Genomic DNA, 48,576 nt, shown 5'->3' with positions numbered 1-48,576 from the left:
CCTCCACCTCACCGCCCTCAACAGCTGAGTGCGAGCACGCCTACAAGCAGCACCGAAGTCAACCCCCGAAGGATTTACGACGCAGACCACTAAGCCCGCGAAACTAGGACGTTGCGTCCCTGTCTCGCCTCTGCCTCTCAGGGTTTGCTGGCCTGACGCAAGTACCCCCGCGACCGTCCCACCGGCCCGGGGGCGTGGACCACCTCAAAGAGATGAGCAGGCAGCCATGAGAGAGCATAAGCAGGGGCAGCCCACCAACGACACCCCGGCAGGGACCGAGCAGCGCACGCCCGGTCACCCACCCGTTGACGTACCCGAGGAGCGGACGCGGACCCGCCGGATCTTCCAGGTCGGGCCGTACACCGTAGCGACGCACCCTGAGAGGCCGTCATGCTGATGCCGCGCCCGATCAGCCCCGCCTACGAGTGCCCACCGGTCGTGTCCATGCCGCACTCGTCGGCCGTCGGGTCCATCCACTACGTGGACTGCGGCACCTGCGTCAGCTTGATCACGTCCCGGGACAAGTGCCAGGAACGCAGCGATGAAAACGGGGTGCGGAAGCTCGCCGCCGCTTTGACGGACCATTGCATCAAGCGCCACGCGCCGGAGGTGACGCAATGATCTGAACCGTCGCCTTCTCTCCGAAAAACCCGTGTCCCCCTGCCAGTCCGTAGGCAGGGGGACACGGTCGTTCAGGTGGTCAGGTCAACGTCCTCGGCATTCCACGGCACCCTTGGCGATGCCCTTGAACGCGCCGGTCATCATGCCGATGGCGAGTCCTTCGGGGCCGCCCCTCAGGGTGCCCCAAAGACCTCCCTTGAGGATGCCCGTGCCGATCTTCTCGGCCATGCACTTGTCGTGATCGTCGCTGTTCTTGGCAGCAGGAGCGGCCATGAAGGACTTCGCCACCGTCATCATCCTGGCGGTCTCCTTCGCGGCGGCGGAGGCGGGGGTGCCGCTGCCCAGGGAGAAGGTCGGGGGCGTGATCGTGCCGGTGACGGTGTCGCCGGTGACGCCTTCGACGGTCTGGGTGACGGCGTTGCCGTCCACCGTGAGATCGACCTTGTGGGTCGTGCCGTTGGTGTCCGTGACGGTGCCGGGATGCACCGTTGCGATCGTGCTGCCGTCGGCGTCACTGACCTGGACACCGCCCTTGTAGGCGGTCAGCTTGCCGCCCTCGGGCACGTCCATGGTGGCCGTGGCGGTCTTGGCGAGGGCGCCAGACTTGACGTCCGGACTGCCGGTACCGGTGCCACTGCCGGGCGCGTTCGGACTCGTGCGGGCGACGTACATCGTGGATCCGGCCGCCGAGTTGATGACGGGGACGGTCACGGTCGCGTCAGCGGTCCACGGCTGGTTGTCGGTGTCGAAGGTCCATGTGCCGGTGACCTTCTTGCCGACGGCGGCGAAGTCGACCCATCCGTAGTTCTTGGACGGGACGTCGATCGCGATGCCGTTCACGGTCGTCTCGTCCGAGGTGTAGGTCTGCGTCGAGCTGAGCTGGCTGCTGATCATCGCCTGGACCGGGACGGAGACACCGACGGAGGTCGACACGCCCGCGGAGAACGACTGTGCCCAGCCGGAATGGTAGATCGTGGTGAAGACCTGCTTCATCGTGGCGCCGGTGTCGTTGTACCAGACCGACGAGGCGGGCTGACGGGGCAGGACTTCGGGCTGCCCTTCGGACTTCTCGGTCCACGAGCGGGTGGCGGTCTTTTTCGCGCACAGGTCGGCGTAGTAGTCGAGGGCAAGCTTCTTCGCCTCGGCCGCCTTCGATTCGGGGACCGTCCATTCCTGGCCGGTGCTGCCGTCACAGATGTTGGGCTGGGCGAGGATCCCCCACAGGTGCAGGCCGCCCCGGTTGTCCATGCACCACTCGGTGCCGCTGCTGTCGTCGCGGCGGACGATGCCGAACGTGTTGGGCTTCCCGTCGACAGGCCGGAAGTGCCACTGTTCGCCGTCCTTGCCGCAGGACTGCTGTACGGCGGGCTGGGTGGCGTAGATGCACTTCCCCGAAGAGGTGCTGGCGATGTTGAACGCGCCGGGGTCGCCGAGCTTGATCAGGCGCCAGTTTGTGTAGTTGGTGCCGTCGGGGGTGACGGAGATCTGGTTTCCGTCACCGTTACCCGTCGCGTTGAGGGTGCCGTCCGGATTGGCGAACGTCCAGGCACCGGAGTCCGCGGCCTGGGCCGTGGTGGCCGTGGCGGTGGCGATGGCGCCGGTGGTGAGGAGCATGAGCAGGGCGAGGAACGGGGCCGCTATGAGGCGTCTGACGCCTTTGGCGTGTCTATGCATGTCGACCTTCCGTGGCGAGCCTGTGAACTTCCCGTGAAGCGTGACGAGCCTATGAAGACCCCGGACACGTCGCCCGCCCCTTTGCCGGTTTGGCGTGTATGAGCCACGGGGTGGTTGCAGTCCTCACCCCGTGAGTTTGCACGGGCTGATGAAATCGGACTGAAGGCGGGGGAGTTCACGATTTCGGACGGCTCATGGAAGTGCTGCCCGGTCTCGACTGCGTGCGTGAGAAGAGCAGGAAGCAACCGTAAGCAGTCACCGCTCGCGCCCCGTCCGTGCCCTCATCGCGAGGTGCGTGGACGGGGCTTCTCACTGTTCAGACGAGTGCGGGCCGAAGGGTGCTCCCGGCAACGGACCCGCAGCTCGGGGTCTGGGGCAGAGCACCAGTTTCGGGAGAGGCGAGGCTGGGGAACACCCCCCCCTCAAGCCACCACTTCGAAATGGCTCGGCCGCCCGCCCGACGACACCAGCCGGCCCGCCCGCTCCGCATCCGCGCGCCGCATCAACCGAGCCTCTCCCCCCGCCCCCCGGAGCACAGCTCCATGCCACGGCGTGGCCCACGCGTCCGCCGCATCCAGCAGCCGGATGCCGAACTTCTCCGAGCCCGCCCGCTGCGGATGGATGGAGAGCCGTACCGACCGCGGATGGCAGTCGGCGATGAGGTCGCCCCACGCGCGGCTCCGCGCGATGACGCCGTACGCCCGCCGCTTGCACTCGCGCTGGAGCGCGGAGTTCGTGCCGGTGAAGTCCGCCGTGTCCTCGAAGAGGAAGCGGGTGATGCCGCGGTAGAGCCGCAGGGTCTCCTCGTCACCGGCGCGGACCTGCGCGCGCAGGGCGTCGAGTGAGGGGGCGTACGCGGCGGTGACCAGCTCGCGCTTGGTGTCGTGGTCGAGGTCGCCGTGCACGTCGCGCAGGTCGAAGGTGTCGAGGTGGCGCAGCCCCTCCCGGTCGATCAGAGCGCGCAGTTCGTCGCCGTAGGCGTCGATGTGGTCGTCGGGGACCCGGATGAGGTCGCCGAAGATGTGCCCGTCGGAGCAGATGACGATACGGGCCCCGGGCTCGTATATCTCGCCGATGCGGGCGCACAGCCCGTCGAGGAAGCGCAGGGAGAGGCGCTCGCCCTCGTCGGGGAGGTGGCCGAGCACCTTGGCGGGGTTGGGCGACTTGCAGGGGAAGCCGGGGAGAGTGAAGACGATGGTCTCGTCGGCGGACGTGAACTGCCGTATCTGTTCCAGCTGTTCGGGGTGGTCCGCGGGTTCGGAGGGGATCGCCTCCGCCGTGCGGTGGTACGGCAGGAGGAGGCCGAGCACGCGTTCTTCGACGGTGGTACGGGTCAGGGTCGCTGCAAAGGACATGGCGCGGTCATCCACGGGGGCGGGGGCAGCCGGGCCGGTCGAAGGCGACGGGCAGTTCGCCCACGCCGCGGCCGAGGACGGCGGGGATCCAGGGGAGTTCCTCTTCGGGGACGGCGAGGCGCAGGCCCGGCAGGCGGGTGAGCAAGGTGCCGAGGGCGACCTGGAGTTCGGCGCGGGCCAGGGCCGCGCCGGGGCAGAAGTGGGTGCCGTACCCGAAGGCCAGGTGGGAGCCCTGCGCCCGGTCGAGGTCGAGGGTGTCGGGGTCGGGGAAGCGCTCGGGGTCGCGGTTGGCGGCCCAGAGGGAGACGATGACGGAGTCGCCGGCGGGGACCCGTCTGCCGTGCAGGTCGGCGTCCTCGGCGAGGAAGCGCCAGGTCGTGAGCTCGAAGGCGCTGTCGATGCGCAGGAGTTCCTCGACCGCTGCGGGCAGCAGCTCGGGCTCGGCGCGCAGCCGCTCCAACGCCTCGGGCTGTCGAAGGAGCGAGACGACAGCGGTGGTGATCTGGTTGGTGACGGGCTCCTGGCCGGCCACCAGCAGCTGGAAGATCATGGAGTCCAGCTCCTCCTGGGTCAGCTCGCCCGCGTCGCGGGCGGTGACCAGGCGGGAGAGCAGACCGTCGCCGGGGGCGGCGCGCCGGTCGGCGACCACCTCGGCGATGTAGCCCTGGAGTTCGCGGAGCAGCGCCTCGTAGGCGGGGCGGCCCGGGTCGGTGGGGCCGACGGGGGCGACGACCTTGCCCCAGTCGCGCCGGAAGCGGGCCGCGAGGTGCGGCGGCAGGCCGATGACCTCGGCGAGCACCTGGAAGGGGAACCGCGCGGCGAAGCAGCGCACGAGGTCCGCGGAGTCGGCGTCGGCGGGCATGGCGTCGACGAGCGCGTCGGCCATCTCCTGGAAGCGGGGGCGCAGCTCCTCGGCCCGGCGCGGTGCGAAGGCGTCGGTGATCAGGCGGCGCATCGCGGTGTGCTTGGGCGCGTCCTGGTGGAGGAGGTGGACCTGGAGCTGGGAGTGCTGCGGCTCGGGCATGATCGAGGCGCGCTCGCGCCAGCGGTCGTTGCCGAGCGCGTGGTTCTTGCCCAGCCGGGGGTCGGCGAGGGTCCGCTGGGCGGCGGCGTGGCCGGTCACGAGCCAGGCGGTGACACCGCTGGGGAAGCGCACCCGGTGGATGGGCCCGGCCGCGCGCATGCGGGCGTACAGCGGGTAGGGGTCCCGCTTGTAGTCGGGTCCGTAGAGGGGAATCGGGTCGGGCAGCGACACGGTGGGGTCTCCTCGCGAAGTCGTGGACCCCAAGGAAGTCGTACGGGGCGGGTGATGAGTTCCCGTCGGTTCGCGGGCGGCTCGCGGGCGCTGCGGGGTGATTCCTGGGTAGTCGGCCACGGAGGCCCGCTGGTTCCCGTACGCGAAAGGGACAATCCTCACGCGCCGTGGGCCCGTCGCGGACGGCCGGACGCGGCGCGCGACGTGTCACGATGCGGCGATGACCGCTCGTCGTCTTCTCAGTCCGTACGGATCCCTGCTCGGCTTCGTCCTGTTGCTGGCCGCCCTCTTCGGTGTCGCGTACGCCGTCGGGTCGGCCGCCGGACCCGCGGCCCCCGGCATACACCGCACCGGTGGTGGCTCCGGCGGCTCCGGTTCCGGCGGTGGCGGTGGCATGGGCGGGATGGGCGGCATGCACGACATGGGCGCCCCCGTGGGCCCGGTGGTGGTCCGATGAGCACCGCGAGTCCCGTGGCGCCCGCCGCCACCGAGATCGTCGTCGGCGGGATGACCTGCGCGGCGTGCGTGGCGCGGGTGGAGAAGAAGCTCGGGCGGCTCGACGGCGTGACCGCCACCGTCAACCTCGCCACCGGCCGGGCCCGGGTCAGTCACCCCGCCGGGGTGACCGCGGCGGAGCTGATGGCCGTGGTGGAGGGCGCCGGCTTCACGGCGTCGCTGCCCGAGCCGGAGGTCCCCGAGGCGCCCGCCGACGGCGCGGCCGCGGCCTCCGCGATGACCCGGCTGGTCGTCACGGCCGTGCTGTCCGTGCCCGTCCTGGTGCTGTCCATGGCGCCGGGGCTGCAGTTCCGCAACTGGCAGTGGCTGTGCTTCGCGCTGGCGACGCCGGTGGCCGTGTGGGGCGCGTGGCCGTTCCACGAGAAGGCGCTGCGCGGCCTGCGGCACTCCACCGCGACCATGGACACGCTCGTCTCGCTCGGTGTGCTGGCCTCCTACGCGTGGTCGGCGTACGCGCTGTTCCTCGGCGGGGCGGGCGACCCGGACATGCGGATGCCGTTCACGCTGGTGCCGTCCATGGGTGGTGGCACGGCGGACGTCTATCTCGAAGCGGTGGTCGGCGTCCCGCTGTTCGTGCTGGTCGGCCGGCTGCTGGAGGCGCGGGCCCGGCACAGTACGGGGTCGGCGCTGCGGGCGCTGGCCTCGCTCGCCGCGAAGGACGTCGTCGTGCGGGACGCCGACGGCACCGAGCGGCGGGTGCCGATCGGTGAACTGCGGGTCGGCGACCGCTTCGTCGTACGCCCCGGTGAGCGCGTGGCCACCGACGGCACGGTCGTCGCGGGCAGCTCGGCGCTGGACCTGTCGCTGGTGACGGGCGAGAGCGCGCCCGTGGAGGCGGGGCCCGGGGCCGCCGTGGTCGGTGGCGCCGTCAACTCCGGTGGCCTGCTGGAGGTACGGGCCGAGGCGGTCGGCGCGGACACCCAACTGGCGCGGATCGCCCGGCTGGTGGAGGACGCGCAGGCGGGCAAGGCCCGGGTGCAGCGCGTCGCCGACGCCGTGGCGGGGGTCTTCGTCCCGGCGGTGCTCGCCGTCGCCGTCACCGTGCTCGGCTTCTGGCTGGGCGCGGGCGCGCCGCCGCAGTCGGCGGTCACGGCGGCCGTCGCGGTGCTCGTGGTGGCCTGCCCGTGCGCGCTCGGCCTGGCCACGCCGACGGCCCTGCTCGCGGCCACGGGCCGGGGCGCGGGCCTCGGCATCCTGGTGTCGGGGCCGCAGGCGCTGGAGGGGCTGCGCCGGGTGGACACCGTCGTGCTGGACAAGACGGGCACGCTGACGACCGGTTCGATGACGGTGACCGGGGTGACGGCCCGCGCGGACGGGCTCGGCTCCGACGAGGCGCTGCGGCTGGCCGCGGCGGTCGAGCGGGGTTCGGAGCACCCGGTGGGCCGGGCGGTGTGCGCGTACGTGCCGGACGCCGCCGCCCTGCCGGAGGTCACAGGGTTCGCGGCGACGCCGGGCCGGGGTGTCTCGGGACGGGTCGGGGGCCGGCTCGTGGAGGTCGTCCGCCCGGAGGACACCGCCCCGTCGAGGAAGAAGCCCAGGAAGAGCGGGCTGCCGGAGTCCCTGGCCACGGCGGCGCGCGACGCGGAGCGGGACGGCCGGACCGTGGTGCTGGTGCGGGTGGACGGCACGCCCGAGGCGGTCATCGCCCTGGGCGACTCGGTGCGGTCCGGTTCGTACCGCGCGGTCGACCACCTCAAGCGGCTCGGCCTGCGGCCGGTGCTGGCCACGGGCGACAGCGAGGGCGCGGCGCGGGCCGTCGCCGAGGAGCTCGGCATCACCGAGGTCCACGCGCGCGCCACACCCGAGGACAAGGCCGCGCTCGTGCGTGAGCTGCGCGCCCGGGGGCGCCGGGTCGCGGTCATCGGGGACGGCGTCAACGACACCGCGGCGCTGGCGGGCGCCGACCTGGGCATCGCGATGGGCAGCGGCACGGACGCGGCGATCGGCGCGGCGGACGTGACGCTGGTCCGCGAGGACATGGGCGCGCTGGCGGACGCCGTCCGCCTGGCCCGCCGCACGTCGGCGACGGTCCGCGCCAACCTCGCCTGGGCGTTCGGCTACAACCTGGTCACCGTCCCGCTCGCCGCGGTCGGTCTCCTGAGCCCGATGCTCGCGGCGGCCGCGATGTCGGTGAGCTCGGTGCTGGTGGTGGCCAACAGCCTCCGTCTGCGCGGCTGGCAGCCGGCGCCCGCGCGGGCGGCGGGCCGCGACCGTACGCACTCCCCCGCCCGGCGCCGCCCCGCGACCGGGAACACCGGCCCCGTGACCGGGAACACCACCGTCCAGACACGAGGTGACGCGTGAAGACGCAGCTGTCCGCCCCCGCCGCCAGGCCGCTCGTCGCGACCGCCCGCGCGGCCGCCGTGCCCGTGATCGCCTGCGCCGTCGCCCTCGGCGGCCTGTGCGCGTGGACCGCCTCCGGAGCCGCCGGCCGGCCCGCGGCGATCGAGGTCGAGGACCCCCGCGTCCTGCTCCCCTTCGGCACGGACGACACGGCCGCCTTCCTCAAGATCCGCAACGCCGGTGACGCGGACGACGAGCTCGTCGGCGTCGAGGCCCCGACCGCGGGCGGCGCGATGCTCAGCCGCACGGTGGTCAAGGACGGCGCCGGGTCGATGCGGATGGTGCCGTCGGCGGCCGTCCCGGCGGGCGGCACCCTCGACATGTCACCGCACGACCTGGACATCATGGTGGCGTCCCCGCCGCGCCTGCGCACCGGCGACCGCCTCCCGCTGACGCTCCGCTTCCGCGACAGCGGCACGGTGAAGGTCGAAGCGGTGGTGGTCCGCCCGGGGAACCGGGGATGAGCGGCCATACGAGGAGGGGGCGGAGGGGGCGGGGCTCACTGCGAGCCCCGCCCCCTCCTCACGTCCGGCCCGTCAGGCGGCCCCGGCCAGCACCGGCGCGGCCCGTACCGCGTCCCGCTCGGCCGTCTCCAGCTGGCTGATCAGCGCCTCGCGCGCCCGCGCCACGCGAGAGCGCACCGTGCCGACCGGGCAGCCCGAGACGACCGCGGCCTCCGCGTACGGCAGACCCAGCAGCTGGGTCAGGACGAACGCCTCGCGCCGCTCGTACGGCAGGCGGTCGAGGAGCTGCGAGAGCGCGACGCCTTCGTCGAAGCCGGGCAGCTCCGCCGACTGCGCCCGCTCGGCGGCCGACTGCCAGTCGTCCGTGTCCGACAGCCGGGGCCGGGCCGCGTTGAAACGGAGCCGGTCCACGACCGTGCGGCGGGCGATGGTCAGCAGCCAGGTGCGGGCCGACGAGCGCCCCTCGAAGCGGGGCAGCGAGCGCAGGGCACGCAGATACGTCTCCTGCACGAGGTCGTCCGCGCCCTGCGGATCGTTGCTGAGCCGCGCCACGTACCTCCGTACGTCGCTCTGGGTGGCGCGGATGAAGCGCTCCACGGCGTCGGCGTCGCCGCCGCGTGCCGCGAGCGCCCAAGTGGTCACCGCCTCGTCGTCACGCACGGCGGCCCCCCGCGCGGGGGGTGGTGCGCGGGGCTCCGGCGGCGCCGGGGACGATGGCGGGGTGCACTGCGTCGAGTCCCGTACCGCCATGTCCGCCCGCGTCGACGGCGAGGAGCTGCCGCCGGAGGTCTCCGGCCCGGCGCTCGACGCCCACCTGCGGGAGTGCGCCGCGTGCCGGAACTGGGAGAAAAGCGCGCGCCGGCTGAAGCTGCTGTCGGCGGGCCTGGGGAACATCTGACGCGCTGGGAACGGCCGTACGGCGCGTGCCGACGGCAGGGGGGACGTGCTGTCGTGGCACTCCCCATGTGCGGGCAGGGGTCATCGCCCTGGGTCCTTCCTGGAATCCGGGCGCCCTGGAGTGCGAGGCGGCCCGGTGACGTGGTTCGGCGCGAGGGGTCGCCGTCAGCCGAAGGCGACGGCGACGCGGGCCGGTGGACCACGTGTGTCCAGGACATGGGCGTAGAGCAGCTGCCGCAGGCGCTGCGCGACGCGCGTCCGGTCGGCGCGGATGCGCGGCGGCCCGGAGGGCGTCGGGACGTCCCGGAAGAGGACGAGCAGCGGGGCGAAGAGCCGGGTGCGCAGGGCGCGGCCGAGCCGGAAGGCGGCCTGTTCGCCGCCGGAGAGCCAGACCCCGCAGACGACCGCGACGAGGACGTGCGCCGACCACATGCCGATGGCGCCGTGACCGGCGTGCATGGCCATGGAGTGACCGGACATGGCGTGCCCGGCCATGGCACCTGTGCCACCGCTCATGTCACCCATGGACATGCCGGCCATGCCGCTCATGGACCCGGCCATGTCGTGCCCCATGGGCATGCCGGGGTCCGTCCCCGGCATGCCCGTCGGCAGTCCGGCGCGGGCCGCCGCTGCCGCACGGGTGGCGTTGGCCACGACGTTCTGCGAGAGCGCGAAGAAGAAGTGCAGTCCGGTCTGCGCCCCGACGGTGGCGAGCGTGATCAGCAGCGGGCCGCGTTCGCGCCCCGCCATGAACCACGCGCCGCTGCCCGTGGTGCTCAGCGCGACCGCGACGGCCCACCAGGGGACGGTCGTGCCGGACATGACCGCGTGTCCCAGGGCAGCGAGCAGCACACAGACCGCTGCGAACACCGCGGCTCGCAGCGCTCGCGGACCCTGATGCGCCTGCCCTGCTCTCATGACGTGCACATCGTTGCACCCGCCCCGCGCGGTCCGACGGCGGGGGGCGCCTTGACGCCCGCACGACCCCCCGCACGGACGCATCGGCCCGCCCGTACCGTCCGCCCGGCCCGCCGCCCTTCGCCGCGTCCTCGACGCTCCGGAAAACCACACCACCCTGCGCAAAGGGTGATTAATCGATCGACACCCAACAAATCGGTTACGTGATCGATGCCTATAGTTGGCCGGGTGTTTTCGCGAATAAACGTCGCCGCGCGGCGTCGGCCCCAGGTGATCCTCTGGGCCACGGCGGGTGTGGCAGCCCTCGTACTCCTCGTCGCGCTGGAGATCGCCGCCCGCCGCTACGCCGGCGTGCCCGGGCCGTTGGCGACCCAGGTGCGTGAGGTGATCTTCGCCCCCAAGCCAGGGCCGCTGTACGGCGGCATGGCGTTGATGATGGTGGTGCTCACCTGGCGGCAACGGTTCATCGCGGCCGGTGCCGCGGTCGGCATCGACGTCGTCTTCGTACTGGTGCGGTGGGCGGTCGGCGCCGAGGTGCCCGAGGGCCACTACTTCGGCAACGGCGCGCTGTGGGTGATGCTGGGCTGCGCGGTCATCGCCGTCACGCGCCGCACCGGCCACGAACGCACCCTGCTGCTGAAGGGCGTCGCCCTGGGCCTGCTGCTGGTGGCCGGCCGCAAGATCGGCGACACCTGGCTGCTCATCACGGCGAAGACCCGCCCGACGGTGCTCGACCCCTACCTGGCCACCGCCGATCACGCGCTGGGCAACCCGTCATGGGCGATGGGCCGGATCCTCGAAGCCACCGGACCCATCGGCAACCGTCTTCTCGAGACGGTCTACGCCCAGCTCGCGGTGGCCGCGATCGTCGTCGCGCTGTACCAGCTGCGCAACGTGGCGGGCGAGCGCCGCTTCCCGAGGCACCATCTCGTGCGCACCTTCCTGGTGATCGGCCTCCTCGGGCCGGCCATCTACATGATCTTCCCGGTGGTCGGACCGGTCTTCGCCTACGGCCCGGGCGCCTCCGGCACCGGCGGCGTGCAGTGGGCGGTGGCCGACATATGGCCGCACACACCGCTGCCGGTCCATGTCCCGCACCCGGTGCCGTACGACACGATCACCCCTCGCAACTGCATGCCCAGCCTGCACACGGCATGGGCCACCGCGATCTTCATCCACACCCGCAAGGGACCGCGGCTCCTCCGCTTCGCGGGGGCGTTCTGGCTGGTCGCCACGCTCAGCGCCACGCTGGGATTCGGCTACCACTACGGCGTGGATCTCATCGCCGGCGTGGTGTTCTCGCTCACGACCGAGGCCGGTCTGCGCGCGTTCGACCGCGGCTGGGACCGGTCGGGGATCCAGCTGGTCGCCTACGGCACGACGGTCTTCGCCGCGCTCCTGGCGGCATACCGCTGGCTGCCGGTGGAAATGGCCGAGCATCCATGGGTGTTCGGACCGCTTCTCATCCTGGCGATGACCTCGGTGATCTACGGCTACGTACGGACCACCCGAGGCTGGGAACCGAAGGCCCCGGAGCCCGCGCCGGCACGGCGAGCGGAACCGCAGCCCGAACTGGTCTGAGTCACGATGCGCATGTGCGGGCGTCGCGGCACGCGCCCCGGCCCGCGAGGCGACGAGCCGCCCCGTACCGTCCGCCCGGCGGTACGAGGCGGTGGGCCGTCGGCTCGGGGGAAGGGCCGACGGCCCGGGTCCCGTCGCTCCAGTGGGACTCGCGTCTTCGAGTCAACCGTGCGACGGGCCGCGCCGGGAAGCGTGTGCGCGGGGGCGGCATGGGTGCGCCGCGCACACCCCGTGTGAACCGTCAGCCTCCGCTCGACTGCCGCCCCGCCTGCGAGCCGCCCTTGGTTCCGCTTCTGGTCCCGCCGCCGCGGTTGGGCAGCCAGCCGGCGCTGTTCTCGTCGCCGAAGCGGCTGCCTATCGCGCCCTTGATCACGGAGAGGGCCGCGGGCAGGGACGCGATCGCGGCCGCCTTGAGCGCGGAGACGTCGGTGAGGTCGAAACCGTCGGCGATGAGGAGGCCGAGGAAGGTGGTGACGTAGGCGGCGAGGGTGCGCTCGAGGATGTCGAGCAGGACTTTCTTGGACAGGGCAGTCATGGCCTTCTCGTGTCTCTTCCGTTCGCGTCGTATGGCTGAAGTGGCAGCGTGCTGGGTGTGCCGCCCCTACCGCAAGCCTGACGGTCCGTGAGACGTGTGCGGACCGGGCCCTGTCCGTGCCTCGCCCCCTGTGGGATGCTGCCCTCTTTGCGGGGGCCACCGAGGGCTGGGAGGGTCCGCATGGTCAACCCATGGCTGGCGCTGGTGTCCGGCGACGACCCCGCGGAGCGGTGCCGTGCGATCCGTGGCGCGCACGAGGCCTTCGTGGCCGGGGGCCGGGCGGGTCCGCACGTACGCGCCGTGGTCGCCGACTCCTGGCGGCGCTCGGCCGGAGCCCTGCCCGCGTCCGAGTTCCTCCCACCGGTCGAACTGACCGGCGCCGAGCTGGAGAACTACCGCCGGACGCACCCACTGGCCGCCGCGCTCCCCCTCTTCCGCGAACTGCTCGGCTCCATCGCCTCCGACGGCGCGCACCTCTTCTCCGTCTGCGACGCGGCGGGCCGCCTGCTGTGGGTGGAGGGACACGCGGGCATACGGAAGGGCGCCGAGCGCATGAACTTCGTCCCCGGCGCCCGCTGGGACGAGACCCACGCGGGCACCAACGCCCCCGGCACCGCCCTGGCCCTCGACCACGCCGTCCAGGTCTTCGCCACCGAGCACTACAACCGCCTCGTCCAGCCGTGGACCTGCGCCGCCGCCCCCGTCCACGACCCGCGCACCGGGCGGCTGCTGGGCGCCGTGGACATCACCGGCGGCGATCAACTGGCCTCACCCCAGAGCCTGGCGCTCGTCCAGGCCACCGCCCGCGCGGCCGAGGCACAGCTGACGGCGCCGGAACCGGTGCCCGGCCGCGTCCTGTCCGTACTCGGCCGGGACGAGGCGCTGCTGGTCGTGGACGGGCGCCGGTTACGCCTGGGCCGCCGGCACAGCGAGATCCTCGCCCTGCTGGCCGCCCACCCCGACGGGCTGACGGGCGAGCGGCTCGCGGCGGCGCTCTACGGCGACCGCCCGGTGCCGCCGGTGACCCTGAGGGCCGAACTGTCGCGGCTGCGACGGCTGGTCGGCCCGCTGCTCGCGTCCCGCCCGTACCGGCTGCGCGGCGAGGTCGACACGGACTTCGGCTGCCTGGAGCGGGAACTCGCCGCGGGCGGGCTGCGCGCCGCCCTCCACGCCTACGCCGGCCCCCTCCTCCCGCTGTCGGAGGCGCCCGGCGTGAAGATCGCAGGCCGGTAACACTGACAAATCCTTTCGTCCGCGTCGCCGTGCCCGCGACCCTGCACCTGCTGAACGTGGCCGCCGGCCGGCTCGACGCCTTCTGGCAGTTCGCCGGCGCACGCGCGGACCTGCTGCCCGGCGCGCTCCTCGTCACCGAGGCCGGCGGACGGATCTCCGACGCCGAGGGCCGCCCCTGGACCCCGCAGAGCGCCGGCTTCCTGGCCGCCGCGCCCGGCGTCCACGCCCAGGCCGTCGCCACCCTCTCACGCTGACCGAACACCACCCCACCCGCACACACGACAAGGGACCACACCCTCATGACCACGATCGCAGTACTCGGAAACGGCCGCGTCGGCGGCAACCTGGCCGCCGCCCTCACCCGCGCAGGGCACGAGGTGACCGTCGCGGACCGCACACCGGGCGCCGCCGCCGACGCCGCCCGACGCGCCCAGATCGTCATCAACGCCACCCCCGGCGCCGGCTCCCTGGAACGGCTCGTCGCCCTGCGCGACGAACTGCGCGGCACCCTCCTGGTCGACGTCTCCAACGCCACCACCGACGGACCGGACGGCCTGCCCGCCGACCTGCTCTACCCCGGCTCGAGCCTCGCCGAGCAACTCCAGGACGCACTCCCCGGAACACACGTCGTCAAGACCCTCAACACCATGCTCTTCCCGGTGATGACCGCCCCGGCCACGCTCAGCCAGACGCCCACCGTGTTCCTCTCCGGCGAGGACCTCCGGGCCAAGCAGACCGTCCGCGAACTCCTCACCGACCTCGGCCGGCACAACGAATGGATCACCGACCTCGGCGGGATCCGGACCGCCCGCGCGACGGAGGCCGCGATCCTGTTCGTGCCCCACGTGATCCGCTCCAGCGGATTCGTCCCCTTCGCGATCTCGATCACCCGCTGACCCCGGACCCAGCACACCACCCCCCGGCCGGCCCGTATCCGCCCCGCCACCACCGTGGCGATCGCCGTGCGGCCAGTGCCAGACGCCGTCGGGCGTGAAGAACTCGGCCACCGAGCCCGGCTCGCCCAGGTCGAGGCGGTGGACGAAGTCCACGACGACCCGCTCACAGGCACGCTCCGCGAGCATCCGGTCGACGGGAGTGATGGTCTCGGGATCCATGCTCCTTTCCACCAATCCCGACGGGCCGCAGGACAACGGTTTTTCCAGCATCGGATCAGCACTCGCCTCGGGCGCCCCGCACGTCCTCGGATATCCGTACGATCCCCGAGGAGAGCGCCCCCGACCGGCCCACTCCCCCAATACAAAAGCGCCGCCAATCAAACAGCCGACGGATTTCACGCCCCCTTTCCCCTCTCCCCGCAAAGGCGAAACAGCAATTCCCTGAGTTGGCGTCAACTACCCTTCCTGCACTAGAATTTACTCACGCACCCGCACAAAGGAGAGGCGCCGTCCATGGGCACCAAATTCATTGAGGTAGACGAATCCCACAAGGGTCAGCCCGGTGTGGAAGAAGGGGTGAAGACGATCGAGGTCGGTGGTCAGGCGATCACGACGCCGATCTTCGTTCAGCGGATCGACTTCGACGACCTCGCCCCCGAGGTGACGGATGACCTCATCACCGTCAAGTTCGCCGTGACGGTGGCCGAGGAGATGGAGGACCTGACGGGGGATGTGCACGAGGACGGTTCTCCGGTGACGGAGATCAAGGAGATCCAGGTGCCCAGGTGGCTCGAGGTCGACCTGGGGCCCGAATCCCTCAAGCGGTACGAGGAGATCATGGCGCCCTTCTTCGCCGCCGCTCGTGAGACCGAGGCGCCGACCGTGCCCGCGCCGCGCAAGCGCCGGAAGAAGTGATCTCGTGCCCCTCTCCCGCTCGGCGGGAGAGGGGCTTCGTCGTCCGAGGCCACGCGTGCGGCGTGAAGCCGGATGACCCGTCACCGGAACGCCGAACCACCCAGCCACGGGAACCCTTGTCGTCCCTCTCAGTTGTCCGGCGCGATCAGTTCCATGGACCGTACGGCCGCGGACAGGGCCCGGTCGTCGCCCTCCGAGGTCCAGGAAGTCACGTCGCACGCCGTGTCCGTCAGTTTGATGACGTGTTCGTCGCCGTGCGCGGCGGCCCGTTCGAAGGCTTCCTCCGGGGTGAGGAGGCCGGCGCGCAGTGGCGGCAGCGCTTCCGCGGGGGTGTAGAGGGACGTGATCGCCGCGCTCGCCGCCCAGGCCGCGCCGAGGGAGGGGGCCCAGAGGTCGCGGGGAAGGGCGGGCAGCGTGCGCAGTACCGCGTTCGGGGCCGTGGCGGCGTGTACGAGCATCACCGGGTTGCCGTGGGCGTGGTCGGCGTAGCGGCGGGTGGAGGCCCGTACGAGTGCGGACAGTTGGCAGTGGGCCGCGTCCGGGTCCTGGGGGGTGTTGACGGACTCGGCGGCCTTGAGCCAGCCGTCGGTGCCGGGGAGCTGGGCCAGGCCGTTCAGGACGCCGGTGCGCTGGTCGGCGATCGGGGGGAGGGCGGCGAGCGCCTCGGCGGGGGTGGCCGTGCCGACCGGGCGTACGGTCACCGGCAAGGGGGTGTGGCGGGCCGCCCAGTAGCCGAGGGCGTGCGCGAATTCGGCGGTGCGCGGTGTTTCCTCCCTGTCTTCGAGGAGGGTGCGGACGGCGTGGCCGACGCGTATGGCGGGGTGGGTCGCGCCGCCCGCGATGCCGGGCAGGAGCCGCGGCCACCACTCGGTCAGCACCTCGCGCCAGGGGCGTTCGGCGACCTGCCGTGCCATGTACGTGGTCCAGTCGGTGACCCGGGACGGGTCGCCCAGCGCCTCCCTCCAGTTGATGTCCGTGATGCGCGTGCGCGCGCCCGGTGTGTCCTCGAGTTTGGTGACGTAGTGGTCGAGCCAGCGGTGGACGGTGCACGCCTGGCCGTTCCTGACCAGGGCCTCGACGGCCATCGGGCCGTGGTTGCTGAGGAAACCACGGAATTCCGGGCCGGTGGCGTGCAAGCGTTCCAGAGCCTCGTCGAGTGTTCCGCTCGTCGTGTCCATGCTTCGAGGCTAGGCCGGTGCCGGGGCGGGCGTATCGGGCTGCGGCTCTACGCCGTCGGCCGTAAGGCGGAGGTCGGAGGCCCTTCGACCGAGGTACCTCACCCCCACCGAGAGCCCCGGTCCGCGAGGTGGCGGACCGGATGGTTCGGTACCACCCCCAAATAATCTCGGTACCCGTACCGGTACGGACCGTGCTGTCCGATCCGCTCCCCGTGCCCATGCTGTGAATGCGCCCTGGAGTTCGGGGCGTGCTCGCTCAACGGGAGGAATCAGTGCCCAAAACGCTCAATGGGGAAGAGACCCCGTTGCACGGTTTGTCAGCGGAGCCGCTCGACGGGAGCGTGCGCATCCGAGCCCGGGTCGAGATCCCGGTGCAGCGCGCCGACGGCGCCTGGCAGCCCGGCCAGATGATCACCTTCAGCGGTCTCGGCGACGGCCTGGAGCACGTGGCCGTGCAGTTCGGACCGATCGCCGAGGTCCCGTTGGTGCGGCTGCACTCCGAATGCCTGACCGGCGATGTCTTCGGCTCCGCGCGATGCGACTGCGGTCCGCAGCTGACGGAGTCGATGCAGCTGCTCGCCGCCTCCGGCGGTGTGCTCCTCTACCTCCGCCAGGAGGGGCGCGGCATCGGCCTGTACAACAAGCTGGACGCCTACCGGCTCCAGGACGGCGGCCTGGACACCTTCGCGGCCAACCGGGAGCTGAACTTCTCGGACGACCTCCGGGACTACCGCTCGGCGGCCCAGATGCTGCACACGCTCGGGGTGAAGCGGATCAAGCTGCACACCAACAACCCGGACAAGGCAGCGCAGCTGGCCTCGTACGGCATCGAGGTCGCGGAACAGATCCGGACCGGAATCTTCCGTAACGAGCGCAACGACCACTACCTGCGTGCCAAGGCCGAATACGGCGGCCACTCGATCGAACTCGTGGAAGGAACAGCGTGATCCAGCACCGAGGACCCATCAGCGGCATCGCGGCCTGGGAGAACTCCTATGTCGCCACCGCCGGCTACGACAACCAGGTCATCTGCTGGGACCAGCGGACCGGAACGGCCCTCGCCCGCTCCTTCCACGACCACCTGGCCAACCAGTGCGCGTTCTCGCCCGACGGGCGCCACCTGGTGACCTCCTCCAGCGACTACACCGCCCGGCTGTGGACTGTGCCGGAGCTGCGCCTGGTGGCGGTACTCGCCGACCAGGAGGACGACGTGGAGATGTCCGTCTTCCACCCCTCCAAGGAGCTGATAGCCACCGCGTCGCGCGACCACCGGGTGCGGGTCTACGACTTCACCGGGAACCTCGTCGCCACCTTCGCCGGGCACACCGCCGATGTCATCTCGGTCGAATGGGCCCGGGACCGCGACGAGCTGATCTCCTCCAGCGACGACGGCACCATCAAGCGGTGGTCGCTGGAGAGCGGCGCCCTCGTGGCCGACCTGGACATGGACGGCGTCGAGACCGACACCATCGCCATCTCCTCCGGCGGCACCATCTTCGCCGGCAACGACGAGGGCCAGATCATCGTCGTCGACGACGCCGGGCGCACCGTGGTGCCGGCCCACGAGGCGGGCATCAAGCGCCTGGTGCTGGACGACTCGCGCGATCTGCTGGTCAGCCTCAGCTACGACCGCACCATGCGGCTGTGGAACGTCGCCTCCGGCAAGCCGGAACTGCGCGACACCACCGCCCTGCCCGACGACGTGTGGCCCCGCTCCTGCGCGTTCGCCGGCGGGTCCCGGCTGGTCTTCGCGACCTTCGGCGCCGGCTACCGCGGCTACGACTACGAGGGCTGCGCGTGGGACGCGGGCGAGGTGCCGCCCACCCAGGGTGTCAACGCCGTGCTCTCGTCCGCCGGTTCCACGCTGACCATCGGCGACGCGGGCATCGTGCACCGCGACGGCGAGGTCCTCGCCCGCACCGGCAGCCTGTGCAACTTCCTCACCCCCCTCGGCGACCTGGTGCTCTCCGGCGGGCAGCTCGGCAAGGTCTTCGACGCCCTCACCGGGCGCGAACTCCACCAGCACCGCTCGCCGCTCAACTGCGGCGCCGCCTTCGAGCACAACGGGCAGCGGTACGCCGTGGTCGGCGCGTACACCGGTGAGGGGCTGCTGCTGCGATTCGACGGGCCCGGCGCGGTGGAGCACGTGGCCGACCTGCCGTTGCACACCAACGCCGTCAAGGGTGTCGCCGTCTCCGGTGACCTGATCTTCTCGGTGGCCGCCGACGCCTCCGCGACCTGGTACCGCATCTCGGACCTGTCGCGGGTCGCCACGGCCGAGGACGCCCACGACCGGATCGCCAACGGCTGCGCCGGCCTGGGGGGCGGCTGGTTCGCCAGCGTCAGCCGCGACCTGAAGCTGCGCATCTGGGACCCGGAGCAGCGTCCCGAGGTCCTCGACACCCCGCACACGCACTCCATCAAGTGCGTCGCCGCCTCCGACGACGGCCGCACCGTCGCCACCGGCAGCTACAACGGGCGCGTCGCGCTCTACGACCGCGTCGCCGGCGGGTGGTCCTCGGCCGTCCGGCCGACGACCGCGGGGATCTCCTCGCTCACCTATGACGCGGAGCACCACTGCTTCGCCGCCTCGTCCTACGACGGACAGGTGTACACCATCGGCATCTGAGCCCACCCCCCACAGGCGGTTCCGGGGGAGGCGAGGGGACGACCCGCCTCCCCCGGAACCCATGCCCGCACACCGACGCACTCCACATGACAGGACCGCTCCGCATGGACGACAGCCATCCGATAGCCGACCGGTACGACGTCGAACGTACCGAGGCCGTCCCCCTCGACGAGGCCGCCTACGCCGCCGTCCTGAACAGCGACTTCCAGCACCACTACGCCGACGGCCGGGACATCTGGACCGGTGAGGAGGCGATGCGCCGGGCGCCGCGGCTGCTGATGGGCGCGCTCGGCGGACAGGCCGACGCCCACGTGCTCGACCTGGGCACCGGCCGCGGTCTCGACGCCGCGATCCTCCTCGACGGCGGCCACCGGGTCACCGGCATCGACCTCGTCGCGGCCCCCGAGTGGGAGGCCATCACCCGGCGGCGGCCCGGCCGGGCCCGGTTCCTGGCGACCGCGGTGCTCGACCTGCCGGGCACCGCGGAGTTCGACGCGGCGCTGGACAACGGGTGCTTCCACCACCAGCACCCCGACGCGTACGGGAGCTACCTGCGCCGGATCCACGAACTGCTGCGCCCGGGCGGCCTCTACACCCTCTCCGTCTTCCACGCGGCGGGCGGCACCGGCGGGCTGTACACCAACGAGGGGAACCGGCTGTACCGGGAGTTCACCGAGGACGAGCTCGACGAGCTGATCGGCACGCACGGCTTCACCCCCGTCGAGACGCACCGGGTGCCCCGCGCGGTCGCGGGACTCACCTATCTGGTGAGCACGTTCCGCCGTACCGGGGACGGCGGACGATGAGCACGCGTCCGTACCGCACGGCCGCCGCCACGGCCACGGCCGTGCTGCTGGCCCAGGCCGCGCTCACGGGCACGCCCGCGCGGGCCGCGGGTTCCCCGGAGGAGTGGACCGGCACGTGGGGCACCGCGCCCGCGCCCGCCGCACCCACCGGCATCTCGCGGGAGGGCGTCGACAACCGGACCGTCCGCATGGTCGTCCACACCTCGGCCGCCGGCGGCGAGCTGCGCCTGCGGTTCTCCAACGCCCATGGCACGGCCCCGCTGGCCCTCGGCCGGAGCACCGTCGCGCTGGCCGGATCCGGCTCCTCCCCCACCGCGGCGCCCGGCACCCTGCGGCCGGTCACCTTCGACGGCGGCGCCACCGGCACGACCGTGCCCGTGGGGGCCGAGGTCCTCAGCGACCCCGTGCCGTTCGAGGTGCCGGCCGACCTGGACCTCCTGGTCAGCGTGCACCTGCCGCGGCCGACCGGGCCGATGACCTGGCACTGGCTCGCCCAGCAGAGCAACTACGTCTCCGAGCCGGGCGACCACGCGGCCGAGAGCGCGGGCGGCGCGTACACCCGGACCGAGACGTCCTGGTTCTTCCTGACCGGCGTCGACGTCCGGGGCCCGGGCACGCGCGGCACGGTCGTGGCCCTCGGCGACTCGCAGACCGACGGGGTGAAGTCCACCCAGGACGCCGACGCGCGGTGGACGGACGCCCTCGCCCGGCGCATCACGGCCGACCCCGCGACCCGGGGCATGGGGGTGCTCAACGAGGGCATCGGCGGCAACCGGATCCTGCGCGACGGCTCCGAGACCGACCGGCCGCAGCGCGGGACCAGCGCGCTGGGACGGCTGGAGCGCGATGTGACCGACCGGCCCGGGGTGCGGACCGCCGTGCTCTACGAGGGCATCAACGACCTCCAGTTGGAGCCCCGCGCCACCTCCGCGCAGGTGCTCGACGGGCTGCGCACCATGGCCGAGCGGCTGCGCGCGCGGCACATCCGCGTCGTGGTGGGCACCTTGACGCCCTTCAAGGACTCCCCCTTCTACACCCCCGAGGCCGAACGCGCGCGCGTCGAGGTCAACACCGCGCTGCGCTCCCCCGCGGCCCTGGCCGCCTTCGACGCCGTCGTCGACTTCGACGCGGCCGTACGCGACCCGGCCGACCCGCAGCGTGTCCGGGCCGCCCTCGACGGCGGCGACCACATCCACCTGAACGACACGGGCTACCGGACCCTGGCCGACGCGGTGCCGCTCACCGCGCTGACCGGAGGCGACGTTCCCGGCGCCCATGGGAGAAAGTCATGACCACCAGCACCCCACCGGTCGTCCTCGCCAACCCCAACACCCTCTCCGACCGGGCGGCCATGGGCCTGCCCGACACCTTCCGGGCGCGCGGCCCCCGTTGGGGCCTCGCGGACCACCGGGATCTGCTGTCCATGGAGGCGGCGGCGCTCGTCGTGGTGGCGGAGGACCCCGCCGAGCCGTTCGCCCGGCGCCACGCCGCCGGCACCGTCCTGGGGATGGTCGGCGACCCGCGGATCCGCCCCGAGGACCCGCCGATGGCCGACGTCCCGGCGGCCCGCGTCCGTCTGGGTCTCGACCCCGGACAGGTCGGCCCGGTCACCGGGCGCTGGCGCCACGCGGGCGTGGAGGAGGAGTGGATCGCCAAGGAGTGCCCCGTGTACGAGCGGGACCTCCCGGCGTTCCGGATCGCCCTGCACCCGGTGACCAACGTGGAGTACCGGATCTTCCTTGAGGACACCGGGAGTTGCCTGCTGCCGTCGAGCTGGCGGTTCGGCGTCTATCCGGAGCGGCTCGCCAACCACCCGGTGTGGACGGTGTCCGCGGAGGCCGCCGACGCCTACGCGGCGTGGCTCGCCCGGCGCACCGGGCGCGGTTTCCGGCTGCCGACCGAGGCCGAGTGGGAGTACGCGGCCTCCGGCGGGGACGGCCGCGAGTTCCCGTGGGGGGACGACTTCCGGCCGGAGTGCGCCAACACGGTGGAGGAGGGACCGCTCGCCACCTCGCCGATCGGGGTGTACCCGGCGGGCCGCTCCCCGTTCGGGGCGCACGACATGGCCGGCAACGTCGAGGAGTACACGGCGGACGACTACGGCCCCTACCCCGGCGGGGAAGCCGTCGCCGACGACCTCGCCGTGACCCGTGGCACGTACCGCGTGGCCCGGGGCGGCAGTTTCACCCGCTTCGGCGACCTCGCCCGCTGCCGCCGGCGGCACGGCTGGTACGAACGGGACATCTACGCGATGGGCTTCCGGCTCGCGGAGACGCCGTGACGACCGAGCCCGCCGCCTGTGCGGCGGAACTGCGGGCCATGCGCCGGGCCTTGGAGCTCGCGGTCACCGCGCTGGGCCGCACCAGCCCCAACCCGGTGGTCGGCTGTGTGCTGCTGGATCCCGAAGGGGCCACGGTCGCCGAGGGGTTCCACCGGGGCGCGGGCCACCCGCACGCGGAGGCCGAGGCCCTCGCGGCCGCGGGCGACCACGCGCGGGGCACCACCGCCGTGGTCACTCTGGAGCCGTGCGCGCACCAGGGCCGCACCGGCCCGTGCGCCGACGCCCTGCTGCGCGCGGGCGTCACCCGGGTCGTCTACGCGGTGCCCGACCCCACCCCCGGTGCCGCGGGCGGCGCGCGGCGGCTGCGCGACGCCGGGGTCGAGGTGGTGGCCGGAGTGCTGCGCGAGGAAGCCGAGCGCGCCAACGAGCTGTGGCTCACCTCCGTGCGGACCGGCAGGCCGTACGTCACCTGGAAATTCGGCGGCACGCTCGACGGCCGCTCCGCGGCGCCCGACGGCACCTCCCGCTGGATCACCGGCCCCGCGGCGCGGGAGGACGCCCACCGGCTGCGGGCCTCGCACGACGCGGTGCTGGTCGGGTCGGGGACCCTGCGCGAGGACGATCCGCACCTGGGGCTGCGCCACGGCGTGCCGGGCAGGCCGCCGCTGCGTGTGGTGCTGGACCGCACCGGAGGCATCCGCCCGGACGCGCGCGTCCTGGACGACGCGGCGCCGACCCTGGTGGTCGTCGGCCGTGCCGCGCCCGGACCCGAGCTGCCCGGCGGCCACGAGGTGCTGGCCCTGCCGGAGGCCGACGGGCGGCTGGACATCGGGGAGTTGCTGGCCGAGCTGTACGGGCGGGGGCTGCGTTCCGTGCTGCTGGAGGGCGGTGCCCGGCTGGCGGGCGAGTTCGCCGCCCGGGGGCTGCTGGACCGGGTCGTGGCCTATGTCGCGCCGGTCCTGCTCGGCTCCACGGGGCGCGCGGTGCTCGACGGCTTCGGCGCCGGGACGCTGAGCGAGGCGGTGCGGCTGCGTCTGGACGAGGTGGAGCGGCTCGGCGACGACGTACGGCTGGTGCTGCGCCGTCCGCTGCCCGGCGCGAAGGGCCCGCGGTGAGCCCCAAGGTCGCGGTCGTCCACCACAGCCGGCGCGGCACCGTGCGGGCGCTCGCCGAGGCGGCCGCCGAGGGAGCCGCGTCCTTCGGCGCCCAGGTGCGGCTGCTGGGCGTCGAGGACGCGGAGGCGCCGGAAGCGGCCCGGGCGTGGCCCGAGCGCCCGGCCTCGCCCGACGACGTGCTGTGGGCGGACGGCCTGGTGCTGGCCACGCCCACGTACTTCGGCAACGTCTCCTCGCCCTTCAAGCGCTTCCTGGAGTCGACCTCCCCGCTGTGGCGCGAGGGGCTGCTGGCCGACCGGGTGGTGACGGGCATGACGTCCTCCACCTGCGTCCACGGCGGCCGCGAGGCCACGCTGCTGACGCTCTATCAGACGATGTACCACTGGGGGGCGTGGACGCTGGGCGCCGATCCCGCGGATCCGCTGTTCCGGCGGATGGGGGCGAACCCGTACGGGCTGTCCGTCACCTCGCACCGCGACGCAGCGGCCGGCGAGCCGGAGCTCACCGCGGCCTGGGCGCTCGGCCGCAGGCTGGCCGAGGTGACCGCCCGCGCCCGGTCCGGCACCGGGCCGGGCCCCACGGGGCCGGACCGCGCCCGGGTCACGGTCGTGCGCTGCGCGCGGGACGAGCCGGTCCGGCTGCTGGCACACGAGTGCGCGGCCGGGGCCCGTGAGCTCGGGGCCGAGGTCCGGCTGCGGGGGCCGGAGGAGCCCGCCGCGGCGGACGATGTGGCGTGGGCGGACGCGGTGGCCTTCGGCGCACCGGTCCGCTCCGGCTCGATGGCCGCGTCCATGCTGGGTTTCCTGCAGTCGCTGGAGCCCCCGGCGGGTCCGGGGCCGCTGTCGGGCAAGCCGGCCAGCGGCTTCGTCGCCACCGCGCACCCGCAGGCCGGGAGCGAGTCGGCCCTGCTGTCCCTGCACCATGTGCTGCACCACTCGGGCGCGCTGGTGGTACCGCCCGGCTACACCGATCCCGCGGTGTTCGCCGCGGGCGGCAATCCCTACGGCACCTCGCACGCGCGCTCGGCGGGGGCCCTGCCCGGGCCCGAGGTCCTGGCGGCCGCCCGCCACCAGGGGCGGCGCCTGGCCCTGGCCGGCGCGCGGCTGAGTCGCCGCGCGGTCCCGGCCGGCGCCGTGATACCCGACGACATCCTTGAGGAGAAGGTAAGTTGACCGTTCAGCAGTACGACGAGATAGGCGAGGCGTACGAGGGGTTCAAGACGCTGCCCCTGGCCCGGTACCCGGAGCGGGGCAGCTTTCTGCGGATGCTCGGGGACCTGACGGGCAAGTCGGTCCTGGACCTGGCGTGCGGGACCGGCTTCTACACCCGGCAGGCCAAGCGGCTCGGCGCCGCGGACGTCCTGGGCGTCGACGTCTCGGCCGAGATGGTGGCCGCAGCCCGCGCCATCGAGGAGCGCGCCCCGATGGGGGTGCGGTACGCGGTCGCCGACGGGGCGGAACTGCCGCCCTTCGAGCGGCCCTTCGACGCGGCGACGGCCGTCTATCTGCTCAACTACGCCGACGACCCGGCCGCGATGGAGCGGATGTGCCGGGGGGTGCGCCGGAGCCTGCGGCCGGGGGGCGAGTTCTTCGTGCTCACCCAGGCCCCCGGCTTCCGCTTCGACGGCCCGTCCACGGACAAGTACGGGTTCCGTTACGTGCCGGAGGGCGAGAGCGCGGTCGGCAGGCAGGTCCGCATCACCGCGCTGCTCGATCCGCCCATCGAGTTCCTCACCCACTACCCGCGGCGCGATGTGTACGAGGGCGCGCTGGCGGCGGCCGGTTTCAGCGAGGTGACGTGGGTGCCGCTCTCGGTGCCGGAGGACGGCGTCGCGGCCTTCGGGGCGGAGTTCTGGGAGGACTTCCTCGTCAACCCGCCACTGGAGATGCTGCACTGCCGGGCGTGACGCCGCATCCTGCCGACAGCGCCGTTGGCCCCCGCGATCCGCGGGGGCCAACGGCGCTGTCGGGCGTGTGCCCTCAGAGCAGCCACGGCCGGGAGTCGTCCGCCGGCGGCAGTCCCGCGTTCTGCCGGGCCGCCGCCGCGATCCGGTGGATGTGGAACAGCAGCCGGACCGCGGCCCCCGGGTCGTCGAAGGTCACCTGCCCGTCCTCCCTCTCGCGCAGCACCTGCGCGGCGCGGCCGATGACGGTGCGCGGTCCGACGATGTCGGCGCCGGCGCTGAAGAGCATGCGCTCCGCTTCGCAGTACGGCGGCGGCGAGGGCACCGCCGGGCCCGCCGAGGTGGTCAGGACCGCCACCGGCTTGCCGGCCAGCGGGGAGTCCTCGGCCGACCAGGTCAGCCAGTTCAGCAGCGTGCGCAGTGACGCGGCCGGCGCGGCCTCCGACTCGGGCGTGGTGATCACGATCCCGTCGGCGAGCGCCGCCATCTGCCGCAGCGTGTCCGCCACGGGGTGGGTCGGGGCGATGCCGGAGCCCGCCCGGGCCAGCACGGACGGTGCCGTGCTGACGACGAGGCGGGTGCCCGAGGCACCGGGCGACGCGAGCGCGCGGAGCAGCGGACCGCCGAAGGGGTCGTCGTCGGCCGGTGCGCTCAACCCCAGGAGCAGCATGTCTTCCACGGTCGGTCTCTTTCCCTGTTGTCGCGGATTCCCTGTTGTCGCGGTCGGGTCTACCGGGCCGCGGCGGGCCGCAGCCGCCGGGAGACGAGCACGCCGGCCAGGGCCAGCACGGCGGTGAGGACGAAGGTGCACAGGAGCGCGGTACGGGTCGTCGAGCCGTGCTGGTGCGCCATGGCCATGGCCGCGCCGCCCAGGCCCGCGATCAGGCCGGTGGCGAGGGTCTGGGCCAGCTGCAGCGAGCCGCTGACCAGGCCCTGCTGCTCGCCCGGCGTCTGCTCGAGGGTGTCGGTGGTGGCGGCGTTGAAGGCGATGCCCATGCCGATGCCGCCGATCGCCCAGCCGACCACGGCGATCAGGGCCGGGATCGCCTCGACGAGGATCGACAGTGCCATGATCACCACGCCGACGAGCAGGATGACGAAGCCGAGCGTGACGCTGCCGGTGCGGCCGCTCTTGTCCTTGCCGTCGAGCTTGGCCTGGTAGGCGGAGCCCAGCACCCAGGTGATGGCACCGGCGGAGAGGCCGAGGCCGGCCATGGAGGCGCTCACGTCGCGGAGTTCCTGGAGGCCGAGCGGGAGGAACGCCTCGCTGCCGAAGTAGACGGCGCACAGCAGGAAGCGGACGCCGATGCCGGCGCCGATGCCGGGGCGGAGGCTCAGCGTGCCCTCCGGGGTCACCCGGCGCAGCGTCGGCACCGCGACGGCCGCACCGATCACGGCGAGCGGGATGAGCAGGGCCAGGTTCTTCAGCAGGAGCGCCTGGAGGAGCAGCGCGGTGCCGGCGGTGAGGAGGATGCTGGCGGCGAGCGGGCCCTTCCACCAGGGGCCGGCGGGGGCGGCGGAGGCCGCGCCCTGCGGGCGGTCGAGCTTGCGCAGTCCGGGCAGGGTGAGCGCGGCGGCGATGGCGATCAGCGGCAGCATCAGCAGGAAGACCCCGCGCCAGCTGGTGTGTTCGGCCAGGGTGCCCGCGATGACCGGGCCGATGAGCGAGGGGACGGTCCAGGCGGAGGACAGCAGGGCGAACATCCGCGCCCGCAGGTGCTCGGGGTAGGCGAGCCCGATCATGGTGTAAGCCATGCTCATGACAGCCCCGACGCCGAGACCCTGGAGGGCCCGGCCGAGCAGGAAGAGCGGCCAGGAGGTGGCGGCGCCCGCCGCGGCACAGCCCACCGCGAAGATCAGCATGCCGATGGCCATGGACTTGGCCGGGCCGGTGCGGTCGGCCGAACGGCCGGCGACGACCGTACCGATGATGTTGGCCAGCATCAGCGCCGACAGGCCCCAGCCGTAGGCCCCCAGGCCGTCCAGGTCCCGCGCGATGTCGGGCAGCACGGTGGCCACACCCAGCGACTCGAAGGCGACCATGCTCACCGAGAGGATCACCCCGAGCGTCAGGGCCCGGTACGCCCCCGAGAAGACGCTCTCCATCGCCGCGGCCCCGTCGGCGGCCGGTGCCGCGCTCGGCGCACCGGTCCCTTCGGCGACCTCGTTGACATCTTGCGACACGACGAACCTCCTGAGGGAAAAAGTTTCATTCCGTTCCGGACCGGAATCTATTTCAGCTTACCTATACTGAGGGCATGGTGAACACCCCGAACGGCGCTCTGGCCGAAGCACACGAATCCGGCCGGCAGCGCGCGGGCAGGCCCCGGGACGGGCGCATCGACGCGGCGGTGCCCGCGGCGGTGATGGAGCTCCTGAACGAGTCGGGCTACGGCAGCCTCACGCTCGAAGCCGTGGCCGCCCGCGCCGGCACGAGCAAGCCGGCCCTGCGCCGCCGCTGGCGGTCCCGGCAGCACCTCGTCGTGGACGCGCTCGTCACCACGGTGGGCACCGCCCCGACCCCGGACACCGGTTGCACGCACTGCGACCTCATCGCCGGGATCGGCACGCTCAGCCAGGCGTTCGGCACCTCCTTGGGCCGGCGCGTGCTGCCCGCGCTCGTCGCCGACCTCGCCGACACCCCGGATCTGGAGAGCGCGTTCCTGGAGAAGTTCTTCCACACCCGCCGCGCCTCGACCGCCGAAGCCCTGCGGCGCGGCATCCGCCGGGGCGACATCCGGCCCGAGGCGGACATCGACCTGCTCCTGGACATGCTGGCCTCGACCACCTACTACCGGGTGCTCTTCGGACATCTGCCGGTGACGCCCTCACTCGCCGAGGACGTGGTGCAGGTCGTCATGTCCGGGGTGGCCACCGATCAGTGGCGCGACCGGCACGGGGTCCTCGACGACTTCTGATCCGGAGCACCGGGCGGGCGGGGGCCCGGGGCCCGGCACCAGACGAACGGGGTCGCACGGGGCGAGCGGGACGAGCGGGAGGGGAACTGCTGTGCTGAGCCGGGACAGTGAGATGGGTGCCGTCGACCGCGCCCTGAACACCGCGGACGCGGGGATGGGGGCGAGCCTGCTGCTGGAGGGCGGCATCGGCGTGGGCAAGTCGCACCTGGTGCGCGCCGCGCTGCAAGCCGCCCGCGGCCGTGGCTTCGAGACGGTCGCCGCGCGGGCCGTACCCCGGGAGCGGGACCGGCCGTGCGGGGTCCTGCACCAGGTCCGCGACCAGTTGCTCGGGGTGCTGGGCGCGCGGACGCCACCGGAGCGGCTCCTGTCCGGGGAGGGCTCGGCCGAGCGGGAGGCGGCCGGACTCCACCGGCTGACCGTCGCGGCGGCGGACCGCGCGCCGCTGCTCATCGTGATCGACGACCTCCAGTGGACGGACGTCGCCTCATTGCAGTGGCTCGGCTATCTGATGGCACGTCTGGAAGGCGTGCCGCTCGTCCTGCTGGCCACCTTGGGGCTCGACCGCCCCGACCTGACGGGCCGCGCCGGAGGCGACCCCGCCGAGACCCCTGCCGGGGTCGCCTCCGGCTTCCACCGCCGGATGGTGCTCCAGGGCCTCAGCACCGACAGCGTCGGCTATCTGCTCGCCTCCTTCCTGGGCGAGCGGATCAGCGGCGACCTCGCCGGCGCCTGCCTTACGGCCACCGGCGGCTACCCCTGGCTGCTCCAGGCGCTGCTGCGCGAACTGCGCCGCACCGGGCTCGGACCGGTGGAGTTACCCGCCCACCGGGTCGCGGAGCTGGGGCCGGTGGAGGTCGCGGAGACCCTCCTCGCCCGTCTGACCGGCTGCTCCCCCGACATCGAGGCCGTCCTCGAAGCGGCGTCGATCGTCGCCCCCGGGGCGGACGGCGAGCTCGTCGCACGGCTCACGCGCCTCGACCCCACCGAGGCCGCCGACGTGCTCTACCGACTGGTGCGCTGCGGTGTGCTGACCGAGGGCCCGGACGGCATCGGCTTCGGCCAGCCCGTGGTGGCGGCCGCGTTCCGGGCCCGGATGCGGCCCAGCGAACGGGCCCGGCTGCACGCCGAGGCGGCGAAGGCCCTATATGCCACCGGCGCCGCCCGCGAGCGCGTCTCCGCGCACCTGCTGCCCGGTTCACCGATCGGCACGCCCTGGGCCCGGCGGCTGCTCGTGGACGCCTCCGACGCGGCGCTCGCCGACGGCGACCTGCCGCGGGCCCGGGTTTGCCTGGAGCGCGGACTGGCCGAGTGCGGCCCCGGGGAGGAGGCGGACCTGCTGCGCCGCCTCGGCCGTATCGAGCTGGCGGACGGCCCCGAGGCCGCGGTCACCAGGCTGCGCCGGACGGTCGACCTCCTGCGGGGGAACACCCAGCACCGCGCCATGGTGGTCCTGGACCTCGCGCAGGCCGTGGCCATGGCCGGGGATGTGGCCGAGGCGCTGCGGATCGTCCGGGAGGAGGCCGGGGAACTGGCCCGCTCGGGAGCCGACAAGAAGCTGCGGGCGGGTTTCCACGCCGTCCGCGACCTGCTCGAACTCCTCGCGGGCCACACCGCCCCGACCGCCCGACCGGCGCTGCTGAGCGAGGCCGCACGGTCCCCGTGGGTGCGCCGTGCGGAGGCGGCCCTGCCGGCCATGAGCGCGCACTGGAGCGGCCGGCAGCGCGCCGACGCCGTACGGCAGGCCCGTCTCGCACTGAGCGAACCGGTCTCCTCCGTGAACGACCACGCCCTGATGCGGCTCGGGCTCGTCCTCGTCCTGGCCCGCTCGGGCGCCGGGGAGGAGGCGCTGGAGACCGCCCGCACGATGCTGGCCGCGGCGAACGCCGAGGGCTCCCGCACGGTCGCCGCCCTCACCCGCGCCGCGCTCGCGGAGTGCGCCTTCCGGACGGGCCGGCTCGGCGAGTGCCTGGACGCGGCGCACGAGGTCCTGGAGCGCGGTCCGGAGCCGGCCGGGCACACCTGGCTGGGCTCCGCGCTGGTCCGCGGCTGGTTCGGCAGCGCGCTCCACGAGTCCGGCGAACCCGACCGGGCCCAGCGGGTGCTGCTGGAACCCGAGTTGGAGACCACCGCCCCCGCGGTGGCCCTGCCCGGGCTGCTCTTCCACCGGGGCAGGCTGCAGGTGGCGATGGGGCGCGTGCCCTCCGGCCTGGCCGATCTGGAGGAGTGCGGCCGGCTGCTGCGGCAGCGGGGCTGGACCAACCCGGCCCTGTACCCCTGGCGTTCCGAGGCCGCCCTCGCCCACGCCCGGCTCGGTGACGAGAGCGCCGCGCAGCGGCTGGTGGCCGAGGAGCTGACCCTGGCCAGGGCCTACGGCACCTCCCACGCGGTCGGCGTCGCCCTGCGGGCCGCCGGGCTGCTGGCACCGGCGCAGGAGCGGCCGGCGCTGCTGGGCGAGGCGGCCCGGCTGCTGCGGGAGGCCGGGGCCGCGCTCGACGAGGCCCGGACCCTGCGCGACCTGGGGCGCGAGCTGATGCGCGCCGACCGGGCCCGGCAGGCCCGTGAACACCTGCGCGCCGCCGCCGCGCTCGCCGAGAAGTGCGGCGCCCACACGCTCGTGCAGGAGCTGCGCCGGGACATGATCGAGGCGGGAGCCCGGCCGCGCCGCCACACCGAGACGGGGCCCGGCTCGCTCACTCCGGCGGAGCGCAGGACCGCCCTGCTCGCGGCCGAGGGGCTGACCAACCGGGAGATAGCCGACCAGTTGTACGTCACGCGGCGCACCGTGGAGATGCATCTGAGCCGGGTGTACCGGAAGTTGTCGATATCGGACCGCCGCTCCCTCCGGCTGGTGACCGGTGACCGGCACGGGCACGAGGCCACCGCTCCCTGCGCGTGAGCGCGGGAGCGGCGGCGGGTCGTCCCCCGCAGAGCCGGGAGCGGCCGCGGTCCCGGTGGCGCGTGGCCCTGGCCGGGGCCGTCCGGGCCGCCCTCGCGCCGAAGTCACGCCACGGCCGGGCCGTCATACCGCGGCCATGTCGTCGGCGCTGTCCTGCGCGCCGACGCCCGCGCCGGGCAGGCGGCCGTCCTCAGGGTGGCCCGCGCGGATTCCGGTGCCGCCGGGCAGCTCGGCGAAGTGGTCCGTCAGCCCGGAGCGGCCGGGCACGGAGAGCTTGCGGTAGACACGGCTCAGGTGCAGTTCCACCGTCCGCTGGGTGACGAACATCTTCGTCGCGATCTCCCGGTTGGTTAACTTCGCGACGGCCATCAGGGCGACCCGGCGCTCGGTCGGGGTGAGCGCGTCGACGCCGATCTCGGTCAGCCGGCGGGGCCGGGCCCCCGCCACCAGCAGCTCCTGCCGGACGGTCCGGGCCAGCACGGTGGCACCGCACTGCTCGGTCAGGGCCTGGGCCCGGCGCAGGTGTTCGCGGGCTTCGCCCAGACGGCTGGCCTTGCGCAGCACGATGCCCAGGTCCGTGAGCGACCGGGCGAGGTCGAGCCGGGCCGACGACGATTCGAGCACCTCGACGGCCTCGCGCAGGGCCGTCTCGCCGGTGAGGCCCCTGGCCAGCAGTCCCGATACGCGCAGAGCCCGCCCGATGGCCCGGCGGCCGCCCCACTGCCGGGCCCGGGCCAGTTCCTCCTCGACGAGCAGGAGCGCGGTCCCGCGGTCCCCGAGAGCGGCGTGGACCAGTGCCGCCTCGGAACGCCAGGACAGCACGGAGGGGTTGAGCTGCCCGGCGGCGGTCAGCCGGCGGCCGCACTCCATCAGGTCGGCCAGACCGGCCTCGGGATCCCCGCAGGCCGCCCGCAGCCGCCCCCGGTGGAACAGCAGTGCGGCGAAGCTCGCGGCGTCGGGCACGTCGGCGTCCAGGCCGAACTCCCGCAACAGCCGGTCGGCCTGCGGCAGTTCGCCGGTCTCCAGCAGTGAGGCGACGAGCGCCGCCACCGCCTGGCCGGTCCTGCTCCAGTGCCCGGCGGGCGAGGTCTGCCCGGGCATCAGGGCGGTGCGCGCGTCCCGCAGACAACCGGCGATGTCACCGGTGCGGTAGCGCACTTCGGCGCGCATGCCGTGCGCCATGGCGAGGAGCGTGCGCGAGCCCTCGGCCCCGGCACGGTCCAGCAGCGCCTGGCACTCCGCCAGGGCGAGGTCCAGCTCATCGGCCTGCGACAGGACCTGGAGCGGAACCGTCCGGGTGGCGATCCGCCAGTCGAGGGTGGTGTGTTCCTCCTGCAACGCCTGGCGGGCCCGGTGGACCGCCAGGTCGCGCTGCTCGCCGCGGCGGGAGGAGCGCAGCGCGGCCAGGCTCAGCCGGGTGTGCCGGTCGCCCGGCGTCGCGGCCGCGTCCAGCGGCAGGGCCCCGGCCGTCCCGGCGGCGACGTCCATGTCGACGTCCATGTCGACGTCCACCGCCAGGTTGAGCTCGCGCAGCAGGCACCGTTCGGCCCGCAGCATCTCCGCGGACCGCTCGCGGACGCTGCGGGCCTCCCCTATCCCCTCCAGCAGGACCCGTTCGGCCTCGGCGGGCCGGCCGAGGAGCTGCAGGGCGTGCGCGATGCACAGCCGGATGTCGACCCGCCCGGGGATGTCGGGCTGGAGGCCGAGCGCACGCCGCAGGTGTTCCACCGCCGCGGCCGGGTCCGCGGCCAGTTCGATCTGCCCGAGGGCGCGCAGCAACCTGCCCTGGCACGGCCCCTCGCACTCCTCCAGGCCGCGGCGCAGATAGGCGCGGGCCTGGTCGGAGTCACCCCGTTGGATCACCTCCCCGGCGGCCTCGCACAGCACGGTGCACATCCAGTGGAGGCCCGACCTGCTGCGTACGCAGAGCAGTTGGGACGCCACCTCCTCGGCGGGCGCGCCGGACTCCTGGAGCAGCCGCGCGGCGCGGGCGTGCAGCGCGTCGCGGCGGCTCGGCGGGATCCGGGCGAGAACCGCGGTGCGCACCAGCGGCTGGGCGAAGCGCACCACCGAGCCCCGGCCGGCCAGCACGCCCGCGCGCACCAGGACCTCGACGAGGTCGGCCGCGCGCAGCCCGCCCAGTCCCGTCAGCCGGGCGACCATGGCGCTGACGGCCGAGCCGTTCAGGACCGCGACGGCCTCGAGGACCGTCACCGCGCCGGGGTACGCGCGTTCGTAGCGGGGGAGCAAGGTGTCGGCGACCTCGACCGGGGCGAGCTCCCGGACCCGGTCGGCGGTGGTGTCGGGGCCCAGGCCGTGCAGCCGCATCTCACGGAAGAGGGCTTCGAGGAGGTACGGGCTGCCGCCGGTGGCCGTGCGGCAGGCGTCGACGAAGGGCTGGACGGGCGCCCGGCCGAAGGCGTCGGCGGCGAGCCGCGCGGCGTCGGCGGCGGACAGGCCGCGCAGCAGCACCCGGTGCCGGAAGGCGGAGAGTAATTCGGCCATCACCTCGTCGCCCGGCGTCTCGCCCAGTGCGACGGTGGCGACGACGGCCACCGGGGTGTTCTCCAGCCGGGCCATGAGGTGCCCCAGGCAGCGCAGCGAGGGGGTGTCGGCCCATTGGAGGTCGTCGATGGCCAGCAGCAGTGGCGTGCCGGTGGCCAGGGCCGGGGCGAGGGCATCCGTCAGGCCCGGCCCCGTCGCCGGGTCCGGGCCGCCCGGGTCCATGCCTCCGGGCCCACCGGGGGCGATACCGGCCGGCAGGCTCCGGGCGCCGGCCATGAGCTGCTGGGCGAGGCTGTAGCCGACGCCCTGCTCCGCGGCCCGTGCCCGCGCGGTGAGCAGGCGCAGCCCGTGTTCCTCCGCGGCGTCCATGGCGGAGCGCAGAAATCTCGTACGTCCCATGCCCGCGGTGCCTTCGACAAGCACGCTCTGGCCCCGGCCTTCGCCGGCGGATTTCAGGATGTCGTGCACGCTTGCGACCTCCCCGTATGAAGCGGGACCGTCCCGGCCCCCGTCCGCCACGGCGCCGGGCCCCGGCGGGCCGCCGCTCCGGCGAACAGCGGCCGACCGGTCATGTGCAGCGTCGCGCGGCGGGCATGCTTTTCGGGCGGTCCGGCCGCGAGGCGTTAACTTCTGTGAACCCCCGGCCATCGGGTGGCTCACGGCAGCTTATTGCAAACACAAGAAGGCACCATAGCTTGAGGGTTGAAGGTGTTCAACAGGTGCAAGAAGGGCACTCCTGGGGTAGGAGTGCCCTGACAGTGCGGCCTTGGGCACGCCGCGCCCCGTCTACGGCCGGGCGGACTTCCGCGCGCCCTGCTCCAGTTCACGGAGCTGCCGGATCAGGTCGGCGGCCATCCGCTTGCCCTCCGGGGAAAGAGCCGCGAGGTCGCCGCGGAAATACACCGCGCTCACCCCGGCCTCCGCCATGGCCTGGTCCAGCTCGCGGCCCGCCAGGACCGCCTCGTCGATCATGCGCCGGGCCACGTCGTCCTCCGTGAAGTAGGACACGGGCACACCGAAGTATTCGGCCATGGCGCAGAGGTGGCGTAGCGTCGGGTTGGTCCGCTCCCCCCGGTGCAGCTGCCAGAGGTAGACGCTGGAGAACGTCTCACCCGACTGTGCCGCGATCTCCGCCGCGATCTTCTTGTAGGACGGCTTGCCGTCCTCACCCGGTCCGGTGCGCAGCCTCAGCAGGTGATCGAGTTTCTGCGCCACCGTCAGCCGGCGCGCGTCCCGGTCATTCCCTTCTTCACCCATCGTCCGCCAACCCCTCCGTGCACGGCACGCGTTCAGGCCGTTCCCGTCCTCCTGGACCCCCGGCACGGGTGCCCCCAGACGGCACAGTAAACACCCTGGCACAATGCCTGGATACGGCGGCCTTGCCGGATTCCGTTGCGTACAGGCGCACCCCGGCCAGCGATGCTGTGCGAATGCGCCAGAGCGGCCTCCCGGCCGGGCCCCGGGCGGCGGGAACCCGGACGCCGGACCTCACGGTTCCGGGGGCCGGCGACTCAAGCGCGCTGCCCGGCAGTGGCCAGTACGGGGTAGTCGGAATAGCCCGTCTCCCCGCCCACGTACATCGAGTAGCCCTCCCGCACCTGGTTGAGCGGGGCGTCGAGGCGCAGGCGGTCGGCCATGGGTCTCCCCCTCGTCGATGCCGTTGACGGTGTTCCCGGGGGAGATCCGCAGGCCCACCCGCTCGGGGCCGATCGCCTCGGCCGCGGCGCGGACGACCTCGTCGACGAACCGTACGCGCCGGGCGGCCGGACCGCCGTAGGCGTCCGTCCTGTGGTTGGTGTTCGCGGACAGGAACTGGTGGAGGAGCTGGCCGTTGGCCGAGTGCACCTCGACCCCGGCGAAGCCCGCCGCGACGGCGTTGCGGGCCGCCTGCGCGAAGTCGGCCACGGTCGTGCGTATGTCGTCCGCGGTCATCTCGCGGGGCACCACCGAGGGGCGGCGCCCGGCCGGGGTGTGGATCGTCTCCGGGAGCGGCACGGGCGACGGCGCGAGGGGCGTCAGCCCGCTGTTGTCCGGGTGGCCGACCCGTCCGCCGTGCTGGAGTTGGAGGAACATCCGCCCGCCCTCCGCCCGTACGGCGTCGGTGACCCGCCGCCATCCGGCCACGTGCTCGGGGCGGTGGATCGCGGGGATGCCGGGGTAGGTCTGGCCGACGGCGTCCAGGCGCTCTTCACCGCCGGTCTGAACAGCACGCGGATCGGGCACTTGCTGCCCTGCATGCGGGACGCCGACGGCGGCCCGTCCGAGCGGGCCACCGGCCGGCTCCTGGCCGAACTCGCCGAGGAGCGGCGGCGCATCGACCGCCTGATCGCCGACCTGGTCCGCTCCCGCGAGGTCCTGGACGAGGCCATCGAGGCGGCGTCGGAGCCGGTCGAGCAGGCGTCGGCGGGCCTGCGGCGCTGACCGGGGACGGGCAGGCGCGGGGGCGCGTCGCCTCGGCGACGCGCCCCGAGCGGACCGGTCAGCCCTGCGCGGCCGCGGGCCGCCGTGCCGACGCGATCAGGTAGCCCATCTCCGGCATCTCCAGGTTCTCGCCCTCGGCCGGCTTCAGCTTCGCGAAGACCTCGGGGTCGATCTTGGAGGCCAGCTCGCTCATGTTCTCGGCGAGCGCCTTGCCGAGCCGCTTGACCGACTGCCGGGTGGTGTTCTCGCTGACGTCGAGGACCTCCGTGCAACGCAGCCCCGCCTCGCGCATCAGCGTGGGGTACGCCTCGAAGGACGCCGGCGACTGCGTGAGGTAGCGCTTGAGGATGGCCTCGATGACCGGGCGCCGGGCCTCCGAGATCTGCTCCCGCTCGTAGTTGTCCGTGAGCGTGAGGCGGCCGCCCGGGCGCAGCACACGGGCCGCCTCGGAGAGCGCCGCCTTGCGGTCGGGCATCTGCATGACCGACTCCAGCAGCCACACGGCGGAGAAGGAGGCGTCGTCGAAGGGCAGGTTCATGGCGTCACCGTGCAGGAACGTGACCTTGTCGCCCACACCGGCCGCCGCGGCCGCCTCGTTGGCCTTCTCGACCTGCTTGAGGCTGACGCTGACGCCGACCACCTCGGCGCCCGTCACCTGGGCGAGCCTGATCGCCGGGCCACCTACGCCACAGCCGATGTCCAGCACCCGGTCGCCGGGGCCGACCTGGAGCCGCTGGATCATCATGTCGGTGAGGCGGTTGGCCGCGTCCTCCAGGCCGGTGGTGTCCTCCTGGCTGTCCCAGAAACCGACGTGGATGTTCGGCCCGTACAGCGAGGCGTCGAACGCGCCCACCAACTGGTCGTAGAACTCGCCGACCTGCTCACCGACGGGCGTGAAAGTCGAAGACGTCATGGTGTTTCTCCCGAGATATGCGATCTGTGGATATGTGATCTGTGCAAACGGAGAGCCTTGGCGCGGCACGCGGAACGCGTGCACGCCCTTCCGGCTCCCTCTTTTCTCTCACGTCGAGCGATGGCGGGCCCGGCCGGATGCCGGGCCCTCGCATCACACGTTCTCCGCAAGCCAGTCGAGGACCGCCTGCGCGGTGGCGCCGGCGTGGTCCTCCATCATGGTGAAGTGGTTGCCGGTCACTTCGAGCCGGGTGAGCCCGGCGCCGTAGGCCGATTCCTCGTCGGATCCCTGCGCCGACCCGGTGAAGGCGTCCTCGGCCTTCACCGCCAGGATCGGTGCGCTGATCGGCGCCGGCCCCCAGTCCGAGAAGAGGCGCATGTAGCCGCCCATCGCGGTGAGCCTGCTTTCGTCCACCGCTCCGAGCATCCGCTCACGCTCGAACATCTGCCCGGACAGGTTGGTCTGGATCCACGGCAGCGCCTCGCTGCGGGGCAGATAGGTGTCCAGCATCACGACCGCGGACGGTGCGGTGCCGCGCTCCTCCAGCCACCCGGCGACCGCCTGGGCGATCCAGCCGCCCGAGGAGCGGCCGACGAGCACGAACGGGCCGTCCCCGACACAGCGGAGCACCGCCTGCGCCTGCATCTCCACCACCGCGTCGATGCTGGCCGGGATCAACTCGCCCTTGCCGAAGCCGGGTTCGGGCAGGACGGTCACGTCCCGGCGCCCCCGGAAACCCGCGGCGAAACGAGCGTACTCGCGGGGACCGGAGATGGCCACCAGCGACGGGAAGCACACCAGCCCCGGCGCCGTGCCGCCCTTCGACAGCCGGACCAGCTTGGGCACGGCCGTCAGCTCGGCGGCCGTACGGAACGTCGGGCGCAGCCGGGCGGCCGCCATCAGCAGCTGGGTTCCCGCGACGTACTGCCCGTCGGCGCACGCCTGCCGGTACAGCGACTCGATCGTCGAACCACCCTCGCCGCCGGTCCCCGTGGCCGCCGCCGGAGACCCGGCGGTCGCGCCCTGGTTCCCCGCGGAGCCCGGCAGCAGCTGGGTACGCAGGTGCTCGGCGAGTGCGGCGGGCGTGCTGTGGTCGAAGAGCAGTGTCGCCGGCAGGGTGAGACCGGTGACGTGGTTGAGCCGGTTGCGGATCTCCACCGCGGTGAGCGAGGTGATGCCCACCTCCAGGAAGGCGTGGCCGTCCTCGATCCCTTCCGGTGAGTCGTGGCCGAGCACCGTCGCGGTGTGCGCGCGTACCAGTTCGGTCAGGGTCCGGACCTGCTCCGCCGCCGTGAGTCCCGTGAGCCGCTGCCCGAGCGGCACCTGTCCCGCGTCGTCCCCGCCCGGGACGGAGCCGGTGTCGGCGACCCGGCGCACCGGAACCCGGACGAGTCCCCGCAGCAGGGCGGGAGTCCCGACCGAGGCCGCCTGTGCCCGCAGGGCGGCGAGGTCCAGGCGCATCGGCACCAGGAGCGGGTCCGCCGCCTCGGGGCCGTCGCCCGCCGGGGCGGACGCCTCCGCGACCGCCAGGTCGAAGAGGGCCAGCCCCTCCTCGGAGGTCAGCGCGGTCACTCCGGACCGGCTCAGCCGCCTGACGTCCTCGTCCTCCAGGTTCCCGGTCATGGCGCTGCGTTCGGCCCACAGGCCCCAGGCCAGGGATGCCGCGGGCAGGCCCGCCGCACTGCGGTGCTGCGCCAGGGCGTCCAGGAACGCGTTGGCCGCGGCGTAGTTGGCCTGCCCGCCGGCGCCGAAGACGCCCGACGCCGACGAGAAGAGCACGAACGCCGAGAGCGGCAGATCCCTGGTCAGCTCATGGAGGTTGACGGCAGCGTCGGTCTTCGGACGCAGCACCGTGTCCACGCGCTCCGGTGTCAGCGACCCGAGGACTCCGTCGTCGAGGACGCCCGCCGCGTGCACCACGCCGGTCAGCGGATGCCCGGCCGGCACGGTGGTGAGCAGCTCCGCGAGGGCGGAGCGGTCGGCGGCGTCACAGGCGGCCAGCCGCACCGACGCCCCCATGGCGGTCAGCTCGTCCAGCAGCTCGGTGGCACCGGCGGCCGCCGGGCCACGGCGGCTGGTCAGCAGCAGGTGTCGTACGCCGTGCCGGGCCACGAGGTGCCGGGCCACCAGGGCCCCCAGGGTGCCGGTCGCACCGGTGACGAGCACCGTCCCGTCCGGGTCCCACGCCGGGGTGGTGACGGTGGCGGGCTCGTCCCCGGAGCCCCGCTCGGGGCCGGCGGTCGCCCGCACCCGCGCCAGCCGCGGTGCCAGGGGCCGCCCCGCACGCACCGCGAGCTGCGGTTCCTCCGCGCCGAGCGCCTGCGGCAGAGCCGCGAAGGATGCCTCCTGGTCGTCCATGTCCAGCAGTACGAACCGGTGCGGGTTCTCCGACTGTGCCGCACGCACGAGACCCCACACCGCCGCACAGGCCGGGTCGGAGACCTCGTCCCCGGGCCGGACGGAGACCGCCCCCCGGGTGACGAACACCAGCCGGGAACCTCCGAAGCGCTCGTCGGCCAGCCACGACTGTGCCAGCCGCAGAGCCCGGTGCACCGCGTCGCGGACCTGCTCGGCGGACAGTGCCCGCGGCTCGCCGGCCGTCTCCGAGGAGAGCGGGACGAACACCAGGTCCGGAGTCCTCCGGCCCGCCGCCACGGACTCCGCCAAGGCGGGCAGGTCCGCATACGTCTCGGCCCGCGCCCCGACGGCACCCGCCGACTTCAGAGCCGTCGGCAGCCGCGTGTCGCCGCCGATCACCGCCCACCCGCCCGGCGAGCCGGTGGTGGCGGCCGCCGCCACCGGGCTCCACTCGAGCCGGAAGAGGGACTCGTGGAACGTTCCGTGCGCCCGGCCGAGCTGTTCCCGGGAGACCGCTCGGGTCACCAGGGAGTCCACCGAGAGCACCGACCGGCCCGACTCGTCGACCGCGGTGAGCGTCACCGTGTCCGGTCCCGCCGGAGCCAGTCGCACCCGCAGTGCGGACGCGCCCGCGGCGTGCAGCGACACACCGTTCCAGGCGAAGGGGAGCCGGACCCGTCCGGTGTTCCCGCCGTCGGCCTGCCCGTCGCGGTCGCCCCGCTCCGGCCCGGCCTCGTCGGCGGAGTCCGGCAGCCGGACGAACCCGCCGAAGGCCATCGCGTGCAGCGCCGCGTCCAGCAGAGCGGGGTGGACGCCCAGGCGCCCGGCCTCGGTCCCCTGCTCCTCGGGCAGCCGTACCTCCGCGAACACCTCCTCGCCCCGGCGCCACACGGCGCGCAGCCCCTGGAACGACGGTCCGTAGCCGAAGCCGCTCTGCGCGAGCCCCTCGTACAGGCCGTCGACATCGACCGCTTCCGCGTCCGCGGGCGGCCACACCTCATCGGTGTCGGCAGGGGCGGTCGATCCGCCGGTGGCGAGCGCACCGGTGGCGTGCCGCGTCCAGGAGCCCTCCTCCCCCTGCGAGTACACGCTGACCGACCGCCGCCCGAGCCCGTCGGGGCCGCCGACGGCGACCTGCAACGGGACGGCCCCGTCTTCGGGCAGCACCAGGGGGGCTTCCAGCGTCAGTTCGTCCACCCGGTCGCAGCCGACCGCGTCCCCGGCCCGCAGCGCCAGCTCGACGAACGCCGTGCCCGGCAGCAACGTCACACCCGCCAACGCGTGCTCGGCCAGCCACGGGTGCGTACGCAGCGACAGACGCCCCGTCAGCAGCGCCCCGTCCGAGGCCGGCAGCGCCACGGCCGCTCCCAGCAAGGGGTGATCGGCAGCGGACAGACCGGCGGCGGACACGTCACCTGTCGCGACCGGCTGGGACTCCAGCCAGTAGCGCCGGCGTTGGAAGGCGTACGTCGGCAGCTCGACGCGGCGGGCACCCCTGCCCTCGAACAGGGTGACCCAGTCCACGGTGTGGCCCTGGACGTGGACCTGGGCCAGCCCCTCCAGCAAGGAGGACGTCTCGTCGCGGCCGGTGCGCAGCACCGGGGAGAACAGCACCTGCGGGGCACTGTCCGGGGCCATGCCGGAGAGCACGCCGTCCGGGCCCAGCTCCAGGCAGGCGGCCACCCCCTGGTCGGCCAGGTGCGCGATGCCGGCGCCGAAGCGCACCGCCTCGCGCACGTGGCGCACCCAGTACTCCGGGTCGCACAGCTCCTGCGCCGTGGCGAAGGTGCCGGTGAGGTTCGACACGACCGGGATCGTCGGTGCTGTGTACGACAGTTGCTCCGCGGTCCGGCGGAAGTCGGCCAGCATCGGCTCCATGAGCGGGGAGTGGAAGGCGTGCGAGACGCGCAGCCGGCGCACTCGACGGCCCTCGGCCCGCCACGCCTGCTCCAGTGCGTCCACCGCCGCCCCGGCGCCGGACACCACCACCGACGACGGTCCGTTGACCGCCGCCACATCCACGTCCTCCCGGCCCGCCAAGGCCCTGCGGACATCGGTCTCATCGGCCTCCACGGCCAGCATCGCGCCACCGGCCGGCAGCGCTTGCATCAACCGGCCGCGCGCCGCCACGAGCGCGCACGCATCAGCCAAGGACCACACCCCGGCCACGTACGCGGCCGCGATCTCGCCGATGGAGTGCCCGGCCAGACAGTCGGGCCTGATGCCCCAGGACGCCGTCAGCCGGTACAGGGCGACCTCCAGCGCGAACAGGCCGCACTGGGTGAACACGGTGGCGTCCAGCGCCTCGCCGTCCTCGAACACCACCTCCCGCAGCGGGCGTTCCAGCAGCGTGTCGAAGTGCGCACACACTTCGTCGAAGGCATCGGCGAACACGGGGAAGGCCGCGTACAACTCCCGGCCCATCCCGGCCCGCTGACTGCCCTGCCCGGAGAACAGCACCGCCAGCTTCCCCGGCACCGCCTGCCCCTGGACGACGCCGGCGGCAGGCTCACCCGCCGCCAGGGCGGCCAGTCCGGCCTCGAAGCCCGCCCGGTCCCCGGCCAGGACCACGGCCCGGTGCTCGAGCGCCGACCGCGACGTCACCAGGGAGAACGCCACATCGACGGGGTCCTTCGCGGCCTCGTCCCGCGTCAACGGCAGCAGCCGCTCCGCCTGCCCCCGCAGGGCCTTCCCGGACTTCGCCGACACGATCCACGGCAGCACGGAGGCCGGCGCCTGCCCGGCCCCGTCACGGTCGTCCGTGACCGCGCCGGACTCCGGCACCCGCTCCTGCGGCGCCTGCTCCAGGATCACGTGCGCGTTCGTACCGCTGATACCGAACGACGACACACCCGCCCGGCGGGGCTCGTCGCCCTCCGGCCACGGCATCGGGTCGGTCAGGAGCCTGACGGCACCCGCGGACCAGTCCACGTGCGGCGAGGGCTCGTCGACGTGCAGCGTGCGTGGCAGCACACCGTGCCGCATCGCCAGCACCATCTTCATCACACCTGCCACACCGGCGGCGGCCTGCGTGTGACCGATGTTCGACTTGATCGAGCCGAGCAGCAGCGGCTGGTCCTCCGGCCGGTCCTGGCCGTAGGTGGCCAGCAGCGCCTGGGCCTCGATCGGGTCACCCAACGTCGTGCCCGTACCGTGCGCCTCCACCGCGTCCACCTCAGTGGCCGACAGCCCGGCACTCGCCAACGCCGCGCGGATGACCCGCTGTTGCGACGGGCCGTTCGGTGCTGTCAGCCCGTTGCTCGCGCCGTCCTGGTTGACGGCGGAGCCACGGACGACGGCCAGCACCTGATGGCCGTTGCGCCGCGCGTCCGACAACCGCTCCAGCAGCAGCATCCCGGCACCCTCGGAGAAGCCGGTGCCGTCCGCTCCGGCCGCAAACGCCTTGCAGCGCCCGTCGGGGGCCAGGCCCCGCTGACGGCTGAACTCCACCAGCAGGGCCGGCGTCGCCATCACCGTCGCACCGCCGGCGAGGGCCAGCGAGCACTCGCCCTGGCGCAGCGACTGGGCTGCCAGGTGCAGCGCGACCAGCGAGGACGAGCAGGCGGTGTCCACCGTCACCGCGGGCCCCTCGAACCCGAAGGTGTAGGAGATACGGCCCGAGGCGATGCTGCCGAGGCTGGGAGAGCCGGGCGTGCCGTCAGGTCCCTGCAGGTGGCCGTAGTCGTGGTGCATGATCCCGGCGAACACACCGGTCTGGCTGCCGCGCACCGACGCCGGATCGATCCCGGCCCGCTCCAGCACCTCCCACGACGTCTCCATCAGCAACCGCTGCTGCGGATCCATCGTCAGCGCCTCACGCGGCGAGATCCCGAAGAACCCCGGGTCGAACTCGCCCGCGTCGTAGAGGAAACCGCCCTCCCGGGCATAGGCAGTGCCCTTGTGGTCGGGGTCCGGGTGGTAGAGCGCCTCCAGATCCCAGCCACGGTCGTCCGGGAAGCCGGATATCGCATCGGCACCCTGGGTGAGCAGGGACCACAGCTCTTCCGGGGCTCGCACCCCGCCGGGGAAGCGGCAGCTCATGGCGACGATGGCGATCGGCTCGTCGACGGCCGTGGCCACAGTGGCGGCCGGAGTCGCGGTACGGGGCACGACCCCGGCATGCGCCGACACCAGCCCGTCCAGCAGATGGCGGGCGAGCACCACCGGGCTCGGGTAGTCGAAGACCAGCGTGGCGGGCAGCCGCAGATCCGTGGCCGTGTTCAGCCGGTTCCGCAGCTCCACCGCCGTCAGCGAGTCGAACCCGAGCTCCTTGAAAGCACGGTCGGATACGACCTCTTCACCCGCGGCGTAGCCCAGGACCGCGCCGACGTGGGTGCCGACCAGGTCCAGCACGGCCTGCTGCTGCTCGGCTTCCGGCAGGTTCGCCAGGCGTTGCCACAGGGCCGAGGTACCGGCATCGCCGCCGGAGGCCCGCACAGCACGGCGTGCGGGGACGCGCAGCAGGTCGCGCAGCAGCGCGGGCACCACCCCGGACGCGGCCTGGGCGCGCAGCGCCGGCAGGTCCAGGCGTACCGGCAGCAGGACCGCTTCGGCCATGGCCGAGGCGGTGTCGAACAGCGCCAGGCCCTCGTCCGACGTGAGCCCGGCGACCCCGCCGCGACGCATGCGACGCACATCCCCGTCGCCCAAGTGGCCGGTCATGCCGCTGCGTTCGGCCCAGAGACCCCAGCCCAGCGACACCGCGGGCAGACCGCTCGCCCGCCGGTGAGCCGCCAGAGCGTCGACGAACGCGTTCGCCGCGGCATAGTTGCCCTGCCCGGCGCCACCGAACGTGCCGGCGGCGGACGAGAAGAGCACGAACGCCGAGAGATCGAGACCCCGGGTCAGCTCGTGCAGGTGGAGGGCCGCGTCGACCTTCGGCCGCAACACCGCATCGACCTGATCCGGCGTCAACGACTCGACGATGCCGTCGTCCAGCACACCCGCCGCGTGCACGACTCCGGTCAGCGGATGCCCGGCGGGCACGCCGTCCAGGAGCTCCTTCAGAGCCGCCCGGTCCGACGTGTCGCAGGCCGCTACGGTCACCGAGGCGCCCAGCGCGGTCAGTTCCGCCGCCAGCTCGGGCGCACCCGTCGCCTCCAGGCCCCGCCGGGAGACCAGCAGCAGATGCCGCACGCCATGCCGCACGACCAGGTGCCGCGCCACCAGAGTGCCCAGCGTGCCGGTCGCACCGGTCAGGAGCACCGTGCCCTCCGGCTCCCAGCCCGGACCGGACTCCGCACCAGTCACCGCGGCACGCGCCAGCCTCGGGGCGAACAACTCACCCGCCCGCACAGCAACCTGCGGCTCCCCGCAAGCCAGCACCGCATCCAGGACACCGGCGGGCGCCTCACGCCCGTCCAGATCCACCAGCACAAACCGATCCGGATGCTCCGCCTGCGCCGACCGCACCAGCCCCCACACCGCAGCCGCCGCCAGATCAGGCACATCCTCACCCGGCACAGCCACCACGGCACCCCGCGTCACGACAACCAGTCGCGACCCGGCGAACCGAGGCTCGGCCAGCCACCCCTGCAGCATCTCCAACGCGCGCCGCGTAGCACCCCGCACATCGGCCGGGTCACAGATGTCCGCAGCGGTGCCGTCCGAAACCCCCGCGAAGGGGGCCATCACGACATCCGGAACGCTCGCCGCACCCGCTTCGACCGCCGCCCGCAGCTCCACCAGGCCCGGATGGACCGTGACGCCTGTCCCGGCCACGCCCAGCGCGTGACCGAAGTGCGGCGTCGCGGTGCCGAGTGTCACCCACCGGTCCGTCGCCGCCGGCACCCCCGGCTCCGCGGGTCGCGTCGGGACGCTTCGCCACGCGACACGGAAGAGCGCCTCGTGTGTGGTGTCCGCCGCAGCCCCCAGCTGTTCCGGTGACACGGTACGCGTCACCAGAGAGGTCACCGCGGCGACCGGCGCCCCGGTGCTGTCCGTGGCGAACAGGGACACCGCTTCGGGCCCGGCCGGGGCGAGCCGTACGCGCAGCGCGTCCGCACCCGTCGCGAACAGGGACACCCCACCCCACACGAACGGAAGAGCAGGACGCCGGTCGCCGGCCTTCCCCTCCTCATCCGCCGGACCCGACGCCACAGCATGCAGCGCGGAGTCCAGCAGGGCAGGGTGCAACCCGAAGCGGCTCGCGTCGGCACGCTGCTCCTCGCCGAGGACGACCTCGGCGAACACCTCGTCGCCACGACGCCAGACCGCCCGGACACCCTGGAAGGCCGCACCGTACTGCAGGCCCGCTCCCGCCAACCGCTCGTACAGACCGTCCACCGCGACCGGCTCCGCACCGGCCGGCGGCCACACGCCCGGATCCGGCGTATCGGCCGTCTCGGCTCCGGGGGCCAGCACGCCGGAAGCGTGTCGAGTCCACGCCGCGTCGGGCTCGTCGTCCCGACGGGAGTACACGCCCAGCTCACGCCGCCCGTCGTCCCGCGGGCCGTCCACGACCAACTGCACCTGCGTCGCGCCGCCGTCGCGCAGCACCAAGGGGGCTTCCAGCGTCAGCTCGTCCACCCGGTCGCAGCCGACCGCGTCCCCGGCCCGCAGCGCCAGCTCGACGAACGCCGTGCCCGGCAGCAACGTCACACCCGCCACCGCGTGATCGGCCAGCCACGGATGCGTACGCAACGACAGACGCCCCGTCAGCAGGAACCGTTCCGCGTCCGCCAAGGCCACGACCGCTCCCAGCAACGGGTGATCGGCAGTGGAAAGTCCGGCCGAGGACACATCACCCACTACGGCGGGCTCCGGCTCGAGCCAGTAGCGCCGGCGTTGGAAGGCGTACGTCGGCAGCTCGACGCGGCGGGCGCCGGTGCCCTCGAACAGCGTGCTCCAGTCGACGCTCGCGCCACCGACGAACGCTTCGGCGGCGGAGGTGAGGAAACGCTGCCAGCCGCCTTCCCCCCTGCGCAGGGAACCCACCGCGGTGATGGCCGCGTCGTGGGTCTCGGCGGCCTGCTCCACCCCCATCGTCAGCACCGGATGGGCGCTCGACTCCACGAACAGCCGGAAACCGTCGCCCAGGAGCGCGTCCACCGTCTCCGCGAAACGGACCGTCCGGCGCAGGTTGCGGTACCAGTAGCCGGCATCCAGGTCCGTGGTGTCCAGCAGCGAGCCGGTCACGGTCGAATAGAACGGCACTGTTCCCGCGTGGGGAGTGATATCCGCGAGGTCACGCGCCAGCACCTCCTCGATCTCCTCCACATGGGCGCAGTGCGAGGCGTAGTCCACCGCGATACGCCGGGCACGGACACCGTCCGCCTCGCACCCGGCGAGCAGCTCCTCCAGAGCGTCCGTGTCCCCGGACACGACGACCACGGCGGGGCCGTTGACCGCTGCCACCGCCAGCCGGTCGCCCCACTCCGACAGCCGCTCCCGCACCGCCTCCACGTCCAGCGAGACGGACACCATCCCGCCACGGCCGGACAGCACCCGCAACGCCTTGCTGCGCAGCGCCACCACCTTCGCCGCGTCCTGCAACGACAGAGCCCCGGCCACACAGGCCGCCGCGATCTCGCCCTGCGAATGCCCGATCACCGCGGCGGGCTCGACACCCACCGACCGCCAGACCTCGGCGAGGGACACCATCACCGCCCACAACGCCGGCTGGACGACGTCGACCTGGTCCAGCCAGGCCGCCTCGCTCTCTTCCTCCCGCAGGATGCCGGTCAGCGACCAGTCCACGAACGGCGCCAACGCCGCCGCGCACTCCCCGATCCGCTGCGCGAACACCGGGGACTCCTCGAGGAGTCCGGCCGCCATGCCGACCCACTGCGAGCCCTGCCCGGGGAACACGAACACAGCACGCCCGTCACGGCCTGCCGCGCTCCCCTGCACCACACCGACGGTCTCATGGCCCTGTGCGAACGCGTCCAGGCCGCCGGTCAGCACATCCCGGTCTCCCGCCAGGACCACGGCCCGGTGCTCGAAGGCGCTGCGAGCCGTCGCCAGGGAGAACCCGACATCCACGGCCGACAGCTGCGGCAGCTCTCCCACATGCGCGGCCAACCGCTCCGCCTGCCCCAGCAGCGCTGCCTCGGACTTGCCCGACAGCACCCACGGCACGACCGCCGGCGGCACGGCCTGAGCCGGCTCCTCCTCGGATGCGGGCACGGGCGCCTGCTCCAGGATCACGTGGGCGTTCGTGCCACTGATGCCGAACGACGACACACCCGCGCGCCGCGACTGGCCGCTCCCGGGCCACGGCGTGGCCTCGGTCAGCAACTCCACCGCACCCGCGGACCAGTCCACGTGCGGCGAGGGCTCGTCGACGTGCAGCGACCGCGGCAGCACACCGTGCCGCATCGCCAGCACCATCTTCATCACACCTGCCACACCGGCGGCGGCCTGCGTGTGACCGATGTTCGACTTGATCGAGCCGAGCAGCAGCGGCTGGCCCTCGGGCCGGTCCTGGCCGTACGTGGCGAGCAGCGCCTGGGCCTCGATCGGGTCACCCAACGTCGTGCCCGTACCGTGCGCCTCCACCGCGTCCACCTCGGCAGCCGACAAGCCTGCGCTCGCCAGCGCGGCCCGGATCACCCGCTGCTGCGACGGACCGTTCGGCGCCGTCAACCCATTGCTCGCACCATCCTGGTTCACAGCCGAGCCACGCACGACCGCCAGCACTTGGTGACCATTGCGCCGAGCATCCGACAGACGCTCCAGCAGCAGCATCCCGGCACCCTCGGAGAACCCCGTGCCGTCCGCACCCGCCGCGAACGCCTTGCAACGACCGTCAGGAGCCAGCCCACGCTGACGGCTGAACTCCACGAACAACGCCGGCGTCGCCATCACCGTCACACCACCGGCAAGGGCCAGGGAACACTCCCCCTGACGCAGCGACTGCACCGCCAGATGCAACGCCACCAACGACGACGAACACGCCGTGTCCACCGTCACCGCAGGACCCTCGAACCCGAACGTGTAGGACACACGGCCGGAGACGATGCTGCCGGGGCTCGGGGAGCCGGGCGTGCCGTCGGGGCCCTGGAGAAGGCCGTAGTCGTGGTGCATGATCCCGGCGAACACGCCGGTCTGGCTGCCGCGCACCGACACCGGATCGATCCCGGCCCGCTCCAGCGCCTCCCACGACGTCTCCAGCAACAACCGCTGCTGCGGATCCATCGCCAGCGCCTCACGCGGCGAGATCCCGAAGAACCCAGGATCGAACTCACCCGCGTCGTGGAGGAATCCGCCCTCGCGGGCGTGGATCTTCCCCGGCACGTCGGAGTTCGGGTCGTACAGCTCGTCGATGTTCCAGCCGCGGTCGTCGGGGAACGCGGACATGGCGTCGCTGCCGTGTCCGAGCAGCTGCCAGAGCTCCTCGGGCGTGCGCACACCACCGGGGAAGCGGCAGCTCATCGCCACGATGGCGATCGGCTCGTCGACAGGCGTGGCCACAGCGGCGGCCGGAACCACCGCACCGGGGACGACCCC

31 protein-coding genes and 4 pseudogenes are annotated in these 48,576 nt (G+C 73.4%); 21 read left to right on the top strand and 14 right to left on the bottom strand.

The window, feature by feature from the left end; genetic code table 11:
- Nucleotides 1-390 precede the first annotated feature (390 nt).
- On the top strand, nucleotides 391-621 hold the full coding sequence (locus tag AB0435_RS24580; protein WP_366007459.1) for a hypothetical protein: 231 nt from the start codon (nucleotides 391-393) through the stop codon (nucleotides 619-621).
- 84 nt (nucleotides 622-705) lie between these two features.
- Here the strand turns inward: AB0435_RS24580 and AB0435_RS24575 are convergent, their stop codons facing one another.
- The 3 genes from AB0435_RS24575 to AB0435_RS24565 all read right to left on the bottom strand — a co-directional run bounded on the left by AB0435_RS24575 (nucleotide 706) and on the right by AB0435_RS24565 (nucleotide 4,905).
- Nucleotides 706-2,295 carry a hypothetical protein gene (locus AB0435_RS24575; protein ID WP_366427963.1) on the bottom strand — a complete coding sequence of 530 codons (1,590 nt, stop codon included), beginning with the start codon at nucleotides 2,293-2,295 and terminating at the stop codon, nucleotides 706-708.
- A 422-nt stretch (nucleotides 2,296-2,717) separates the two neighbouring features.
- On the bottom strand, nucleotides 2,718-3,650 hold the full coding sequence (locus AB0435_RS24570) for an isocyanide synthase family protein (RefSeq protein ID WP_366427962.1): 933 nt from the start codon (nucleotides 3,648-3,650) through the stop codon (nucleotides 2,718-2,720).
- A 7-nt stretch (nucleotides 3,651-3,657) separates the two neighbouring features.
- Entirely contained in the window at nucleotides 3,658-4,905 is a 1,248-nt protein-coding gene (locus AB0435_RS24565) for a cytochrome P450 (RefSeq protein ID WP_366427961.1), read from the bottom strand.
- Between the two features lie 220 nt (nucleotides 4,906-5,125).
- Here AB0435_RS24565 and AB0435_RS24560 point away from each other — a divergent pair, with 220 nt between their 5' ends.
- The 3 genes from AB0435_RS24560 to AB0435_RS24550 are packed head-to-tail and all read left to right on the top strand — an operon-like array spanning nucleotide 5,126 to nucleotide 8,228.
- Nucleotides 5,126-5,362, top strand: coding sequence for a hypothetical protein (locus AB0435_RS24560; protein WP_366427960.1), 237 nt, complete (start codon nucleotides 5,126-5,128; stop codon nucleotides 5,360-5,362).
- Nucleotides 5,359-7,725: a heavy metal translocating P-type ATPase gene (locus AB0435_RS24555; protein WP_366007464.1), complete on the top strand. Its 2,367-nt coding sequence runs from the start codon at nucleotides 5,359-5,361 to the stop codon at nucleotides 7,723-7,725. The genes AB0435_RS24560 and AB0435_RS24555 overlap by 4 nt, the downstream gene beginning before the upstream one ends.
- Nucleotides 7,722-8,228 carry a copper chaperone PCu(A)C gene (locus tag AB0435_RS24550; protein ID WP_366007465.1) on the top strand — a complete coding sequence of 169 codons (507 nt, stop codon included), beginning with the start codon at nucleotides 7,722-7,724 and terminating at the stop codon, nucleotides 8,226-8,228. Before AB0435_RS24555 ends, AB0435_RS24550 begins: the two co-directional genes overlap by 4 nt.
- Before the next feature lie 72 nt (nucleotides 8,229-8,300).
- Here AB0435_RS24550 and AB0435_RS24545 read toward each other — a convergent pair whose 3' ends face one another.
- Nucleotides 8,301-8,888, bottom strand: a complete 588-nt coding sequence (locus AB0435_RS24545) for a sigma-70 family RNA polymerase sigma factor (RefSeq protein ID WP_366007466.1) — start codon at nucleotides 8,886-8,888, stop codon at nucleotides 8,301-8,303.
- A gap of 61 nt (nucleotides 8,889-8,949) precedes the next feature.
- Here AB0435_RS24545 and AB0435_RS24540 point away from each other — a divergent pair, with 61 nt between their 5' ends.
- A complete protein-coding gene (locus AB0435_RS24540) occupies nucleotides 8,950-9,126 on the top strand; it encodes a zf-HC2 domain-containing protein (RefSeq protein WP_366007467.1) in 177 nt (58 codons plus the stop codon).
- Between the two features lie 164 nt (nucleotides 9,127-9,290).
- Here AB0435_RS24540 and AB0435_RS24535 read toward each other — a convergent pair whose 3' ends face one another.
- Nucleotides 9,291-9,947, bottom strand: coding sequence for a hypothetical protein (locus AB0435_RS24535; protein WP_366007468.1), 657 nt, complete (start codon nucleotides 9,945-9,947; stop codon nucleotides 9,291-9,293).
- Between the two features lie 369 nt (nucleotides 9,948-10,316).
- Here AB0435_RS24535 and AB0435_RS24530 point away from each other — a divergent pair, with 369 nt between their 5' ends.
- Nucleotides 10,317-11,624 carry a phosphatase PAP2 family protein gene (locus AB0435_RS24530; protein ID WP_366007478.1) on the top strand — a complete coding sequence of 436 codons (1,308 nt, stop codon included), beginning with the start codon at nucleotides 10,317-10,319 and terminating at the stop codon, nucleotides 11,622-11,624.
- Nucleotides 11,625-11,865: 241 nt separating this feature from the next.
- Here AB0435_RS24530 and AB0435_RS24525 read toward each other — a convergent pair whose 3' ends face one another.
- Entirely contained in the window at nucleotides 11,866-12,159 is a 294-nt protein-coding gene (locus AB0435_RS24525) for a holin (RefSeq protein WP_366007469.1), read from the bottom strand.
- 180 nt (nucleotides 12,160-12,339) lie between these two features.
- Here AB0435_RS24525 and AB0435_RS24520 point away from each other — a divergent pair.
- The 4 genes and pseudogenes from AB0435_RS24520 to AB0435_RS24505 all read left to right on the top strand — a co-directional run.
- Nucleotides 12,340-13,374: pseudogene (locus tag AB0435_RS24520) on the top strand (GAF domain-containing protein); the annotation flags it as partial.
- A 35-nt stretch (nucleotides 13,375-13,409) separates the two neighbouring features.
- A pseudogene (locus AB0435_RS24515) lies at nucleotides 13,410-13,646 on the top strand (inositol monophosphatase family protein); the annotation flags it as partial.
- A 45-nt stretch (nucleotides 13,647-13,691) separates the two neighbouring features.
- On the top strand, nucleotides 13,692-14,288 hold the full coding sequence (locus AB0435_RS24510; protein WP_366427959.1) for an NAD(P)-binding domain-containing protein: 597 nt from the start codon (nucleotides 13,692-13,694) through the stop codon (nucleotides 14,286-14,288).
- Between the two features lie 513 nt (nucleotides 14,289-14,801).
- The gene (locus AB0435_RS24505; protein WP_366007471.1) at nucleotides 14,802-15,203 is read left to right on the top strand and encodes a hypothetical protein; all 402 of its coding nucleotides are present in this window, start codon (nucleotides 14,802-14,804) and stop codon (nucleotides 15,201-15,203) included.
- Between the two features lie 128 nt (nucleotides 15,204-15,331).
- Here the strand turns inward: AB0435_RS24505 and AB0435_RS24500 are convergent, their stop codons facing one another.
- Entirely contained in the window at nucleotides 15,332-16,381 is a 1,050-nt protein-coding gene (locus AB0435_RS24500; RefSeq protein ID WP_366007472.1) for a questin oxidase family protein, read from the bottom strand.
- A gap of 347 nt (nucleotides 16,382-16,728) precedes the next feature.
- Here AB0435_RS24500 and ribA point away from each other — a divergent pair, with 347 nt between their 5' ends.
- From ribA to AB0435_RS24460, 8 genes are all read left to right on the top strand, one after another.
- On the top strand, nucleotides 16,729-17,328 hold the full coding sequence (gene ribA, locus AB0435_RS24495; RefSeq protein WP_366007479.1) for a GTP cyclohydrolase II: 600 nt from the start codon (nucleotides 16,729-16,731) through the stop codon (nucleotides 17,326-17,328).
- Nucleotides 17,325-19,010 (top strand): WD40 repeat domain-containing protein, encoded by a 1,686-nt coding sequence (locus tag AB0435_RS24490; protein ID WP_366007473.1) that lies wholly within the window; start codon nucleotides 17,325-17,327, stop codon nucleotides 19,008-19,010. The genes ribA and AB0435_RS24490 overlap by 4 nt, the downstream gene beginning before the upstream one ends.
- A gap of 86 nt (nucleotides 19,011-19,096) precedes the next feature.
- Complete coding sequence (locus tag AB0435_RS24485) at nucleotides 19,097-19,816, top strand: class I SAM-dependent methyltransferase (RefSeq protein WP_366427958.1); 720 nt, start codon at nucleotides 19,097-19,099, stop codon at nucleotides 19,814-19,816.
- Nucleotides 19,813-21,108, top strand: a complete 1,296-nt coding sequence (locus AB0435_RS24480; protein WP_366427957.1) for an SGNH/GDSL hydrolase family protein — start codon at nucleotides 19,813-19,815, stop codon at nucleotides 21,106-21,108. The genes AB0435_RS24485 and AB0435_RS24480 overlap by 4 nt, the downstream gene beginning before the upstream one ends.
- Complete coding sequence (locus AB0435_RS24475; RefSeq protein WP_366007476.1) at nucleotides 21,105-22,097, top strand: SUMF1/EgtB/PvdO family nonheme iron enzyme; 993 nt, start codon at nucleotides 21,105-21,107, stop codon at nucleotides 22,095-22,097. The genes AB0435_RS24480 and AB0435_RS24475 overlap by 4 nt, the downstream gene beginning before the upstream one ends.
- Before the next feature lie 38 nt (nucleotides 22,098-22,135).
- Nucleotides 22,136-23,212, top strand: a complete 1,077-nt coding sequence (gene ribD / locus AB0435_RS24470; RefSeq protein WP_366427964.1) for a bifunctional diaminohydroxyphosphoribosylaminopyrimidine deaminase/5-amino-6-(5-phosphoribosylamino)uracil reductase RibD — start codon at nucleotides 22,136-22,138, stop codon at nucleotides 23,210-23,212.
- Nucleotides 23,209-24,384 carry a flavodoxin family protein gene (locus tag AB0435_RS24465; protein WP_366427956.1) on the top strand — a complete coding sequence of 392 codons (1,176 nt, stop codon included), beginning with the start codon at nucleotides 23,209-23,211 and terminating at the stop codon, nucleotides 24,382-24,384. The genes ribD and AB0435_RS24465 overlap by 4 nt, the downstream gene beginning before the upstream one ends.
- On the top strand, nucleotides 24,381-25,118 hold the full coding sequence (locus AB0435_RS24460) for a class I SAM-dependent methyltransferase (protein ID WP_366427955.1): 738 nt from the start codon (nucleotides 24,381-24,383) through the stop codon (nucleotides 25,116-25,118). Before AB0435_RS24465 ends, AB0435_RS24460 begins: the two co-directional genes overlap by 4 nt.
- Before the next feature lie 73 nt (nucleotides 25,119-25,191).
- On the opposite strand, the gene AB0435_RS24455 is transcribed toward AB0435_RS24460, so the two are convergent.
- Both AB0435_RS24455 and AB0435_RS24450 read right to left on the bottom strand, forming a co-directional pair.
- On the bottom strand, nucleotides 25,192-25,785 hold the full coding sequence (locus tag AB0435_RS24455; protein WP_366007093.1) for an NAD(P)H-dependent oxidoreductase: 594 nt from the start codon (nucleotides 25,783-25,785) through the stop codon (nucleotides 25,192-25,194).
- 59 nt (nucleotides 25,786-25,844) lie between these two features.
- Complete coding sequence (locus AB0435_RS24450) at nucleotides 25,845-27,299, bottom strand: MFS transporter (protein WP_366427954.1); 1,455 nt, start codon at nucleotides 27,297-27,299, stop codon at nucleotides 25,845-25,847.
- A gap of 74 nt (nucleotides 27,300-27,373) precedes the next feature.
- Between AB0435_RS24450 and AB0435_RS24445 the strand changes: the two genes are divergently transcribed.
- Together AB0435_RS24445 and AB0435_RS24440 are read left to right on the top strand one after the other, a co-directional pair.
- Entirely contained in the window at nucleotides 27,374-28,033 is a 660-nt protein-coding gene (locus AB0435_RS24445) for a TetR/AcrR family transcriptional regulator (RefSeq protein ID WP_366007090.1), read from the top strand.
- Nucleotides 28,034-28,124: 91 nt separating this feature from the next.
- The gene (locus AB0435_RS24440; RefSeq protein WP_366427953.1) at nucleotides 28,125-30,929 is read left to right on the top strand and encodes an AAA family ATPase; all 2,805 of its coding nucleotides are present in this window, start codon (nucleotides 28,125-28,127) and stop codon (nucleotides 30,927-30,929) included.
- A gap of 123 nt (nucleotides 30,930-31,052) precedes the next feature.
- On the opposite strand, the gene AB0435_RS24435 is transcribed toward AB0435_RS24440, so the two are convergent.
- From AB0435_RS24435 to AB0435_RS24425, 3 genes and pseudogenes are all read right to left on the bottom strand, one after another.
- Nucleotides 31,053-33,902 carry an AAA family ATPase gene (locus AB0435_RS24435; RefSeq protein ID WP_366427952.1) on the bottom strand — a complete coding sequence of 950 codons (2,850 nt, stop codon included), beginning with the start codon at nucleotides 33,900-33,902 and terminating at the stop codon, nucleotides 31,053-31,055.
- Nucleotides 33,903-34,220: 318 nt separating this feature from the next.
- Nucleotides 34,221-34,691, bottom strand: coding sequence for a helix-turn-helix domain-containing protein (locus tag AB0435_RS24430; RefSeq protein ID WP_366007087.1), 471 nt, complete (start codon nucleotides 34,689-34,691; stop codon nucleotides 34,221-34,223).
- Nucleotides 34,692-34,945: 254 nt separating this feature from the next.
- Nucleotides 34,946-35,612 (bottom strand): annotated as a pseudogene (locus tag AB0435_RS24425) (alkene reductase); the annotation flags it as partial.
- Between AB0435_RS24425 and AB0435_RS24420 the strand changes: the two are divergent.
- Nucleotides 35,610-35,855 (top strand): annotated as a pseudogene (locus tag AB0435_RS24420) (MerR family transcriptional regulator); the annotation flags it as partial. The pseudogenes AB0435_RS24425 and AB0435_RS24420 overlap by 3 nt on opposite strands.
- Before the next feature lie 58 nt (nucleotides 35,856-35,913).
- On the opposite strand, the gene AB0435_RS24415 reads toward AB0435_RS24420, so the two are convergent.
- Nucleotides 35,914-36,768: a methyltransferase domain-containing protein gene (locus tag AB0435_RS24415; RefSeq protein WP_366007086.1), complete on the bottom strand. Its 855-nt coding sequence runs from the start codon at nucleotides 36,766-36,768 to the stop codon at nucleotides 35,914-35,916.
- 153 nt (nucleotides 36,769-36,921) lie between these two features.
- Nucleotides 36,922-48,540: a type I polyketide synthase gene (locus AB0435_RS24410; protein WP_366427951.1), complete on the bottom strand. Its 11,619-nt coding sequence runs from the start codon at nucleotides 48,538-48,540 to the stop codon at nucleotides 36,922-36,924.
- Nucleotides 48,541-48,576: the final 36 nt, after the last annotated feature.

This window comes from Streptomyces sp. NPDC051173 (assembly GCF_040689515.1).
In the GTDB taxonomy this organism is placed as follows: domain Bacteria; phylum Actinomycetota; class Actinomycetes; order Streptomycetales; family Streptomycetaceae; genus Streptomyces.
The sequence above is the reverse complement of the archived record's forward strand: the minus strand, read 5'-3'. Positions and strand labels throughout refer to the sequence as shown.

What these genes read in the sequence shown, in the direction of transcription:
- AB0435_RS24580 (WP_366007459.1), top strand. Translation starts at nt 391, where the DNA reads ATGCTGATGCCGCGCCCGATCAGCCCCGCCTACGAGTGCCCACCGGTC.
- AB0435_RS24575 (WP_366427963.1), bottom strand. Translation starts at nt 2,295, where the DNA reads ATGCATAGACACGCCAAAGGCGTCAGACGCCTCATAGCGGCCCCGTTC.
- AB0435_RS24570 (WP_366427962.1), bottom strand. Translation starts at nt 3,650, where the DNA reads ATGTCCTTTGCAGCGACCCTGACCCGTACCACCGTCGAAGAACGCGTG.
- AB0435_RS24560 (WP_366427960.1), top strand. Translation starts at nt 5,126, where the DNA reads ATGACCGCTCGTCGTCTTCTCAGTCCGTACGGATCCCTGCTCGGCTTC.
- AB0435_RS24555 (WP_366007464.1), top strand. Translation starts at nt 5,359, where the DNA reads ATGAGCACCGCGAGTCCCGTGGCGCCCGCCGCCACCGAGATCGTCGTC.
- AB0435_RS24535 (WP_366007468.1), bottom strand. Translation starts at nt 9,947, where the DNA reads ATGTCCGGCACGACCGTCCCCTGGTGGGCCGTCGCGGTCGCGCTGAGC.
- AB0435_RS24525 (WP_366007469.1), bottom strand. Translation starts at nt 12,159, where the DNA reads ATGACTGCCCTGTCCAAGAAAGTCCTGCTCGACATCCTCGAGCGCACC.
- AB0435_RS24510 (WP_366427959.1), top strand. Translation starts at nt 13,692, where the DNA reads ATGACCACGATCGCAGTACTCGGAAACGGCCGCGTCGGCGGCAACCTG.
- AB0435_RS24505 (WP_366007471.1), top strand. Translation starts at nt 14,802, where the DNA reads ATGGGCACCAAATTCATTGAGGTAGACGAATCCCACAAGGGTCAGCCC.
- AB0435_RS24500 (WP_366007472.1), bottom strand. Translation starts at nt 16,381, where the DNA reads ATGGACACGACGAGCGGAACACTCGACGAGGCTCTGGAACGCTTGCAC.
- AB0435_RS24485 (WP_366427958.1), top strand. Translation starts at nt 19,097, where the DNA reads ATGACAGGACCGCTCCGCATGGACGACAGCCATCCGATAGCCGACCGG.
- AB0435_RS24480 (WP_366427957.1), top strand. Translation starts at nt 19,813, where the DNA reads ATGAGCACGCGTCCGTACCGCACGGCCGCCGCCACGGCCACGGCCGTG.
- AB0435_RS24475 (WP_366007476.1), top strand. Translation starts at nt 21,105, where the DNA reads ATGACCACCAGCACCCCACCGGTCGTCCTCGCCAACCCCAACACCCTC.
- ribD (WP_366427964.1), top strand. Translation starts at nt 22,136, where the DNA reads ATGCGCCGGGCCTTGGAGCTCGCGGTCACCGCGCTGGGCCGCACCAGC.
- AB0435_RS24455 (WP_366007093.1), bottom strand. Translation starts at nt 25,785, where the DNA reads ATGCTGCTCCTGGGGTTGAGCGCACCGGCCGACGACGACCCCTTCGGC.
- AB0435_RS24445 (WP_366007090.1), top strand. Translation starts at nt 27,374, where the DNA reads ATGGTGAACACCCCGAACGGCGCTCTGGCCGAAGCACACGAATCCGGC.
- AB0435_RS24430 (WP_366007087.1), bottom strand. Translation starts at nt 34,691, where the DNA reads ATGGGTGAAGAAGGGAATGACCGGGACGCGCGCCGGCTGACGGTGGCG.
- AB0435_RS24415 (WP_366007086.1), bottom strand. Translation starts at nt 36,768, where the DNA reads ATGACGTCTTCGACTTTCACGCCCGTCGGTGAGCAGGTCGGCGAGTTC.